The sequence below is a fragment of the Streptomyces sp. Edi4 genome (assembly GCF_040253615.1).
In the GTDB taxonomy this organism is placed as follows: Bacteria; Actinomycetota; Actinomycetes; order Streptomycetales; family Streptomycetaceae; genus Streptomyces.
The window spans coordinates 7,253,986-7,309,530 of record NZ_JBEJGY010000004.1 but is presented as its reverse complement, the minus strand read 5'-3'; the positions used below and the strand labels follow the sequence as shown (position 1 = coordinate 7,309,530).

Below are 55,545 nucleotides of genomic sequence, written 5' to 3'. Positions count from 1 at the left end.
CATCGCGGAACGCCACGGCGACGGTGTGCCCGAGGACGCCACCCGCCAGCTGGAGCTCGCCATCGAGGCGGTGTTCTCCTCGTGGAACACCCCGCGCGCCAAGACCTACCGCGAACTGCACGGCATCCCGCACGACCTCGGCACCGCCGTGACCGTCCAGGCGATGGTGTTCGGTAACCGCGACGGACGCAGTGGTACGGGTGTCGCGTTCAGCCGCGATCCCAACACCGGTGAGCAAGTCCCGTTCGGGGAAGCCTTGTTCGGGTGCCAGGGCGAGGACGTGGTCTCGGGCACCTCACTGACCGAGCCCCTGAGCGCCCTGGCCGCCAGGGAACCCGAGGTGTGGGACCGTCTGCTCTCCGCGCTCGCCCGGCTCGAGGAGCACTACCGCGACGCGTGCTACGTCGAGTTCACCTTCGAGGCGGGCGAGCTGTGGATCCTCCAGGTGCGGCCCGGCAAGTTCGTCGGCCGGGCCGCGGTCCGGGTCGCGGTCGACCTTGCCGATGCGGGGACGATCGGGCGCGAGGAGGCGCTGCTGCGTGTCTCGCCCCGGCACCTCACGCACGTGCGGACGCCCCGGATCACGGGGATCGAGCCCGGGGAGCTGTTCACCCGGGGGCTCGGCGCGTCTCCCGGGGTCGCCGTCGGCCGGGTGGCGACCACCGCCGACAGCGCGGCGCGGCTGGCCTCGCAGGGACCCGTCATCCTGCTCAGGCCCGAGACGTCCCCGCTCGACATGCACGGGCTCGCCGCCGCGGCCGGGGTGGTCACCGCACGCGGCGGCCCCACGAGCCACGCGGCCGTGGTGGCGCGCTCGATGGGCAAACCCGCCGTCGTCGGCGCCGCGAGCCTCACCGTCGACGCGGCCGGCGGGTGCGTCCGGGCGGGCGGGCGCACGTTGGCCGAAGGCACCCTGGTCGCCGTCGACGGCACGGGCGGGGAGGTCGTCCTGGGCCGGCCCCGGGTCGCCACGACCGGGGCGGACGCGCATCTGCGTCGGCTGCTGCGCTGGGCCGACGACGTCACGGGTGAGTCCGGGCGCACCCAGGACGAGTCGGCCCGCCTGGCGGCCGCCCAGACGCGGTTGCGGTCCAGGACCGCAAACACCGGTTGAGCCCGCACCAACCCCGCCAGGGGCGCGGGGAACGGCGCGCTCAGCCACCCACAACCCGCAGCCAGAGCCCCGGGGCTCCGCCCCAGACCCCGTTCGCGCCTGAACGGCGACTCGTCCTCAAACGCCGGACAGGCTGACCATGCCGAAGCAGGCCGGAGCGCCCACGCAGGCCCGCACCAGCCCCGCCAGGGGCGCGGGGAACTGCGCGACCAGCCACCCACAGCCCGCACCCACGCCACCCCACCGGACGGCAACCCGTGACCCCCTACGCCTCCGGCCACGCCGCCATCGCCAGCTCGGCCGCTCGGGTCAGTTCCGATTCCGTCGCCCCGTCCCGCGCCTGCTGCGACAACCCCTGTACTACGGCCCCGAAGTAGACCGCCAAGGCGCGCGGATCGGCGTCCTCTGGGAGCTGGCCCAAGGAACGGGCCTCGGTCAGCCGGTCCTCGAAGACCCGCACATTCGCCGCCCGCCGCTCCCGCAGACCCCCCTCGATGTCCGCCGTCTGCCGCGTGCAGTTCGTCGCCGCCGAGATGATCAGGCACCCGGCCGGATGCGCGGGATCGGTGTAGTGGACGGCCGCCTCGCGCAACATCCGGGCGAACGCCGCGCGCGTGTCCTTCTCCTCCGCCAGCGCCGTACCCATGAACGCGCCGAAGGTCTCCCCGTACCGCTCGACGACTTCCGCGAAGAGCGCGCGCTTGTCGCCGAAGGCGGCGTACAGACTGGGCGGCGAGACACCCATCGCCGCGGTGAGGTCGGTGATGGACGTGCCTTCGAAGCCGTGCCGCCAGAACAGCATGGTGGCCTGGACCAGCGCGGCCTCGCGGTCGAAACTCCTCGGCCTGCCCCGCTTCGCCGTCACGGCCGCCCTCGCTTCTTCGTCATGACGGCAATTTTACAGCGATCGCTATGGAATGCGGTACGTTCGTGTCGCCCGCACGACACGGCGGCACCTCCACCACGGCGCGGCCCTCCGGCCCGAACTGCGCCGCGCCCGCCCGGTGTTGTGCGCGGCAGGGGCGCGCCGTGGCGGGCGTTAGCATCGAGGCACCGTTGAAGTCCGATCGCGACCCAGAAGGCGATGCCGCACGATGGCCGATGACGCTTACCTCTTCCTGCTCCCCGACCTGCGCCCCCGGCTCGGCGCGGCGCTCGCCGCCGTGGGCCCGCTCGAGTGCGTGGAGACACCGGCCGTCCACGGCTGGCTCCAGGCGCACGACGTCTCCGCGTCCTCGGAGCAGGTACGGATTCTTCCCGCCGACGCGGAGGCCTTCATCCCCGAGGACGCCGAGCGCCTGCCCGTGCCGCTGAGCGAGGAGGAGTCGCTGCGGGTCCAGCGGGAGTGCGCGCCCCAGTCCGTCACGGACGCGGAGAGGGAGTTGCTGGAGTTCCGCGAGACGACCCAGGACTGGGAAGCCCTGGTGCACCGGGCGCTGACCGCGGGTGTGTCGGCGCCCCGCATCGCGCAGCTGACGGGTCTCGACCCCCAGGACATCGGTCGCCTGACCGTGTGAGTATCGCTTTTCATGCGGTTTGCCGGATCGCCATGTGAGAGTGCCGGGCGGATACCGGCGGTAGCGGGCCGCCCGGATCGAGCCGTCCGTGAGGTCTGAAAGAGTACGAGTCATGGATATCGCTCGCAGGAACAACGTCACGGTCACCGGTAACCCTCAGGGACGCACGGTGGTGCTGGCGCACGGGTTCGGGTGTGACCAGAACATGTGGCGGCTCACGGTGCCGGCGCTGGCCGAGGAGTACCGCGTAGTGCTGTTCGACTATGTGGGCTCGGGCGCGGCCGACCCCTCGGCGTTCTCCGAGGACCGCTACGGGTCCCTGGCGGGTTACGCCCAGGACGTCGTGGAGGTGTGCGAGGCGCTCGACGTGCGCGACGCGGTGTTCGTGGGCCATTCGGTGAGCGCGATGGTCGGCGTGCTCGCCGCCGGGATGGCACCCGAGCGCGTCGGGGCCCTTGTGATGGTCGCCCCGTCTCCCCGATACGTCGACGACGAGGGATACCGGGGCGGATTCAGCGCCGAGGACATTGATGAGCTCCTGGAGTCGCTTGAGGCGAACTACCTGGGCTGGTCGGCCGCGATGGCTCCGCTGATCATGGGGAACGCGGAGCGGCCCGAGCTCGGCCAGGAGCTGACCAACAGTTTCTGCGCCACCGATCCGGACATGGCACGGGTATTCGCCCGGACCACGTTCCTTTCGGACTCCCGGGACGACCTGAAGGGCGTGCGGGTGCCGACGCTGGTCCTTGAGTGCACCCAGGACGTCATCGCACCCCGCGAGGTCGGCGCCTTCGTCCACGAGACGATCACCGGATCGAAGCTGGTCACTCTGGACGCGACCGGGCACTGCCCCCACCTGTCCGCCCCCGAAGCCACGAACCAGGCGATCCTCTCCTTCCTGGCGAACCTGAAGTGATGTGCCGCACCGGGCAGCTCCCCGACCCCGACCCGCAAGGGGCCGGCCAGGGGCAGACCTCGAACGCCGCGTTCGCCGCGCTGCTCGAAGACAGCGCCGAGGACCTGTACGAGAGCGCCCCGTGCGGGTATTTGTCGACCTTGATGGACGGCACCATCGCGAAGATCAACACGACGCTCCTGAGCTGGCTCGGCCTGGCGCGGGAGGCGGTGGTGGGCCGGATGCGGTTCACGGACCTGCTGACCGTGGGCGGCAAGCTGTACCACGAGACGCACTTCGCGCCGCTGCTGCGGATGCAGGGGGAGATCAGCGGCATCGCCCTGGAGATCAAGCCGGTACAGGGCGAGCGGATCCCCGTCCTGGTCTCCGCCACGGTCAAGTACGGCAGCATGGGCGAGCCCCTGCTGATCCGCACCACCCTCTTCGACGCCCGGGACCGCCGCGCCTACGAGAAGGAGCTGCTGCGGGCCCGCAAGGCGGCCGACGAGATGCGCAAGCAGGCGGAGGCCCACCGGGACAGGCTTCAGGACGCCCTCGCCGTACTCCAGCAGTCCCTGCTGCCCTCCGCCCTGCCGAGCGTGCCCTTGATGGAGACTGCCGCGTACTACCACACGGCCTCCCCCGACCGGCTCGGCGGCGACTTCTACGACGTGTTCCCCATCGAGGGCGACCGTTTCGGGTTCTTCCTCGGTGATGTGTGCGGCAAGGGGCCGCAGGCCGCCGCGGTCACCTCGCTGACCCGGTACACCCTGCGGGCGGCGGCCCTGCACGACCCCGACCCCGTGGCCGCCCTGACCACCCTCAACAAGGTGCTGCACGAGCGCTATTCGGGCGGCGACCCCCGGTACTGCACCGCCATCTTCGGCACCCTGGAACCGGACCCGTCGACCGGGAACGTCACCGTCCATCTCGCCTCCGGCGGTCATCCGCCCGCCCTGATCCTGCGCGCAGACGGCAGCACCGCCTTCCTGCCCACGCCCGGCGGCCTCCTCGTCGGCATCCTGCCCAAGGCCCCGTTCACCGCCGCCACCACCACGCTCGCCCCCGGCGACACCCTGCTGCTCTACACCGACGGCCTCACCGAAGCCCGCACCGGCAACGACCGCAAGGGTCTGTACGGGGACGAGGCCCTGCTCTCCTTCGCCGCCCAGCACGCCGGAAAATCCCCGTCCGCCGTCATCCAGGCCCTGACCGGGCTCCTGGACTCCTTCGGTGACGGCCTCGACGACGACACCGCCCTGCTCGCTCTCGGCGCCCACGCCGAGGCCACCCGGACGGACCACACACCATGAGCGCTTTGACGATCACCATCCGAGAGGTCTCGGCCGGTCCCGTACTGGCGATCGCCGGGGACCTCGACTACGACACCGCCGCCCAGCTGCGCGACGAGCTCGCCAGGACCGTCCTGGCGCCCGGCCGGCGTCTCGTCCTTGACCTGGCCGGCCTGACGTTCTGCGACTCCAGCGGCATCGCCGCGTTCATCGCCGCCCGCAATCACGCCCACGCCGCCCGCGCCGACATCGCGCTCGCCACCGTCCCCGACCACACTCTGCGCATCCTGCGCGTCGTCGGTCTCGACCAGGTCTTCGCCTTCCAGCGCGACGCCTCCGCCGACCCCGCACCGCCCCCCGGCGGGCCGTGCGCGGCGACCGGAGCGTGACCGCCCAGGCGTCCCGTCGCCACACGAGCACCTACGCACCGTGTTTATCCGACCGCTTTTCGGCTACAAGCTGTAATGACAGACCGTCACGAATCGGCGGAAGGAAGCAAGATGACCCTCGCCACGATGCTCATCCTTGTCGCGGTCCTCGTCCTGGTGCTCCTGCTCGCGTTCGCGCCGGCGGTGCCGGCCCGGCGCAACCCGTCACCGCGCCCCCCTCACCTCCCCGCCCGCCGGCGCCTGTCCTCGGTCCCCGGCCAGCGCACCATCCGCCGCCCCACCCCCTGAGCCCCCAGACCCCCAAGAGCCCCGAGCGCCGACGGATCAGGGAGCCGTCGGCGCTCTAGGCAACACGCTCTCGGCTGCGGCAGGCTGTCAACAACACTGTGCGCCACCGGACATGGAGTGGAATTAGTAGTTCCGACCGGTTTCCGTGATCATTCGTGCGCGGGCTCCGGTGCCTCACCACGATGGCCCGCACCACATTCACGCTGCCGCGCTTGTCAGGCATCTCCAGGGGGAACCTGTGCCCACTCCGGACACCACGACCGCACACCACGATCAGAACGCGCCCCGGGCCGGGGCGGGCCAGGTGGGCGAGCGGCCCGCGCCGCCCGCCCGGTCCGGCGGCGCCGCCGCGCTCGGCTGGGTCCTGACCATCGGACTCAACGTCCTCGCTCCGATCCTCACCTACAACGCCCTGCGCGACCACGGCTGGAGCGAGTTCGCCTCGCTCCTGGCGGGCGGCATGTGGCCGGTGGTCGACAGCGTCGTCCACTTCGCCTGGCGTCGGCGCCTCGACGAGTTCGCCATCGTCACGCTGGTGTTCCTGGTCATCACGGCCGTGGTCTCGCTCGCGGGCGCGCACTCGGCCCGGGCCCTGCTGATCAAGGACTCGGCCGTCACCGGCCTGTTCGGGCTGCTGTGCCTGGTGACACTGCTGGCACCGCGTCCGCTGATGTTCTACTTCGGCCGTAAGTTCGCCACCGACGGCACCGCCGAAGGCACCGCGTGGTGGAACGGCCTGTGGCAGTTCGAAGGGTTCCGCAAGACCGTCATCACGATGACGACGGTCTGGGGCGTGGCCTACTGCCTGGAGGCCCTGGTCCGGATCGGGCTCTCGTACGTCCTGAGCACGGACACCATGGTGGTCCTGAGCCCCTTCATGATCTACGGCGTGCTCGGCGTCCTTGTCCTGTGGACGACCCTGTACGGCAAGCAGGCGCGACGAAGGGGCGAGGAGCGTACGGCGGCGGCCGCAGCGGCCGCCCAGGGCTGACGAAACCGCGCCGACCTCGCCACGCCTTCGGCCGACCGTGGCCGAAGGCTCAGCCCTTGCCGGACGGCTCAGCCCGTGACCGAAGGCAGCCCGTGACCTGCGGTTCGCTCCGTGACCGCCGGTTCAGTGGCCGCCCTTCGGGGGCTCGCAACCGGTGCCGTCGGGGTAGCCGGCGAAGGCGTCCGCCTTGGTGGTGGCGCTGTCCATCGTGCCCTCGACGCACCAGGGAGCGGCGCCGATGTCGATGAGGAATCCGACGCCGGTGGACCCGTCCTGGTACGCCCGCACCTTGCCGGCGGAGTAGCCGAGGCCGGTGAGCGCGGTGTGCGCCTTGTCCGGGTCGAAGTCGCCGCTGCGGCGCAGTGGTTCGAGTACCTTCTTGACCTTCGCCACGACGGCGAGCCCGTCACAGCGGTTCTGACCGTGCAGTTCGATGGGGACCAGGAAGCCGTGGTTCTCCGCGTAGTGATCGGTCGGCGGCGCGGTCGAACTGGGGCTCGGGGCGGACGACTTGGGGGTCTCGCCGGGGCAGGGGAAGTCCACCTGCGCACTGGGGGTCGCCGCGGCGGGCGGCGTGGGCCGCCCGCCGCCGTTGCCGTCGGCGGCGTCACCCACGTGCTGCGTTCCGCACCCCGCCACGCACAGGGCCAGCACGGCGGCCGGAACCACCCCGAGCCGGGCTCTCGTCCATCTGGGCATCGTCATCCGCTGATCTTTTCCCGCGACTCGGCGGGTGTCATGAGTACATCTACTCATGACACCCACCACGTCGATGCCGTGACCCCCAAGAGGACGGCCGGGGGCGGCGGTCAGTCCCTGGCCACGACCCGCAGCGTCTTGACCGAGGGGTCGGCCGAGTCCGGGATCAGGACGCCGTGCTCGACGCCGCTGCGCAGATAGTCGAGCACCGCCTCGGTGATGATCTCGCCCGGCGCGACGGCGGGCACCCCCGGCGGGTAGGGGCTGATCATTTCGGCGGCGATCCTGCCCGCTGCGCGCTCGGCGGGCACGTGCTCCACCGGCGCGAAGAAGGCGTCCCGGGGCAGCATCGCCTGCTCGAGTTCCAGAGTTCCGGGGGCGGGCAGATGGACCGGCGGCTGCTTCTCGATGGAGCCGGCGTTGTCGACGAGCGAGCGCAGCGCGTCCAGCAGGATCTTCTCGGTCTCGTCGTCGTCGCCGTGCGTGATGGAGGCGCTGATGCGGCAGCTGTCCGAACCGCCCACGTCCACGTGCCGGTTGGCCCGCAGCCACTCGCAGGCCTGCATGCCGGTGATCCCCAACTCCCTTACGTCGATGACGAGTTTGAGCGGATCGTAGGAGGCGGCGAAGCCCTCGTCGATGACTTCCTGGCCCATGGGCCGCAGACCCGGCAGGTCATCGACGGCCGACCGGATCCGCAGCGCGCGGGCAAGCGCGGTGTCCAGAAGGCCGTGCCCCTGCTCCACCATCTGGCGACGCCAGCCGTCCAGGGTCGCGTAGACCAGCGAGGACGCGCTCGTGGTGCCGAGCAGGTCCTCGCGCTGCTTCAGCGCCTCGGGCGAGACACGGCCGTACTGAAGGTGGAAGACGGAGCTCTGCTCGATCGCTCCGCCCATCTTGTGGACGCTGGTGACCACCAGATCGGCCTCGGCGTCCATGCCCCACGGCGGCAGCCCGGAGTGGAAGGGGAGGTGGGCGCCCCACGCCTCGTCCACGATCAACGGGACGTCGAACTCGTGGCACACCCGGGCCACACCCCGCACGTCCGCGCAGGTGCCCCACTCGGTGGGCGTGATCAGGAGCATGCCCTTGGCGTCCGGGTGCTCCTGGAGGCAGCGGCGTACGTCGTCGGGCTCGGGAGGGTGCGCCAAGTGGCGCTCCTCGTCGAAGGTGGGGTGCACCCAGATGGGTTGCACGCCGTTGACGACGACGGCCGCGATGACGGATTTGTGCGCGTTGCGGGAAAGCAGCAGCTTCTCGCCGGGGCCGGCCACCGCGAGCATGGCGGTCTTCACCGAGAGGGAGCTTCCGCAGGTGGAGAAGAACGCCTGCTCGGCGCCCACCGCGTCGGCCATCAGCTCCTGCGCCTGGCTGAGCACGCCCTGGGACTGGCGGCGGTCGTCGAGTCCGTTGAGAGCCAGGACGTCCGACCGGAACACGTCGAGCCCGACGACGTCCGCCACCCGTGGATCGACGCCTCGGCCCTGCTTGTGTCCCGGTGGCCCGTACGCCACGTCTCCGCGTCGGCGGAACTCCTGCAACGCCTCAAGGACAGGCGCCCGCGAGTGGTCCATGCGTACCTCCCAGCACGATCGCGCTCCCGACGGCGGCTAGCCGTCATGGTCGTCGTGTTGCACGAGTGCCGCAAACGAAACCGCCAGGTGTGGTGAACCCTGGAAGTGGCACTCGTGGGATGGACGGACGCGGCGGCCGTCGCGTGCCCGATACCGAGGAGGCAGGGTGTCCCTTTCCGTCGAGGACGATGTGGTCGGTGCCCGGCTCCGCGCGGACGTGGCCCAGCGGGCGGACGCCCTGTGGGAGGTGGCCCTGGCCCTGCACGAGGACCCCGAGTACGCCTTCGCCGAGCACCGGGCGGCGGCCCGTCTGTCCGGTGAACTCGACAAGGCCGGGTTCGTGGTCGAGCACGGTGTGGCCGGGATGTCCACGGCGTTCACGGCCCGCTCGGGCCGGGGCAGGCCGGCCGTGGCGCTGCTGCTCGAATACGACGCCCTGCCGGGACTCGGCCACGCCTGCGGGCACAATCTGATCGCCGCCGCCGGTCTGGGAGCGGCCCTCGCGCTCCGTTCGGTGCTCGGGGAGACGGCGGGGTGTGTGCTGGCGGTCGGCACGCCCGCCGAGGAGGGCGGTGGCGGGAAGGTCCTGGAGGCGGAGGCCGGAGTGTTCGACGACGTCGACGCCGCGCTGATGTTCCATCCGGGCGTGTACAGCTGGACCCGGGCGCCGCTGACCGCCCAAGTGCAGTACCGCGTGGCCTTCCACGGCCGCGCCGCGCACCCCACGGGCAACCCCACCGAAGGCATCGACGCGCTCGCGGCCCTGATCGAGCTGTTCAACGTCCTCACGTCTCTGGGCCGGCGACTGCCGGAGGCATCCCACATCCAGGGGATCATCACCCGGGGCGGCACGGCCACCAACATCGTCCCGGAGTACGCCGAAGGGCGCTTCGGCCTGCGTGCCGCCACGAACTCGGCGCTCGACGCCCTGGTCGCGCAGGTACGAGCCGCCGCGGACGGCGTCGCTCTGGCCACTGGGACCAGGGTTGAGACCGAGCGCGCGACGTTGCGCTATGACCATTTCAACGACAGCGACGTCCTGTCCGAACGCTTCGCCGCGCACCTGGCCCACGCGGGGATCGATTTGACGCCGCCCAGGCCCGGGATCCAGCTGGGCTCGTCGGACATCGGCAATGTCAGTACGCGGGTGCCGGCCATCCACCCCTTCGTCGCGATCACGGACGAAGGATCCGACCACACCCCGGAGTTCGCCGCGGCGGCCGCCTCGCCGAGGGCCCGCGCGGTGCTCGTGGCGAGTGCCGGAGCACTGGCGTGCACCGCCGCCGACGTCCTCATGGACGCGAGCCTGCGGGAGCGGGCGTGGGCACGGCACGGGGGCGGGGGTGAAAGCGGGGGCGGGGGCGGGGGCGGGGACCGCTGAAATTTCCCATGGGACGGCGCAGGACGGCCCGTGTCCTTTGCGCCCCCGCCGCGTTGAACAGCGCGACACGGAGAACTCCCTCCCGCCTCCTGTCGGCGGTTCGTGTGTACCGGCCCTGACGCCAACTCCCCCCAGGCGTCAGGGCCGACGCGCGTCCGGTGCCCCTGACGCCCCTCGCCGGGGGTGTCGGCAGGCCCACCCCCCTTTGGTGTCCAGGCCCCGCGACGGGACGCGCCTGGCGCTGAAGAATTCAGCTCATCGAGCCGACGGGTCACCGGACCCACCGCGCACCACCACCGGCATCCACAGGGGGACACCATGAACGAACTTCTCGCCAGGCGCGTGGCGGGCGCAGCCGGCATCGCCACCGCGGCCGCCTTCATCGTCGAAGTGCCGCTGTACTTCGTCTACTCGGGACCGCCGCCGGCCTCCAACGTCCTGGCGCGGCTGCTCATCGGGATACTGGCCCTCGGCTTCCAGCTCGTCTTCGTGACGGCGTTCCGCGAAATGATCAAGGCGGTGGACCCCGCGTACGAGTGGGTGGGCACGCTCGCCTTCGCCACCGGCCTCGTCTACACGACCATCACCCTGGTCTCCAGTGGACTCGAAGGGGGCGCGGTCATCGCCTCCGACCACCCCATCGACCCCACCATCACCGTCAGCGGCACGTACATCCTCTACGGGTCGATCAACCGCCTCCTGCTGGCGATGTTCCTGACCGCCGTGGGATACGGCATCTCCCGTACGCGTCTGCTGCCGCCCTGGGCCCACCGCTCGGCCTTCGCGCTGGCGGCGGTCAATGTCGCCTTCGTGCCGTCGCTGTTCTTCGGCAACACCCCCGCGCACTTCTACGCGGCGAACGGCTGGGGCACGACGGCGCTGATGGGCGCGGTCTTCAGCTACTGGCTGCTCGCCCTGAGCATCAGCATCCACCGCGGCGCCACACGCCGCGTCGGCCCTGGCGCGGTCGCCGCCCCGCGACACTGACACCGCGTCAAGAAGGGGGCTCCCTCAGCGGGGAGTCCCCTTGACGGATTGGGCGACCGCGACCGCGGCGGCCTTGACGCGGTCCATCGCGTCCGGGCCGTCGCCCATGACCATCCGCGTCACCTGAGGAACGGCGAGCGGCCACCCCACCAGCGCGGTGAACATGAGCAGCAGCGCCTGGGGGTCGAGTTCCGCCGCCGCTTGGCCGCCCAGAGCGCCGGCCTTGCCGAGCGCCCGCGCCTTGTGCTGGTAGTGCTCGGTGCGGGCGGCCTCGTCGGGGACGGGCACGCCGGGGTGTTCGAGCGCTTCCCACAGCAACAGCCGCAGGATCGCCGGGTGGTCCTTGTGGTACGTGAAGAGCCGGTCGACGTAGGTGGCGATGTCGTCCGACTCCGCCGGCGCCGGCACCGCCTGCGCCAGCTCCTCCAGCGCCCTGCCGAGGACGAGGGTGAAGAGCTTCTCCTTGTCTCCGTAATAGAGGTAGATGGCCTGCTTGTTCGCCTTGGCCTCACGTGCGATGCGGTCGACCCTGGCACCGGAGACCCCGTACTGGGCGAACTCCTCCAGTGCGGCCTGGTAGATCCGGTTCCTCGTCTGCTCTGATCGCGAGCTCACCCGGCGGCTCCTTCCTCGTCCGGCAAGTGTCACATGCCCACCGCGCCGCTCCGGCCGCTCACCAGGGGGAACCGGTCCGGGCCGGGGCGAGGGCGCAACTAAACCAACTGGTTGATTTAAACCAACTGGTTGATGTAAAACATAGGCGCAGCCCCACCCGCCCCTCCCCCAAGGACACCCATGTCGGACTTGGACACCGCCTCCGCCGCCAGGACCCCGGCGGCAACCGGGCCCCGCGCCGTTCCGTCCGTGCGCCCGCTTCTCTTTCTGGCCATGGCGATCTGTAGCGGCGCCACCGTCGCCAACGTCTATCTCGCCCAGCCGCTGCTCAAGCTCTTCGCCGAAGGGCTCGGCGTCTCCTCCGCGTCGGCCGCAACCGTCGTCACCTGCGCCCAGTTCGGTTACGCCGCGGGCATCCTGTTCCTCGTCCCGCTCGGCGACGTCCACCGCCGCCGCCCGCTGCTCACCGCGATGACCGCCGTCACCACCGCTCTGCTGCTCCTGGGCGCGGTCGCACCGAACCTGTCCGTGCTGGCGGCGGCCGCCGCCCTGATCGGCGGTGTCACCGTGATCCCGCAGATCCTGGTGCCGCTGGCCTCCGAACTGGCCCCGCCCGCGCGCCGCGCCTCCGTCGTCGGGAACGTACAGATCGGCCTGATGACCGGCATCATCGGCTCCCGTGTCATCGGCGGCCTCGTGGGCGAAGCCCTCGGGTGGCGGGCGGTCTACGTCCTGGCCGCCGCGCTGACCGCGCTGACGGGCGCGATCACCCTGCTCCTGCTGCCACGGGAGGGCCCCCGGCAGGGCATGCCGTACCGGCGGCTGCTCGCGTCCCTGCCCCGCCTGCTGCGTGAGGAGCCGGCGCTGCGGCACGCCTGCGTCCTGCACGGCACCCTGTTCGGCGCTTACAGCGCCACCTGGACCACGCTCGTACTGGTCCTCACTCAGGCGCCGTACGGTTTCAGCAGCGCGACCGCCGGGCTCTTCGGACTCCTCGGGCTGTCCGGCGCGTTCGCCGCTCCCTGGGCCGGCCGCTTCATCGACCGCCGGAGCCCCGGCCCCGTCATCACCGCGGCCCTCGCCCTGACCCTCGTCTCCGCGGGCGCCTACGCCCTCGGCGGCCACACCCTGGCCTTCATGATCGTGGCCGTGCTCCTGGTCAACATCGCCGTGCAGTGGAGCCAGATCGCCAACCAGGCCCGCGTCTTCAGCTATCTCCCCGGGGCCCGCAGCCGGGCCAACACCGTCTACATGGTCGCCGTCTTCCTCAGCGGCGCCATCGCGGCAGCCGTCGCGAGCGCCTGTTACGGCTCCTTCGGCTGGACCGGTGTCTGCGCCGTGCAGGCGGTGCTCGCGGGGTGCGGCCTGCTCGCCGTCCCGGTCATGCGCCGCTACGACCGTCGCCGCGCGGGCGCCACCACCTGACCGCGCGTCGGACCGCCGCGCGCCGCCTCAGAAGATCTCCGCCCGGGAAATCTCCACCAGAAAACCCCCAGAAAACACAGAGAGAAAGAGCAACCATGACCTTTCCGGCCATGCCCAAGTCCGTCCACCAGTTCTTCGCCGCGTCCCAGGCGGGTGACGCCGACGCGTGGGCCGAATCCTTCGCCGAGACGGCCACCTTCCACGACCCGGTCGGTGAGGCTCCCATCGAGGGACGGGAAGCCATCCGCGCCTTCATCAAGTCGGTCATACCGAACTTCGACCCGTTCCTCGGCCTCACACCTCTGGAAGCACACACGGTCGGGAACTCCGTGGCCGTCTCCTGGCGCGGCGCCGCCGTCTCCCTCGACGACAAGCCCGTCAACTGGTCCGGCATCAACATCTACGAGATCGACGAGAACGGCCTCATCGGCGAGGCAAGGGCGTACTTCAACCGATCCGTCTTCGAAGCTCAGCTCTAGACCGTGACGGGGCGGGGACGCGGGGCACTCGACCGCGTCCCCGCCCCTTCGCCGGCCCGGCACGCGCGCACGCACGGCTCAGGGAGCCGGACTTGAGGGTTCCGGTTGCGGGGCGGGTGTCGTGGAACAGGCGACGGGCGCCGTGGAGCGGGTGGAATAGATGGCGCGGCCATCGAATCGCGCGCCGATACGATGATCGGCCGTTCGTGTGAGGGTATTGTGTATGCGGGTTGAACGGGTCGCCGCATGACCCGAGTTGGCCGCCGTCCTGGCAGGTCGTCATCCGAGCTCTCGTACGCGACCTCCGAAAGTGGCGCTGATGAACGTGTCGACCGGCGGTGGACCACCGCGAGGCCGGGTCACCGAGGTGGCTTTCCGCCACGCGAACTCCCCTGCGGGCAGGGCGAGTTGTCCAGCACCGGGCGCTCCGCCCGCAGGGAGGCGCGGCCTGATCACTCACCACAACGACGCCACACACGTGGGTGTGCGCATCGGAGGCGGAGGGGCCTTCCGGGCACCCCGGCCCGGGCACGCGGTCACCACCGCGTCGGCCGCCTCCATGTCCGTATCCGGCGTGGTCCGACCAGGAGGCTGAGCGGATGACCCACCTGCCCGCACCCCGCGACGTCGGGAACCTGCCCGCGCCCCGCGACGGGGAAGGTCTTCCCGCGTCCCGCGAAGGGGCGAACCTGCCCGCGCTCAACGCGTCGCCGCTGGTGCGGCTCGACGCGTATGTGGCCGAGGACGGATCCACGGTGGTCAACGGCCACCTGGTGCAGATGGGCGGCGCCCGACCGCCCAACGAGGCGATCCTCGACGCCATCACCATGTTCGCCCGCACGCTGGGCGCTCCGGTGGCTGCGACCGTCATCGACCGTACGGTGCAGCAGGTGGCACGGCTGCGGGTGTACCCCGACGGATCGAGCCGCACCATCGCGGAGGAGGAGGACCTGCCGCCGGGACACGAGCGGATCGCCGCGGAGGAGGCGGCGTTCCCTCCCCTGGCCCGGGTCGAGCGGATCATGCAGCACGCGCAGCGCGAGGAGTTGCACGCCGCGTTCGTCCTAGCCAGCGCCCTGCGGGAGCACCTGACCCTGCGCAGGGGTGTGGAGGACGACCTGTCGCTCGAGGCGCGGGCGATCGAGGCGTACATGGCCTATCTGCGCGGCGACTACACCGTCTCGACGGTCCTCGCGCTGACCGTGGCGCGCATCCGGTGCCGCACGGATCTCGCGCGGGCCGCGCCCGAGGTGGCGCGTGCCACCGCCGCATGGCAGCGGCTGTGGGACGAGGGCCAGGTGGCGGCCCGGGGCCAGGAACTGCTGCACATGTGGGAACGGCTCTCGGCGGAGGGCCTGGTGCAGCACCAGTCCCACCACGCCATGGCGCAGGCCGTGCGGACCCGGCTCGAACGGGGCGCCCCGTACGTCGAGGCGCCGCAGCAGGCCCCGGTGGCGGCCCTCACCGCGGCCCAGGGCCCGGCCGCCCCGGAGGACAAGCCCCTCAAGCCGACCCGCAGGGGGCTGCGCCGCTTCACCCGATGGCCAGGCCGGTCGGCCGACTGAGCAGGGCGCGCGGTCGGGCGGTGGCGCCCCCTCCGGGCCGGCGCGGCCGCCCACAGGCGGACCTGGGCCCCGCCCGCGTCCCGGCCTCGCTTCATTCGGTGACCGTGCCGCGCCTGGCCGCGCCCTCCCCCCAGGCGTCTCAGGCGGGTGCTTTGGCGCGACGCCGCAGTTCCCCCTCGCCGAAGGAACTGTGCAGGTTGATGCCGACGGAGCACGGAATCGCCTGGAAGGGGCGGGGTTCGGGAAGCGTGGCCGATCCGGTGGACAGCAGGGCCTCGACCAGGGCCTCGCAGTGCCCCGGGTCCAGGACCACCTCGACGTGCTCACGGCTCTCCGCCGCAAGGCGGCCCATTTTGATCTGGATCCGCAAGGAGATACTGCCGTCGGCGTCCGTCTGCGCCGTGATGAGACCGTCCACGACACCCGGGACCGCCGGCAGGCTCGCCGCCTGGTCGAGGCGGCCGGTTTTCTTCGTGGGCGTCCGGTGCTGTTCCCTCATGTGGTTCCTCCCCTGAGTGTCGACCGCGAATGGCCGCGCTCGCCGCTGCCGCGCAGCCCCCGCCTTCCGCGGTCCCGTCACAACCAACGCCCCGACCATCACCGGTCCTGTCCTCACCCCATCCTCGGAGCATCCTCAGCACACCAGGCGCACGTCACGCGCGCCGTGCGCGGCACGCGGCACGCGGCACGCGGCACGCGGCACGCGGCACGCGGCACGCGGCACGCGGCACGCGGCACGCGGCACGCGGCACGCGGCACGCGGCACAGGAAACGCCGCCCCACGGACCCAGGCCTCAACCCGCTTACGTGGGACGGCAGTTCCTGTGCAGGGGACACATACGGGAGACGTACCCCTGCCTCCCCCTCAGGTGCGGGCCGTCAGATCGTCTTCCAGACGGCGGCCAATTCCTCGGGAGCGTGCGGCGCCTCCACCCCCGCGAGGACGTGCGCCAGCACGCCGTAGCAGGACACGTCCGACGCGCCGACGGTCTCGCTCTTCGCCAGGTTCTTCTGGAGGCGGTAGAGCTGGGTGAACGCCTGCTTGAGGTCCTGGCGCCCCAGCAGCCCCTTGATCTGGCCGGCCGCCTTGGCTGTCTCCGCGGAGAGGTCCTGTCCGGCCACGCACTCCCGTGCGGCGAGCCCTTCATGCGCCCTGAGGAAGCGTTCGCACGGCTCGATGTGCTGCGGCTTGACCGACAGCGTGTCCAGCGGGCCGGCGCTGACGAGCAGAGCCAGGCCGAGGACGTCGTCCGGCACACCGGCGTCGACGCCCTTGGCCAGCTGCGCGTTGCTGACCACGACGACCTCCGGCGCGCTCTTGACCGCGGGCTCGAGCTCCGGTTCGGCCAGGAGCAGCCGCAGCGCGAGCAGGTCGTCCTCCACCCGGGTGGACGGCGTGACAACCGTGAGGCCGGACGAGCGCACATGCTGCTCCGCGCCCCGCAGGACAGGTGACAGCGTCACCGCGATCGCGTCGCCGCCCTCACCTCGGGAGGCGACCGTACGGCGCCGGGGGTCCCACGCCAGGTCGACTTCGCCCTCCGCGTCGATCGTGGCGATCCGGAACGTGCCCATACCGGAATCGGTGTACTCCTCCACAAGGCCCCGCTCGGCGACGGCCGCGAAGTACTTGGTCTTGGCCTCGCTGAACGGCAGTCCGTCAGTGGCGCCGGTGCGGAAGGCGAAACCGGACTTGATGAACGGGGGCTTCGGCCAGTCCGCCGGCGCGCCGTCGTAGTCCTCGGGCGCGAGCGAGAAGCGAACAGGGAGCCCGACCTTGCGGCTGAACTCCAGGTCGGCCGCGTTGTGACCCGGGTTGATCAGAACGGCGCCCGTTCCGAACTCCGGCTTCACCCAGTCCGCGACCCAGATCGGCAGGAGGTCGCCGGTGAGCGGGTGCCGGCAGAACCGGCCGGTGAAAGCGGCCTCCTCGTCCGGTCCGAGACCGGCGCTGAGGGGGTGTCCCGGGTGCACCGCGATCGCGCAGGAACTGGGAAGCCCGGTCCAGTCGGTGACGAACGTCGTCAGGGACGCGGGGGTGGTGTCGGTGTCCTGCGCCTCGGCTTCGAGGGGGAACTGGAAGACGGCGCCGACGGAACGACGCGCCTGCTTGCGGTGGCGGGAGACCAGGGCAGGCGCCCAGGCCCCGTCCTCGTCCGCCACGACCCGGTCGCGTGCGGCACGCGTGGGGACGTAACGGACCTGTCCCTCGGCGCCGACCAGGCCGGCCGCCGCGGCGACCTGGGTCACTGTCTCGGACGACCGCGCGGCACCCTCGATCAGCGTGACGTCCTTGCCCTCAACTCCGCTCAACCGGCGTAGATATGAGCCCAGAGCGTCGCATCGAAGGTTCACCTCACGTGATTCCGGATCACGCAGGATCAGGACGGTTGTGCTGCTCACTCATGCCTCCAAGGCGCTTTGTCTGTACGGAGGTTGACCTGCCACGAGGCGTTCCGGGCGGGTCGCGTGCAGTCTAACGTGGTCAATCCGGTATGAAACGCACTTACCCGTCTCAACTACCACGATCCCAGGTGTAGTTACGTCGCACCGATCGACCGCGCCGGGGTCAGCCGCTGGAGCAGACCGCAGCCGTCCGGAGCGGACCCGTGACCGATAACTCCCTTGGTATCCCCGGCACTTGGACCTGCGGGCGGCCCTCGGCGACTCTCGTCGCGAGGAGCCGGTCACGCCCGATGTCCGCCCCCTCCATGACGTCGGTGGCGTCCGTGAGCTGCGCGGCGTATGCGTGGAGCAGTTCATGGATGCGGTACCGGCCCGGGCCCGTCGCCTCGATCAGGTGGGCGTCGACCAGCGATTCGAGCAGTTGATCGATGTGGGCCGCCGAAAGCCCGGTCAGCCGTGCCACCGTATGGGGTTCGATGTTGTCGCTGGGCAGCCGGCCGAGTACGCGGAAGACGTGTTGCTGACGGTAGGTCAGGCCATCGTAGGACTGCTGGAAAACCTGAGTGAGGCGGCCGTCCTCGTCGTCGAGGATGGACAGCCGTTGCCCTCCGTCGGCGAGCCGGGAGGCAAGGTAGGCAACGGTCCAGGAAGGCCGGTGGCACAGCTTGGCCGCGGCGATCCGAATCGCCAGGGGAAGCCCGCCGCACAGTCCGACGATGTCGTCGACGGCCGCACGCTCCCGCCAGGCGCGTTTCTCCCCGGCGATCCGGCTGAACATCTCCCCGCCCTCGGCCGGCGACATCTCCTGGAGAGTGAGCTGACAGGTGGACATGAATTCGGTGAGCCGATTGCGGCTCGTCACGATGGTGAGAGAGCCGGGCGCACCGGTCAGCAACGGAAGGATCTGCTGCGTGTCCGCCACGTCGTCGAGCACGATCAGCGCGCGCCGGTCGGCCATGAGCCGCCGCCACGTGGTCGCCCGTTCCTCCAGACCGGCCGGAATACCGCGCGGGGGCACACCGAGGCCGGACAGGAGAATTCCCAGGGCCGCCCACGCGGTCAGAGGCTGTTTGCCCGCCGAGCACGCGGACATGTCGACGAAGAGCTGGGCGTCCGGGCAGGAATCCGCCAGCTGGTACGCGGCGTGGACGGCCAGGGTGGTCTTACCGACCCCGGCCATGCCGTCTATGGCCACCACCGCGGGGACGCTCCCCGCCCCGCCCCGGTCGGCGCCCGCGGCCCGCGCCGCTTTCTCGATGACTCGCTGTTCGAGAATCCGGCCGGTGAAGTTTCCGCTCCTTGCGGGCAGATTGTTGTGCCGCAGGGACGGGGCGCCGAAGCCGGATCTGCGCGTGCCAGTCACCAGAATGTACTGATGGACTTCCCGCAATTCGGGTCCCGGGTCGACGCCGAGTTCTTCCTTGAGTCTCTGACGTGCCTGTTCATGAATGGTCAGGGCCCGGGCCTGGGAGCCGGAACGATACAGCGCGAGCATCAACTGGGAAATGAGACGTTCCCGCAGTGGATGTTCGGCCACCCATAGGGCAAGTTCACCGACGATGGATTTGTGCTCTCCCTCGGCCAGTTCGAGTTCGAAGCGTTCTTCCAGGACGGTCATGCGCAATTCGTTGAGCCCGTCCACCTGGGCCTGTAGTGCGGGCCTTTCAAGTCCGGCGAGTGCGGAGCCGCGCCAGAGGGAGAGTGCGGATCTGTATTCTTCCAGCGCGTCGGCAACGAGACCTTCCTTCACCAGGCGCCGGGCGCGGGCGACGCCACGCGAGAAGACCTTCGCGTCCAGCCGGTCCTCGTCGATCCGCAACTGGTAGCCGTCTCCCGCCATGAGGAGCTGTTCGCCGATCTCCGGGTGGCTCCTGCGCAGGTCAGAGGCCGCGTTGCGGATCTGCTTGATCGCGGTGGGCGGAGCCTGGTGGCCCCATACCGTGTCGATCAACTGCGCGAGCGATACGGGCATGCCGCCGGCGAGCAACAGAGCGCCGAGGAAGGCCTGCCGCTTGCTTCCGGGCAATCTGACCTGCCCTGAGGTGGTCCCTATTTCGAGTGGCCCCAGGATGCGATAATTCAGCACTGAACCCCCGTGTTGAAAGATGCTGACCACTGGCGCGTGAAGGTGGTCGTGAATTCTGCCGGTCAGGCTATCCAGGCCCATCGCGAGTCGATAGGGGCCATCCACTCCTTGGGACAGCCTGGGCCGGGGTCGCCGGGCGGGCCTGTCCATGGGGGCGCATGCCGATCATTCCAGCAGTCATATGCACGCCAATCATCGATCATGAAAACTGGCTGATTTTCGCCGCAGCGGGCGGAGACGGAACCATAAGCGGAGCAGTTTGGTCCGGTTATCGCGGTGTCATCGGCCGCCGAGGATGCTTCGAGGATGGGGTGAGGACAGCGGAAGTGAGGGTCGGGGCGTTGGTTCTGTCGGATCCGTAGAGAGGCGGTTGGCGTGTCCGAGACTATGGCGAATCTGGTGGGTGGGGTGCGGGCGCCGGAGGGGCCGCGGCGTACGGGGCAGCCGTGGTGGAACGCCCAGCGGGCATCGTCGATGCCGATTCATCGCTACGAGCGTGTCGCGGACCGGGTGCCGGCCGGGGCCGGGGCCCGCGGCTGGCCCGAGCGGGAGATCAGGCACGCACCACTGTGGGCGTCGGTGGACCTGCGGGACGGCAACCAGGCGCTGGCCGTGCCGATGGACGCCGATCGCAAGGGGCGGATGTTCGACCTGCTCGTGGGCATGGGCTTCAAGGAGATCGAGGTCGGCTATCCGGCGGCCAGCCGGGCGGAGTTCGACTTCGTACGGGAGCTGATCGAGCAGGACCGGGTGCCCGACGACGTGACGATCGTGGTGTTCACCCCGGCCCGCCCGGAGCTGATCGAGCGCACCTTCGAGGCGTTGCGCGGGGCCCGGCGGGCCGTGGTGCACCTGTGCCTGGCGACCGCGTGCCTGTGGCGGGAGACCGTCTTTCACCTGTCGGCCGGCGAGTTGAAGGACTTCACCCTGCGAGCCGTGGACAAGGTGGCACGGCTCGCGGACACCATGCCGGGCGCGCAGCTTCGCTATGAGTTCTCCCCCGAGACGTTCAACGTCACCGAACCGGACTACGCACTTGAGCTGTGCAACGCGGTGCTGACGCGCTGGGACGCCTCCCCCGACCGGCCGGTCACGCTCAATCTGCCGACCACCGTGGAGACGGACACGCCCAACGTCTTCGCCGACCAGGTCGAGTGGATGCACCGCCACCTGGACCGCCGGGGCTCCGTGATCCTCTCCGTGCACCCCCACAACGACCGCGGCACCGCCGTGGCCTCGGCCGAACTCGCCCTGATGGCGGGCGCCGACCGCATCGAGGGCACCCTGTTCGGCAACGGTGAGCGCACCGGGAACGTCTGCCTTGCGACCCTGGCGATGAACCTCTTCAGTCATGGCATCGACCCCCAGCTCGACTTCTCCGACATCGACGCCGTGCGCCGCACGGTGGAGTCCTGCAATCAGATGCCGGTTCCCGCCCGCCACCCCTACGCCGGAGAGCTGGTCTACACGGCGTTCTCCGGGACCCACCAGGACGCCATCGCCAAGGGCCTGGCCGCCCTTGACGAGACGGCCCGCCGACAGGGCACAGGACCCGGCGCCCAGCCCTGGCAGGTCCCCTACCTCCCCATCGACCCGAGGGATGTCGGCCGCACCTACGAATCCGTCGTGCGCGTCAACTCCCAGTCGGGCAAGGGCGGTATCGCCCAGATCCTCAAGTCCGACCACCACCTCGACCTGCCCCGCCAGCTGCGTGTGGACTTCGCCCGCACCGTCCAGCAGATCACCGACCGCACCGGCGCCGAGCTCACCTCGCGCGACCTGTGGAAGGCGTTCACCGAGACCTACCTCGAGCCGCGCCCCTGGCTCCTGCTCAAGGAGTGCCGCCAGGAGGTGACCGTCCCCGGCGCGGTCACCCTCCACCTCACCCTCGCCGACGCCGACGGGCGCGAAGTGGACACCACCGGCACCGGCGCCACGGCTCAGGACGCCGCCGCCGCCGCGCTGACCCGGGCCGGTCACCCCGTGACGCTCCTGCACCAGCACAGCCACCCCCACCCCGACCACGGCACCGTCGCCTACACCCACCTCACGCACGAGAACACGGCCACGCACGCCGCCGCGCTGCACCACGACCCCGCCACCGCGGCCACCGCCGCCGTCCTCAACGCGGTCAACCGCAACCACGCCGCCTCCTGACGCCGAACTCGACTTCCCGCGCGTGCCCGCGCATTCATCCACGGTCCAAGGAGTGACGGCCACATGGCCCTGATCGGCAACCGCGTCCCGCTGCCCGCCGAACGTCTCGCCCACCGCGTCTTCGAAGAACATGTCAGGACACATCCGGAACGGCTCGCCGTGACGTGTGGCGAGGAACAGCTCACGTACGGCGAGATGAACGCCCGCGCGAACCGGCTCGCGCACCACTTGATGGCACACGGCATCACTCGCGGCGCGATAGTCGGGGTGTGCCTCGACCGGTCCCCGGAGCTGGCGTCCAGCATCCTGGCCATCCTGAAGGCCGGCGCGACCTACGTACCGCTCGACCCCACGTACCCGCCCGGGCGATTGCGGCTCATGCTGTCCCAACTCCCGCAGATGACGGCGGTGTTGGCGGCCAAGGACACGCTCTCCCTGATCGAGGGGTGCCATGGCGACATCATCGACGTGAACGACCCGCGACACCGACTGGAGTCACGCCCCACCACGGATCCCCAGGTCGAGATCGGACCGGACGACCTCTGCTACGTGGTCTTCACCTCCGGATCCACCGGCACACCGAAGGCCACGGCGGTGCGCCACGAGGGCTGGTTCAACCTCCTCAACTGGCTGCGCGTGGAGTACGAACTGGACCACAACTCCAGCAATATGCTGCTGAGTTCATTCGGCTTCGACATCAGCCAGCGCAGCATCATGGCCCCTTTGTTCGTGGGGGCCGCTCTGCACCTACTGCCCAGCCGCAGCTTCGACATCAGCCTGGCCTACCGCCTCATCGGAGAGCTCGGCGTCCGTACGCTCCACTGTGCGCCCAGCACGCTGTACCTGCTGGTGGACAGGGAGATGGACCGGGGAACGGACGTCTTGACGGGCCTGCACTACGTGTTCATCGGCGGCGAGCCCATGTCGGCGGCGCGCGTGGCCGACTGGGCCACACGTGAGGGCAACACCTGTGTGCTGCTGCACCAGTACGGTGTCGCCGAGTGCACGGACGTCGCGACGTCGCACCGCATGGTGGACTACCCGGGGTACGCCAACAGCCGTATGCCTGCCGGTGCTCCGGTGTACAACACCGAGATCCGCATCCTCGACGACAGCCTGGAGGAAGTCGCTCCCGGGGAGGTGGGAGAGATCTGCGTCTCGGGCATCAGTGTCGGGGCCGGGTACCTCAACGCCGACCCGGCGCGGCAGAGCAACTTCGCGACGACGGAGCGCGACGGGCGACCCCTCCGCTTCTACCGGACCGGTGACCAGGGGTACGAGACGCCGTCGGGCGAACTCGTCGTCGTCGGCCGGGTGGATCACCAGGTGAAGGTCCGGGGCATGCGGATCGACCTGGGCGATGTCGAACACGCCGTGCGGCGCCACAAGAAGGTGCGCGACGTCGTCGTCCTGCCCGTGGCCGACGGCGAGCAGGATGCCCGGCTCGTCGCCGTGGTGATCGCGGCGGCGGAGCCCGTCGACGAACGGTCGCTGCGCCAGGATCTCCTGGAGACGCTGCCGCGCAACATGGTGCCGCAGGAGTTCGTGGAAGTGGCGGCCTTTCCGCTCAACCCCAACGGCAAGATCGACCGCAAGGCGCTGGCCGAAAACATGCGGTCCGCCGCCTCGCACCGGGAAGCCCGCTCGCGGTAGGCGCCACCCCGCTTCCGCGGGACCGACGGCACAAGACCGCTCACCACCTCCGGGAGAGACGGAACGTTGGAATTACATCCCTTGGCATCCGGGTCCACGGAAGCAGTGACCGAACGCGTCCTGGTCTCTCTGGCCGTGATCCTCGCCGCGGCCCATGTCTTCGCCCGGCTGGCTCAGCGAGTGCGCCAGCCGGTCGTCGTCGGCGAGATCATCGCCGGCATCGCCCTGGGCCCGAGCCTCCTCGGCCTCGTGCCCGGCAATCCGGTCGACGTGATCTTCCCTCCGGAGGTCCGGCCCTACCTTCAGGTCCTCTCGCAGGTGGGCCTGGTGCTCTTCATGTTCGGCATCGGCTACGAGTTCGACGGTTCGCAACTGCGGGGACACGGCCGTCAAGTGACCGCCGTGTCCCTCAGCTCGGTCATCCTGCCGTTCGCCCTCGGTGCCGGACTGCTCTGCGTCCTTCATCCCTGGCTCACCGGCGCCGGGACCACCGTGCGGGGCCGGCTCGTCCCGGCCCTCTTCCTGGGCGCGGCCATGTCCATCACGGCGTTCCCGGTACTGGCGCGCATCATCTCCGAGCGCGGTCTGCAAAAGGACCGGATCGGGGCGATGGCTGTGGCCTGCGCCGCCATCCAGGACTTCCTCGCCTGGGTGGTGCTCGCCGTGGTCGTGGCCCTGGCGCAGAGCACGGGCGGCTGGCCGCTGGCCCGCATGACGCTGGCCTCGGCGGCGCTTTTGCTGTTCCTGTGGTACGCCGTGCGGCCGGGCCTGACGTGGCTCTTCGCACCGGGCCGCCCGTGGCCCGGCCCAGCGCTCATCCACGCCGTGCTGGTCGTCGGTCTCCTGCTCTGCGCCTGGGCCACCCAGGCGCTGGGACTGCACGCGGTGTTCGGGGCCTTCGCCTTCGGCGTGATCGTCCCGCGCGCCGTCATCGACAGGACCGCTCCCGAGGTTCCCGAACGCATCGAACAGACGAGTCTCTTCCTGCTCCCGGTCTTCTTCATGGTGACCGGCCTCTCGGTGAACCTCGGGGCGCTCGGCGGCCAGGGCCTGCTCATCCTGCTGGCCGTGCTCGTCACGGCCTGCTTCGGCAAGTTCGCGGGCGCGGCCGGCGCGGCACGGCTGACCGGGGCGACCAAACCGCAGGCAGCCGCGCTCGGTGTGCTGCTCAATGCCCGCGGGCTCACCGAACTGGTGATCCTCAACGTCGGTCTGTCTCTGGGCGTTCTGGACAGTCGTCTGTTCACGGCCATGGTCGTGATGGCGGTGGCGACCACGGTGATGACCGGTCCGCTGCTCGATCGCTTCCACCCCGCCGCGCGGCCGCGTCCGGTGCCGGGGGAGAGCGGGGATCGGCGGCGCGAGGGGCAGGATCTGGTGACCGTACGGGAGGAGACGTCGTAACGTCCACGCTTCGCGGAACGACACAGAGGGGTGCGCCACGTGGACACACCCACGTCGCGCACCCCGTCGGCCGACCCGGGTCACCGGGTCAGCGCGTCACAGGACCCGCTTCCCGGACCGGCGTCGCGCCGGGCTCCTCGGGTTTTGAGGGTTCCTCGCGCGCGTCCGCCGGCACCGGCTGCTCGATGCTGGTGGGTTCGGCGGCGGGTTTGCGGCCCGTGATGACGGCCAGGAGCGCGCCGCCCACCATGATCACCGCAGCCGCTCCCTGGGACCAGGTGAAGGATTCACCGAGGGAGATGAAGGAGAAGACCGTGCCGAAGAGAGGAACGGCGAACATCATGACCGAGGCCGCGGACGCGCCGACGTCCCGGATGCCTCGTACGTACAGGATGTAGGCCACGGCGGTCGGGCCGATCGCGAGGTAGACGGCGTTGATCCAGAACCCGGTCGACAGCGAGCCCCAGGCGACGTCACCGAAGTGCGGGGCCGCCATGGCGCCGAGGGCGATGGAGCCCGCGACGGTGGAGTACGTGACGGCCTGCACCGGGTCCATGCCCGCCACCAGGCGGCGGTTGAGCAGGGTGTAGGTGGACCACACGGCGGCGCCGACGAGGAAGATCGTGTCACCCATCAGCCGGGTCGAGCCCGGGGCTCCGTGGGCGTTGGTGGTGAAGAAGAAGAGGGCGGCGCCGCCGACGCCGAGGATCAGTCCCATGACGCGGGCCGGCCTGGCCGTCTCGCGGTGGCTCAGGATGAGGACGACCGCGGTGATGACGGGGGTGAGGGCGGGGAAGATGACGCTGCCGTCACTTGCGGGGGCCAGGGTGACGCCCCAGAAGAACAGCGAGTTGTAGCCACAGACCCCGATCAGTCCGGCCACGCACGCGCCCACGATGTCCTTGAGCTTCGGGGACTGCTGCGGCCGCCGGAAGAACGTGATGACCAGGAGGACGACGGCCCCTCCACCGAAGCGGAACAGGACGGCTATCGCATGGGGTACGTGCTCGGTGGCGTACTTGGAGGAGGGAAAGGCGCTGCCCCAGAGAATCATGGTGAACAGCAGCCAGCCGAAGGCACCTAGGGGCTTGGTCTTCATCGCGCATCACACTCATTCGTCTTTCGCTGCCGCTGGGCAAAGTCGGGACGTTCTTGGTCGGTGGGGCTTCCTGAAGGGGACGTCAGGGCCGGCGGCACGGGGGGGTTGGGCGCCGGCCCTGACGTCATCACGCTGCCCGCAACGCCTCCGCGATGGCGCGGTGCACGACGGACGCGTGAGTGAAGAGGGCGAAGTGGTCCCCCTCCAGAGGGTGGAGGGTGAACGCGCCGGTGGTCTGCTCTTGCCAGGCGGCCAGTTGGGCCGTCGTCGCCCGGTGGTCGTCGCTCGCGGCGAACACGGAGATCGGCAGGTCGAGCGGGGGCTCGGGAGTGTAGGCGTACTCCTCGCTGACGGCGAAGTCGGCGGTGAGCAGTGGATGCAGCATGCGCAGCATGGCCGGGTCGTTCACGACCCAGTCGGGCGTCCCGCCATGCAGACGGAGCACTTTGGCCAGCTCGTCCAGAGTCAGCTCACCGAGCCGTGAGGAGTGCTCCTCGACCTGAGGGGCGCGGCGCCCGGCGATGAAGAGGTGGACGGGTTGGGGTGCGCCGATCCTGCGCAGCTCCCGGCACAGTTCGAAGGCGCAGATCGCTCCGGTGCTGTGCCCGAGCACGGCGTAGGGGCCCTGGACGGTCGCCGCGATGTCCCGTGCGAGCGCGGAAACGAGGGGACCGACCTCGCTGAACGGGGTCTCCTGCCGCCGGGTCTCACGCCCCGGCGGCTGGATGGGGCACACGCCGATCCAGTCGGGCAGGTCCGATCCCCAGGCCCGGTAGGCCGAGGCACCCGCGCCCGAGTGCGGCAGGCATAACAGCCTGACGTCCGCCTCGTCGGCCGGACCGAAGGGCAGCCAGGGGGTGGTGGTGCTGTGCATGCGCATGGGCTTCTTTCCTCGCGTGTGTACGTGGGGGCACGCCCAGGACTCGGTGAGGTGGTGGGCGGCCGGCTCGTCGGGTGATCGGTCAGGCGGGGGACGTCCGCGACGGGCCGCGGTGTCCGTCGACGCCGAGGTCCGTGAGTATTGCCGGCCACTGGATGGAGTGTGGCAAGGGTTTCAGCTCCTCTGCAAGGGTTCCGAAATAGCTTCGCTAGACTGGGAGTTGTGGCGAATTTCGACGAGATCAATCGAGGGTTGTTGCTGGAGCTCCAGAAAAACGCGCGCCGCTCCAACCGTGAGCTGGCGCGGGCGCTGGGCATCGCGGACTCGACGTGTCTGGAGCGGGTGCGTGGTCTACAGCAGAACGAGGTGATCCTCGGCTACACGGCCGAGGTGAATCTGGATGCCATGGGGCGCGGGCTTCGGGCGATGATCGCCGTACGCATCCACCCCAAGAGCCGCGACGCGGTCGAGGCGTTCCGCGAGTTCGTCCTGACCCTGACGGAAGTCCTGGACGTTTTCGTGGTGTCGGGAAGCAACGACTTCCAGGTGCTGGTGGCCGTGCAGGACGCGCAGCACCTGGAGGACTTCGTCCTTGACCACATCGCGCAGTACCCGTCGGTCGCCGATCTGCATGCCTCGCTCGTCTACGAGCATCTGCGCCGGCGGCCCGTCGACATCCTGGAGTCGCGGCCCCCGCGGCGGCGCCGGTCGGGGCCGCCTTCTTGAGGCCGGGCCGCCGGGCCGCGGCCAACCGGCCTCACGCCGGGGCGCTGTCCTTCAGGACGAACGCCGCCATGGTGGCGGCCGTCTCGGACGGGTCGGTGAAGAGGGCGTAGTGGCCCCCTGATCCGGCCACGTGCAGCCGCGCCCCCTCGACGAGCGCGGCGGCGCGTCGCGAGTTGCGGTGCCCCACCATCGCGTCGTCCCGCCGGGCGATGAACAGCGCCGGCACCGAGAGCCGGGCGCAGGCCGCGACAGGGTCGTAGTCGCAGGTCGCGGAGATCCCCCAGGCGAAACGGGTGAGTTCTTCGCGGCCCTGCCGATAGGGCAGCGTCAGCATGCGTACGAGCGCTTCGTCCTGGACACCCAGTGCGGCGCCCTCGTTGCCCCGCGGCCGTACGACGTCGTGGAAGTACGCGGCGCGGTCGGTGTCCGCGGCGATCTGCGCGCACATGTCGAACACGGCGTTGCCCACCGGCGCTCCTGGCACCCCGTCGAACAAGAGGGCGCCGTCGATCGAGGTGAACGACAGGGCACGCTCTCCAAGCGCGTGCGCGACGAAGAGCGCGATGGACGCGCCGGTGCACCAGCCGGCCACATGGACCCGGGTGAGCCCGAGGGCGTCGACCACGGCCAGCGCGTCCTCGGTGTGCTCCCCCAGACTCACCTGCCGCTCGGCGCAGGGGCCTGGGCTGCCCCGCAGCTCCCAGGTGACGAGGTTCATCCCCGAGCGCAGGAACTGCCGCGCCAGACCCTCCAGGAGGCGGTTCTCCATGCCGACGGCGTTGACGAAGAGCACCGTGGGCAGGTCTTCTTGGCCGGCGACCGCCACGTCGAGGGTGATGTCGCCGTTGCGTACCCGTTCACTTCGCACCGCGCATCTCCTCCAGGGCTTGTGCGAGCCGGGCGATGCCCTCGGCGATGACCGTCTCGTCCGGGCTCAGGCTCAGCCTGACGCAGCGCGTCGCGTGCTCCGCAAGAAAGGGCGAGGAGAAGGGCTCGACGAAGAAGTGGCGGCCCGGCACCACGAAGACCTTCTTGCTCTTGAGGGCTTCATAGAGCGCCAGGTCGCAGAACCAGGCGTGGTCGATCCACAGCCAGCAGAACATGCCTCCGTCCGTGCTGTGCAGCCGCCAGTCGAGGGCGTCGGGCAGGAGGTCGTGCAGCAGCTTCTCGGCCGTGCGGCGTTTGTCGCGGTAGTAGGGGCGGATCGCCTCGCCGGTGAGCGTGTCGATCGCTCCGCTGTTCAGGGCGAGCGCCGCCGTCGCCTGGATCAATTGCGGTGCGTGCAAATGGGAGTTGGCGGTGAAGGACAGCATCGCGTCGATCGCGCTTCGTGGCCCGATCGCGAGGCCGAGACGCTCTCCGGGCAGGCCGGCCTTGGAGAAGGTGAAGCAGTTGATGACGTTCGGATGCAGCGGCGGGTCCACCGAGTCCTGGGCGACGCCGGGGAACGGATCGCCGTACGCGTGGTCGAGCACCAGCGGGATGTCGCGTTCCTCGGCGATCTCGATGAGGCCGGACAGGTCGTCCGGCAGCAGGGTGCGGCCGGTCGGGTTGCCCGGGCTCGACAGCAGCATCATCCCCACCGAGGTCTGGGCGCGCACCGCCTCGAGGTCGAAGGTGTACCGGAAGTAGCGTCCGTCCTTGAGCTCCACACCCGGCTCGACTCCGACGATGCCACCGGCGTCCAGACTCAGCCCTTGGTAGCCGGTGTAGTCGGGGACGGACGGCAGCACCAGCCGGCGCGGGCCGTCGGCACAGGGCCCGGTGAAGATGGTCGTCGCCATGAAGGCGAGCATCTGACAGCCCGCGCCCACCAGGACGTTCTCCGGCCCTATCCCCCACCCGTAACGGGAGTTGAAGTAACGCACGATCGCCTCGACCAGTACGTCGGAGCCGCGTGAGGGCCCGTACCGGCCGCTGAACTCGGCGAAGCCGCTCGCCATGGCTTCTTCTTGCAGACGGCGCCAGGTGTCGGTGACCTCGGGGATCGCGGCCGGGTTTCCCGGGCTGAGGTTGAGCCAGGTGTCGCCCGAGGTGTCCGCCGCGGCCAGCGCGATGTCCTCCATGATGCTGCGGATTCCCGACAGGCCACTCATCTTCGTTCCCCTGGAGGAGAGTTGCACCGGGAGTTCCTTCCGTGGCGAGGACGCGTCGTCCCATGATTGTCGGTCGTGCGGCGGCCGTCCGAGCGCGCCGCGACAGCTGAGCGGCGGCGGCACAGGGATGGCCGGTGCCGCCGCACGCGATGGCGCGCGGCGCGGCCCGCCGCCCGTGCCGTCAGCCGACGGACGGGAGCGAGCCGCGAGCGCGCGACGTCAGGACACCGCGAGGCGCGACTCGGCGTAGGCGGAGATGCTGCGCACCGTGGGGTGCCGGAACAGCTCGTCCATCGGGATCTCGATCCCGATCTCGTCGTGGATCGCCGTCTGCACCGTCGCCATGATCAGCGAGTGGCCGCCGAGGGCGAAGAAATCGTCGTCGTCGGAGATGTCTTCGAGCTTGAGAGCCCGTCCCCAGATCTGGTTGATCTTCTGCTGGATCACGCTTGTGTCCTCTCTGCCCTTCGTCGTCCGGAGTCCCGGTTCATGGACGAAAGTGAGTCAGTGGGTGTTCTTGACGGCGAAGGGCTCGCCGTGGGCGTTGGTCGTACGGATCCGGTTGTGCCCGAAGGTGTCCCGTCCCGAGACCACGACGGCGCCGTAGTCCTTGAGGTCGAAGTCCTGCCCGTGCGCGGTGTAGGCGTCCTGGTCCGGGTAGACCCGGACGTGCGTCGGCACGTAGCGCGAGGTGATGGCGAACCGGGTGTCGCGCTCGGTGATGTTGGGCAGGGCGCCGTGGACGCAGGAGGCCGTGAAGATGAGTGCTTCGCCCGGCTGCATCTCGACGTCCACCACGTCCTCCGAGCGCGGCTCCCAGTTCGGGTCCACGGCGAAGTCGGAGAAGTCGTACCCGTAGAAACCGGTGTCCTTCGTGAACGTCGTCTCGTGGTCGTTCTCGTAACGGCTCTCGCGGCCACGGGCGGGCGACTTGCTCTCGTCGAAGATGCGGTCGCGGTGCGAACCGCGGACGAAGCGCATGCAGCCCGTCTTCTTCGTCGCCGGGGTGAACGTCGTCCACACCGTGATGTCGATGTAGGCGTTCCAGTCCGACTTCGTCGGCAGCAGCTGCGGCTTGCCGGTGGCATAGCTGTAGTCGCGCACCTGGTGCCACTCGGTGCCACGGGAACCCGGGAACTTGGCGAAGAACTCCGTACGCCACGACAGCACGTCGGGGCCGAGGATGGCGTTCAGGTACTTCAGGATCGTGGGGTGCGTGACGTGGCGTGACAGCTCGGGGATGTCGAGGTGCCGGTCGTAGTTCATGCTGTTGTGGAACACCGAGTGGGTGGTGTCCTGATTCTTGACGCGGACCTCGCGCAGGATCTCGGCGGCCTCGTCGGGCTCATAGAGCTTGACCGGGCCGGTGAACCCGTCCTTCATGAACTGCTCGATTTCACCCTTGATGTCCTCGGGCACGATCGCGTTGTCCGCGATCGCCGTGTCGGACCCGCTGGGACCGATGTGAGTTTCGGTCATCGTGAGGTCACGTCCTTTCGCTGAAATATCGAATCGGTCCGTAGCTGCCGAAGCCCGCATACGGTCGAAAGGCGTGGGCCGCCCGTGAGCCGACTGCCACCCTGAAACCACTCGACGGGCTTGCGGCGCCTTCCGGAATCATCGTCAGCGGTGCGGTCCTCGTCGGATCCTCGCCGTGTCCTCGTCCGGGATCAGGCGGCGGGACGCTGCTCGCGCCCCTCGTCCGGGGCCCATCGGAGGCCAAACCCGCGTATGTGGACGGGACTTGACAGGAAGTGGCGCCCATTTGATGCTGGGACGGTTTCAGCGGTCCCGATTCCGCTCCCACTCCGGATGGATCGCGCGTTCTCAGCGTCGCCGACCGCCAGGGTGTGCCATGACGGCGGGCCGCGGTGTGCGGTTATCAGGAGGAAACAATGGCCAGGCCCGACATGCCCGTGAACGTCGCCGAAAAACTCTCGAAATTCACCGAGTACTGGTCACCGAAGACGATTCTCGAGGCCAATGGCTACGAGATGAAGGCGGTGAAGGTCAAGGGAGAATTCGTCTGGCACGATCACCCCGAGGGCGACGAGCTGTTCATCGTGGTCAAGGGTGAGCTGATGATTGATCTGCGCGACCGGGAGAGCGTCAGGCTGGGCGCCGGGGAGATGTTCGTGGTCCCGCGGGGCGTGGAGCACCGCCCGGTCGCGCCGGAGGAGTGCGAGGTCTTGATCATGGATGCGGCCGGGGTGGTCAACACCGGCGGCGTGGCGAGCGAGCTGACGGCCCAGGACGAGTGGATCTGACCGGCGAGGTCCGTGCTGAAGGGACACCTGCGGGACACGCGCGGCCCGCGACCGTGACGTCAGCGCCGTCAGCGCCCGTGTGACAGGGTGGGCAGATGACGGCGAACCGCGCGCACACCTCTCCGCACCGCTCGCACCCGGGCCCGGCGGAGCGGGAGCCGTGGTCGGAGTTCAGCCCGACGCACGCCGATCTCCGGGCGGCGAAGCAACTCGTCTACGGCCCTTGTGGCTTCACCTGCTCGCAGCCGGTTGCCGAATCCGAGAGCGTCGAGTACGCCGCGCACACCTTCGTCCTCGACGGACTCGCCGTCCGCTTCCGCGTGGCCAAGACCACTCCCACCAAGGCCGGCCAGTTCGTGACCGTATGGAAGAGGTCACCTGGCGGACCCATCCAGCCTTTCGACGCCACGGATCCGGTCGACCTCTTCGTCATCAGCAGCCGCGACGGTCAGCACTTCGGCCAATTCGTCTTCCCCCTGTACGTGCTCGGGTCGCGCGGCGTCGTCACGGTTGACGGTGTCGGGGGCAAGCGCGGCTTCCGCGTCTACCCGCCCTGGGTGACCACGACCGGCCGACAGGCCGCCGCCGCGCAGGCATGGCAGTCCGAACACTTCCTGCACGTGGACCAGGACGCCCCGGCCATCCGCGCCCGCGCCCGGGAGCTCTACCATCCGGCGCGTGCCAACGTCGCGTAGACGCGAGGGGTCGACTCCGGGCGGGCGGCGGACAGGAACGTCAGTTGCCGCCCGGGCGCGGGCCCGGCCTGCCGGCACTCCACACCGGCTGTCCGGCGCTGTCACCGGCATGGGGCGTCGGCAGGGGGCGGGAATCCGGGTCCGTAAAGTGGGGGCATGCCTGAGACCTCCCCCTTGATACGGAGCCTGCGTGCGGCCGTTGAGGCCGCTCCCGCCGACGTGCCGCTACGTCTGCACCTGGCCGGCCTGTTGCTCGACGCCGGCCAGCAAGCGGATGCCGTCACCGAGGTGGCGATCGCGTTGCAGCAGGCACCGCGTGACGCGGAGGCCAGGGCACTGATGGTGCGTGCCGTGGGGGCGGCGGCCCCGGTGGAGGGGTCGGCTCCGGTGGAAACCTCCACCGAGCCCGAGGGGGCCGGCACGTTCAACTGGGGGGCGGCCGCCGACCAGGTCAAGGATGTGATCCCGCCGAGGTTCGTCGAGGAACCCCTCGCCACGGACGGCAGCGGTGATCCGGACGGCTCGCCAGCATGGGACGTCGATGCGCCGGGCTCCGTACGCCTCGCCGACGTCGGCGGTATGCGGGAGGTCAAGGACCGCCTGGAGGCGGCGTTCCTCGCGCCGTTGCGAAACCCCGAGCTGCGTGCCCTGTACGGCAAGAGCCTGCGCGGCGGCCTCCTCCTGTACGGGCCTCCCGGCTGCGGCAAGACGTTCGTGGCGCGCGCCGTCGCGGGTGAGCTCGGCGCGAGTTTCCTGTCCGTGTCGGTCAATGACGTCCTCGACATGTGGATCGGCAACTCCGAGCGCAATATGCACGAGCTCTTCCAGACGGCTCGGCGCCAGGCTCCCTGCGTGGTCTTCCTCGACGAGTTGGACGCGCTCGGCGGCAAGCGCAGCCGTACGCAGAGCGCGGGCATGCGCAACACCGTCAACCAGCTCCTGACCGAGCTGGACGGCATCGACGGGGGCGCCAACGAGGGCGTCTTCGTGCTGGCGGCGACCAATGTCCCCTGGGACGTCGACATCGCGCTGCGCCGCCCAGGCCGCTTCGACCGCACTTTGCTGGTGCTGCCGCCCGACGCTCCGGCCCGCGAGGCGATCCTCCGCTATCACCTGCGTGAACGCCCCATCGAGAAGGTCGACTTGGGCAAACTCGTCAAGATGACGGACGGCCTGTCCGGCGCGGATCTCGCCCACCTGTGCGAGACCGCTGCCGAGACGGCGCTCCTCGACTCGGTACGCACCGGCGTCGTCCGCATGATCGGCATGAAGGACCTCGTCGAGGCCGCGAAACAGACCATCCCTTCGACGGAGCCGTGGTTCGCCTCCGCACGCAACGTCGCGATGTACGCGAACGACGGCGGCATGTACGACGACTTGGTCGCCTACCTCAAGAAAAGGCGCAAGCTGTGACCACCCCCCACCCGGTACTGGAACAGGCCGCCGCGCTCCTGGACTTCGAGCGCTACGACCAGGCGCGGGAGCTGCTGAGCGGCCGTCTCGCCGAGGACCCCGCAGACGTACGCGCCTGGGTCATGCTCGGGCACTGCCACCTCGCCGCCGAGGAGCCCAAGCGGGCCCTGGAGGCGTCCGCCGAAGCCCTGAAACTGGCGCCCGAGGACTACGGCGCCCTGATGCTGCGCGCCCATGCCATGACGCGCGACGAAGGCTGGCGCACCGTAGAACCCGTGCTGCGCGAGGCGATCCGTATCGCCCCCGAGGAGCCCGTCCCCCGGGCCATGCTCGCCGACGCGGTATTCCGTGAAGCGGTGATCCAGTACGCCAGGACGAGCGGCGTCACGCGCCTTGAGTTCAGCGACATCGACCGCGTCTCCCACGAGGCGGCCGAGATAGCCATGGAAGCGCTGCGCCTCGGTCCCGAGAGCGTCTACGCCCACGAAGTCGCCCAGCGCATCGCCAGTCTTTCCGGCAACGGCACCGTCGCCGACCGGCTCGACGAGGCGATCCTCCGCCTCGACCCGCACCACCATGAAGCGCTCGCCCGCCGCACGGAGAAGGCCGCGAAGGCGCCCGGCGTGCGTGCCGCCCGCGCCACCGAGTTGTACGCCGACGCGCTCTCCAGCCATCCCGACTCCCCGCAGATGCGCCAGCAACTCGACCACGCCACGTACCGCCTTCTGCGCGGCACCCGCTGGCTCGCCGTGCTCTGTGTGATCGTGGCGGGCGGAATGATCAATCTGTTCCCCTCGGACGACAGCCCGGTCCCGGAGTTGCCCCTCCCGATCGGCCGGCGCCTGTGGTGCGTGGTGGTCATGGCGGCGATCTGGGGCTTCGGCGCGTGGCGCCGCTACCGCAAGCTGCGCGCCGGTGCGCAGCTCAACGTCCGCTCGCTGATCCGCCGTCGCCTCTGGGCCCGTGTGGTCCTGGCCCAGTCGGCATGGGCCACGACGTGCGCCCTGCTGATCGCCACACCGCCGTGGAGTGGACTCGGCGTCCCTCGCATCCTCTTCTGGGCGGGGCTCCTGCCCACGGCGGCCACTCTGTGGTTCGACAGGAACAGGATCCGCTAGGGGCCCACGTCGGCGCTCGGACCGGATATTGATTCCACCGGTCGTGACATGTGTGTATATGCTTCCCGCTCTTTGGTTAATGAGTGGGTAAAGGGTGGGGAACGTGAAGGCCGTCCGCAAGTTCAGGACATGTGTCGTGCCGGTCGTCGGCGCCGTCGTACTCTCCGCGGGCCTGACCGCCTGCGGCGGGAGCGGCACGAGCGGGAGCGGCACGAGCGGGAGCGGCACGAGCGGGAGCGGCACGGGCGGGGCCGACGCCAAGAAGCAGGACGCCAAGAGCGCCGCGGCCGCGTCACAGCGCAGGGACGCGGCGTCGGTTCTCCCGGCCGCCGCCAAGAAGATGGGTGAGCAGAACTCCTACCGGACCCGCCAGTCGGGCGCTTCCGCCGACGAACCCACCAGTGACATGGCCTGGCAGCGGACGCCGTTCTTCTCCTCCATGCGGATCCACGGGAACAAGACGGCGGACAACCCGAGTGGCGAGACGTACCTCGTCGACACGGCCGACGGTGCCTACACGAAGACCGACAAGATCCCCGGCAAGGACTGGTTCAAGATTGATCCTTCCGGCGAGAAGAAGACCGACATGTCGCGCTCACGCGGGCTTGTGACGGAGCTTCTGGGCGCGCTCAACGCCACGGGCAGCGGCAAGTGGGTCGGCCCGGAGCAGATCGGCGGGCGCCCCACCGACCACTTCCGGGGAACGGTGAACATCGCGGAGCTCGCCAAGTACCAGGGCGCCGCCATGACCAAGGACAGCCACGACTGGTACGTCGACGTCATGCGTAAGAACGGCAAGGAGCAGGCCGTCATCGACGTGTGGGTCGACAAGGACGACTTGGTGGCCAAGTCCCAGGAGACCAGCTCGGGCGGGAAGGGGCAGGAGACGATCGTCGAGGAGTACTCCGACTACGGCACCAGCCTCAAGGCTGAGGTGCCGCCCGCCGACAAGGTGGCCACGTTCGACGAGTACATCGACGCCCTTTCGAAGCGGCCCGCCGCCTGACCTGGAGCTTTCCAGGGCGCACATCACGGGCGATACGTCGCGGCCAGGAGGGGAACGCATGGCATTCGGAAGAAAAAGCAGGCCGGAGGAGCCCTTCGAGCCGATGCACTGGAACGACATCACCAAGTTCACCGTCGGCAGGATGACGCGGCACACGTTCCGCGCGTCGAAGCGGGGCGCGGGGCCTTACGCGGTCCGCTTCCACCGCAGTCGCGGGGGCGAGGACCACATGGTGCCCGGTGTCTACATCGTTCCGGCCGCGCCCCCCGCGCCGCTCTCCAAGGGCGGCTTCCTCCTCTTCGAGGACGAGGAGAACCGCCAACTCCTGTGCGGTGTGCTGCCCGACGGCTCCGACCGCTACCGGGTGACCGACGGGGCCGGCCAGGAACTCGGCTCGGTCCGGCGCACTTCGATCACCAAGAAGCTCACCTACCAGGGTTTGTGGCTCGAGCAGGTGGGACAGCCCGCCGTCGTCGCCCGCCACAACTGGGCGCGGGGCGGGCTTCTGGCATCCGCGGAGCGAGGTGCGGGGCACGTCCTGGGGGGCGTGGTGGACTCCTTGCTGTCCTTCGGCGCCGAGGGAGGCGATCGCGCGACGGACTTCAAGCCGGTGGTGTGGGCCGTGGAGACGGACGGCCCGAAGGGCGAGCGCGGCGAAGCCGTCCTCACCGTGCCGCGCACCACCGGGAGCGTGACCTGGTACTTCGTCATGCGGGATGGCTGGCTCGACAAGCGCTTGGCCTTCGCCCTCGCCGTCCTGCGCGAGAGTGAGACATTCGGCGCCGACCGCCGCTGATACTGCCCCCGCTTCCGCGCTCGGGCGTGTCCACGCCGGTCGCGCTGGAGACCCTGCTGGACCGGGCTTGCGGACCTCGAACTGGCCGTTCCCGTCGGTCACTTCGCGAAGGCGGCACTCATGGGGTCATGAGCCCCCGCCCGCCCCCGGGGGCGAGAGCGGCGCGGGCTCGGACGACGCGGGTGACTTCTCCGAGGCTGAGGCCGAGGCCGAGGCCGAGGACGCGGCCGAGGACGGGGGCCGCGAGGCGGGCGAGGAGGGCGGATGTGTGGCCGGCGAGGAAGGGGGCTGCGTGGCCGGCGAGGAGGGCGGGGAGGACGCGGGCGGGCAGGACTTCGCCGAGGACGGGCCGGCGGAGAGCGAGGCGCACGGCGAGGGGCCGGTGGGCGAGGGCGACTCGCCACCGGAAGGCGACTCGGACGGGACCAAGGAGGGGCTGGTCACCGGCGGCTTCGTCTTGGTGTCGCCGCTGCCCGTGTCGCCCTTGTGCCGTTCGAACCAGGCGCCGTGGTCCGGGTCGTACACGACGAACTTGTTCACCACCTGTGCGGCGGGCGCCACGACCACGACGTTCGACGGCCGGTATCCGGGCCACGCCTCGCCCGTCCGCTTCGGTGTGCCCTTCTGCGCGACGGGCGGCAGCAACGGGTTGCCGCACGCGCACCGAACCCGTGGCACACCGCGGTCGTCGACGAGTACCGCGGTGCCGGCCTGTAGCACGGCCTGGTAGCTGGTGGCGGCGCCGTCGCGGTAGCCGTGGTTGGTCACGCGGGTGTCCAACCGCAGCCGTACGGGCGTGAGTGAGCGCAGATAGGCGGGAACGCCGGACGGTTCGACGCCGAGGACGGAGGCGAACGCCTTGTTCTTGGCCGGGTCCTTCTGGAGCGCGCCGATCTGCTTCTCCACGTCGCAGCTCGCGACGTTCCGCGTTCCGCCGTAGAGGCCGGGGGCGGCGCCGTCGACACCGCGTGTCACATTGGCCGAGGCCGACGAGCTCGGCAGCGCGATCGGGGAAGCCGGGGCGGAGTCGCGGGCCGTCGAATCGGTGAACGGTGCGGGTCCCGTCTTCGCCGCGGGCTGGAGAAGCACCTCGCCGCCGGCGGCGGACGAGCCCTTCGACGAGCCGCCAGGGCGCGTGAGGACGACGGCCAGCACCACCGCCGCCACCACGGCGGCGGACAGCGCCGCCACGCGAGGCGCCGACTTCCACCACGGACGGGACGGCCCGTGGCCCGCACCGGAGCCCGCGCCGGACTCATCCGGCCCGCCACCGTGCCCACCGCCGCCTTCCGGACCGCTCGGCGGGCCACTGCTCGGCGGCCCCGACGGCCGCTCGGCCCCCGCAGGGGGTGTCGAGTCGGCGCGGGTCGCGCCCGCTTGGGTGTCACCCGGCCCGCCGGGGCTCGGCTGCGAGGGGCCCGAGAGCGGGCCCGAGGGCGGTCCAGTGGGGCGTCCTGACGACGGCGGCTCGACGCTCACGAACACTTCTTCCCTGCGTTGGGGGGATCCGGGGTGGGGGATCCGGTGGAGGGGGTCTGGCGTAGGCGGATGAGGTGGAGGGAATCCGACCTGACGTAGGCGCAGGCGGCCGTGCAGCGGAATCCACGACAATTCCACGGCGTGCGTTTCATCCCTTTACGGGCCCATTGTGTGCATCGGCTTCCGGGAGCTCGCAAGCTGACGCGGTCGGCCCTTCCGACGGGCGGGCCGGTCCTGCGCTGCTTAGCGTGACAACGTGAGCGAGCAGACACCGCATCGGCGGACAGCGGCGCAACGCGCGGAGCAGGGCCGACGGGCACCCCACGGCTGGCCCCACGCCCTGGTGGCCGTGCTCGTCTCCCTGGTGGCCATGGCTGTCGTCGCCGCGCTCGGACTCTGGGCGGCGGGCGCCGCCGACCTGCCCGGCGGCGCGTTCCCCAGTGTCGTGGCGGCCGTCGTCGTGATGGCGGTGGGCGGCTCGGTGGAACTCTCCGGTGACGCCGGGGCGATCGCCCAGACGAACGCCGGTCTCTCCGTGCTCCCGCTCTCCGTCAGCCTCGCCGGAGCCCTGGCGATCGCGGCCGGGTTCCTGCGGCCGCTGCGGCACCGCGCCGTCGCCGACGTGAAGGAACTCGCCGGCTGGGCCGCCCGGATCGCGGTGTTCTGGCTCCTGCTCCTCATCGGTCTGGGCCTACTCGCCCGGCACCGTTTCGCGATCGGGCTCGGGAACAGCCCCGCAGCCGACATCGGGGACGCCCTGGACTCCTCGCCCGAGGCCGGGTTCGACACCGCCGTGCCGCTGACCCTCGTCTTCGGACTGCTGTGGCTCGCCGGCGTCCTCGTGGTGGTCCTGCTCGTCTCGCGCCGGGCGCCCCTCCCCGGCCGCCTGCTGCGCTTCCAGGAGTCGGTACGACCCGCCGCCTTCGCCATGGTGGCCCTGCTGTTGACGTACGTCGCCCTGGGGTTCGTCGTCGGCGTTGTCGTCGCGTTGACGCGGGGGCATGCCGCCGCGACCTTCGCGGTCCTGCTGCTCGGGCTGCCCAACCTCGTCTGGCTCGCCTTCACCCTCGGTCTCGGCGCGTCCTGGCAGGGCCGGGTGGACGGACCATTCGGGCTGCCCATGCCGAAGGTCCTCAACGCCGTACTGCGCACACCGGACGACTCCACGCTCAGCCTGCACACGCTCGCCGGCCACGACGGGCGGGTCTGGTGGCTGCTGGTCGTCGCGGCGGTCCTGGTCCTGGGCGCGGCGTTCCTGATGGCGGTCCGTTCACCGGCGCGGATGCGAGCCTGGCAGCACGCCGTGCACATGGCGGTGGCGCTGACTCTCGCGGTGCTGGCCGTCTGCCTCCTCGCCGGCGTATCGGCGCATTACGGGCTCTCACTCCTCGGCATCGGGGATCTCGGCGGCGGCCTGTCGGGCCTGGTGGAGCTGCGGCCCCAGCTGGGTCGGGCCCTGCTCCTCGCCGTGGCCTGGGGTCTGGTCTCGGGGTTCCTCGGCGGGCTCTTCGCGCGACGGGTCCACCGGCGCGGCGAGGTGGAGGCGGACCCCGGGCCCCGGACCGGGGCGGGCCCCGCCTGAGCCGGGCGCGGGTCAGGCGGCCGGGCCACGGAAGACGGGCCGGGCCCAGGGAGGTGGCTCCGCGGGCGCGCCGGGATCAGGCGATGTTCCTACGGCATGGCCGTCCACCCGCGTCGGAGGGCGGCCGAGCGCGGTGCTTCCCGTGGCCGCCGCCCGCAGCGCGGTGGTGAACGCGAGGCAGGAGGCGTACCGGTCGTCGGGGCTCTTGGCCAGCGCCTGCGCGAGGACCGCGTCGAGGGCGGCGGCGACCCCGGGCCTCTTCTCCGTGAGGCGGGGCGGCTCGTCGTACTGGTGGGCCCAGAGGAGGGCGATGTCGTCGTCGCGCCGGAACGGCGGTGCGCCCGCCATGGTCTCGTACACGACACAGGCCAGGCTGTAGACATCGCAGCGGCCGTCCACCGGGCGGCCCGATATCTGCTCCGGGGCCACGTAGTCGAGGGTCCCCACGAACTGGCCCACGGTCGTGAATCCGGTCAGGGACAGCGACTTCTTGGTGAGGCCGAAGTCCGTGAGGTAGGCGTGTTCGGGGTGGTCGCTGTCCGTGCCCTTGGCCACGAGGATGTTGCCGGGCTTGACGTCGCGGTGCACCAGGCCGTGGTCGTGTGCCGCGTCGAGCGCGGAGGCGATCTGGGTGGCGATGCGCAGGGCGGCCGCGACGGAGAGCGGGCCCGCGTGGTCGAGCAGGTGGCGCAGATCGCGCCCGGGGACGTACCGCATGGCGATGTAGAGCACCCCGTCCGTCTCGCCCGCCTCGAAGACGGGCACGATGTGCGGGTGCTCGATCGCGGCGGCCACGCGTGACTCGTGCGTGAAGCGCTGGCGGAAGGTGTCGTTGCGCGCGAGTTCGGGGGCGAGCAGCTTGAGGGCGACGGTCCGGTCGAGACGCAGGTCCTTGGCGCGGTAGACGACGGCCATGCCGCCCCGGCCGATCTCGCCCTCGACCCGGTAACCCGCGATCTGCTGCCCGATCAGCTCGGAGGGCCGCCCGGAGTGCGGGCTCGGACCGGGGTCCCCTGATGCGCGCGCCATCACCCGCCTCCGGGCCCGCGCGGCGGATCGGTCGCATCGAGCGGGCGTTGCGGAGCGGACCGCTCAACCGATGGAACGGGTCGCTCACCCGCCGGATCGGGCCACTCACGCGGTGGGTCCGATGGCTCACCCGGTGGATCGGACCGCCCAACCGGTGGATGGGGCCACTCCCCCGGCGGATCGGGTCGCCCGCCACCCGGGCCAGGCCCCGCCCCCGAATCGGCCACGACCGGAACCACCCGCGTCGGCGCTGGCTCCGAGCCACCCCCGGCACCCGCGCCAAACGCACCCCGGACCGGCCGATCCGGTCCCTCGCCGCCCGCAGGACCCGCCGTCCCCGTCCCGGCCGCCGCCTCGACCACCCGTGTCTCCCCCGCCGCCGGCCCTTCCCGTACGCCCTCGGTCACATCAGGCGCAGCCGGAACGACGGCCGCGGGCTCCGCGTCGGGCGAAGGGACCGCCGCCTCGACCACCCGCGTCGGCTCCGGCCCCGCCCCACCGGCATCCTCGCCCGCGCCCGCGTCGATATCTACCCCGGCCCCGGCCCCCGCATCCACCCCCGCCCCATCGCCGCCACCCCGCGCCTCGACGCCGGGCCCCTCCTCCGCCGCGTACGTACTGAGCCGCACCCCGTCGCAGTACACCCACCGCTCGTGTTCCGCGTCGTACAGCCATGCCGATTCGCCGTCCACGACCATCCCCACCCGCAGGCCGCGCGTCCGGCGCCGGAAGGACTCCCCGTCCACGCTCCCGCCCGCCAGTTCCTCCACCGCCCGCCGGTAGTCGGCGACGACCTCCTCGGTCCTGGCCAGGAGCGGGCGCGGGTCGGCACTCCGGGTCAGCGGCCCGCGCGCGCCCGGCGGGTCCTGCGGCACCGCGACCAGGAGCCGGCCGTCGACCCACGCCGACCAGCCGTTGGCGCAGACGATCCGGCCCCAGTCCCCGAGCCGGTCGACCAGCCGCACGGGCAGCAGCGCGTCCAGCGGTACCGTCGGACGCTCCACGTCCGGCGCCTCCCAGGCGGGCAGCCCGTCCTGGGGGACGACATGGGTGGGGCGGAAGTCCGCAGTGGTCATCGCCGGCGCTCCTACTTCCGCATGACGGCGGGTTCATGGCGGCGCAGCAGTCTCGCGACCGCGTATCCGAAGGCGACCGAGAGGACGACCAGCATCCCCAGGTTGAGCAGCCAGACACCCGGGGAGTGCTGGAACAGCGGGTCGGTGGTCAGATCCCCCGGGACGATTCTGCCGAGCCCGATGGTCCCCGCCATCGCGCCAAGCGCCCACCGCGACGGCACGAGCCACGCGAGCTGTTCGATGCCGGGCACTCCGTTCAGTTTGAGCAGAGCGCCGCAGAACACGACCTGCACGATGGCGAGGAGCACGAGCAGCGGCATCGTCACTTCTTCCTTGCGGACGAGCGCCGATACGAGGAGCCCGAGCATCATGGCGGTGAACGCCAACAGGGCCACGGCCAGGGTGACTTCGGCCAGCGGTGGCAGGAGCACGCCTTGGCCGCCGGGCGCGTTGAGGTCGACGCCGAGCAGGGCGACCAGGGTCAGGACGACGGCCTGCAACACGGTGATCGTTCCCAGAACGACGACCTTGGACATCAGATACGCCGATCTGGAGAGCCCCACCGCCCGTTCCCGCTGGTAGATGACGCGCTCCTTGACCAGCTCCCGGACGGCGTTGGCGGCACCCGTCAGGACGCCGCCCACACACAGGATGAGCAGCGCGTTCATCGCCGTGTCCTGCGTCAGTCTGCTCCCGGCGAGCGCGCGCGCCATGGCGCCCATCACGAAGGGCAGCGCGATCATGATCGCGAGGAAGGTCCGGTCGGCGCCGAGTGCGGCCGCGTATCTCCGCACCAGGGTGCGGAGTTGGGACCCCCAGCTCTGCGGCTTCGGTGGCGGCGCGAAGGGTCCGGGCGCGTCCGCGCCGGTCCGGGCGAGAGGGCCGGGGAACGGCTGGGCGGAGGAGTTGGCGATGTACCGCTGGTGGAGCGGCGATTGCCGGTACTCCCGGGCCCAGTCCCGGTCATGATCCCCTTCGAAGGCTTCGAACGCCTCCGGCCACTGGCTGAAGCCGAAGAACGGCAGCGCGTCATCCGGAGGCCCGTAGTAGGCGATCCGCCCGCCGGCCGCGAGCACCAGGAGCCGGTCGCACACGTCGAGGCTGAGCACGCTGTGCGTGACGACGATGACCGTACGCCCGTCGTCGGCGAGGCCGCGCAGCATGTGCATCACCGAACGGTCCATGCCGGGGTCCAGCCCGGACGTCGGCTCGTCGAGGAAGAGCAGTGACGGTTTGGTCAGCAGTTCCAGTGCGACGCTCACGCGTTTGCGCTGACCGCCGGAGAGGCTGTGAATGGGCTGGTCGGCGCGTTGTTCCAGGCCGAGTTCGCGGATGACTTCATCGACCCTGGCCCGGCGTTCCACCCGCTCGGTGTCCTGGGGGAAGCGCAGTTCGGCGGCGTATCCGAGGGCGCGCCGCACGGTGAGCTGGGCGTGCAGGATGTCGTCCTGCGGTACGAGACCGATGCGCTGGCGCAGCTCCGCGTAGTCGCGGTAGAGGTCGCGGCCGTCGTAGAGGACGGTGCCGCCGTCTGCGGGGCGCAGCCCGGTGAGGGCGTTGAGCAGCGTGGACTTGCCGGCACCGCTCGGTCCCACGACGGCCAGCAGGCATTTCTCGCCCACGGGGAAGGAGACCTGGGCGAGGAGCGTTTTGCGGCCCCGGTCGACGGTCACCGTCAGGTCCTGGACATCGAGAGAGACCTCGCCCGTGTCGACGTACTCCTGGAGCTCGTCACCCACGAGGCAGTAGGCGCGGTGGCCTACGCCCACGATGTCCCCCGGCGCGACCGAGGCGCGGACCACCGGCTGGCCGTTGAGGTAGGTGCCGTTGTGACTGCCGACGTCGACGATCTCGTACGTACCGTCCGCGAGGAGCCGCAGTTCGGCGTGCCGGCGGGAAACGACCAGGTCGTCGATGACCACGTCGTTGTCGTCGGCGCGGCCGATGCGGACCGTGCGGGCGGGCAGCGGGCGCACGGTCGTGGGTTGGCGGAAGGTGCCCGTGGCCGCGGGCATGCTCACGCGGGAGGGGCGCTCGGCGCGGGCCGGCTCGGGAGGAGCACGGTCGACGAGCACCGCACGCGGGCCGTCCGTGACGTTGCCGAAGCGGATGACGCTGCCCGGGCCGATGTCCCCCTCCTGGACGCGCCGTCCGTCGGCGTACGTGCCGTTGGTGCTGTGCTCGTCCTCGATCGTCCAGTGATCGAGTTCGGCGTGGAGGACGGCGTGGTGCCATGAGACACGGTCGTCGTCGAAGACGATGTCGCTCAAAGGGTCGCGCCCGACATGATAGTCCCGGCTCGGACTCATCACCGTGGAGCCGGAGTCCGTCTCCAGGACGAGTTCGGGCGGGCTCGCCGCGCTGGGCCGCCACTGTCCCATGCCGTGAATTCTACCCATTCGCACACTTTGCCGCCTGGGCGGACCGCGCCCCCGGCAAGGACCAGCACTGGGGCCCCGCCGCCGGGGCCGCCCCCTCCCCCGGCGGTCCGTTTACTGTCGAGCCCCGCACACGGGGCGTGCTTCACAATTCACTGTCGGGCCAGTCGAGCAGCCTGGCGCCGATGACGGCGGTCTGAAGGGTGTAGCGGTGTATCGGGTCGGCCGGATCGGCTCCCGTGAGCTGGTGGATGCGCTCCAGACGGTAGGTGAAGGCCCGCACGCTGAGACTCAGCCGGCGAGCCGCCTCGGCCGCGACGTATCCCGATGCGAAGTAGGCGTTCAGGGTCTCCAGCATCGGCCGGGCTCCGCCTCTCGTCCGCTGGAGCGGGGCCAGTGCGCTCCGTACGAGGTCGGCCAGTGCCTGACGGTCACGGATCAGGACGGGAAACACCAGCAGATCGGCGGCGCGCAGGACCGGATCGTCGAGACCCATGCGGCCGGCCAGGTCGAGGGCGTTGAGGGCTTCCTCGTAGGAGTGGGCGATTCCGCCGGCGCCGGGCTGGGACCGTCCGATGGCGACCTGCACGCCGTCGGCCGCCGCGTGCGCCTGTTCGGCGAAGTAGAGCAGGACGTCTTCCTGGTCGGCCGGGGCGACACAGACGAGCCGGCCCTCCTTGGTGACGTACAGGGTGCGGCGATTGCGGAATCGCCCGAAGAGCGCCCGTTCCACGCCACGCGTCACGGGGTGTGCGTCGTCGTAGGCCTCCGGGCCCGTGGCGACGGCGACGGCGTGGGCGTGCGAGAGCAGCAGCCCGAACCGTGCCGCGCGCTCGGCGAGGGTGCCGGGATCGCTGCGGCCGTAGAGCAGGTCGTCGATGAACTCGCGGCGGGCGGCTTCCTCCTGGCGCACCGCCAGAAGCTGGGCGCGCTCGTGTCCTTCGGCCAGCGCGTCGATGACCTGGTCGAACGCGGCCAGCACTTGGTCGAAGGAGGCGCGCGGCAGGTCGGGGCAGGCGGCCCGGGTCATCTCCAGGTGCTGATGGACCAACGTCCGCAGCCCGTGGCCGGCCTCGGCGGCCCGCTCACCCAGGGCACGACGCGACTCCACTTCGTCACGCGTGAGTCGGCGGCCTGTGGCACAGACCTCGCTCAGGATGTGGTCGTACCCGTCCAGGTACTCCCCGGATGGAAGGGGGCCGGCCACGCGGGTCTCCTGAGTATTGATGTGCCGCTGCCGACTTCTTGACGCAGCACAGATGTGTTCTTGACGCGACAGCGTCAAGAGTGCCAGACGGCGGCCACCCGTCCGAACCCGGCTGCCCCAACTCACCCGACTCGCCCCACTCACCCCGCTCATGGCGCGGCGGGGGGCGGGGGTGGGCATGAGGCGGGGTGCGGGGGCGGGTGTCAGGACCGCCCGATCCGCAAGGCGGCCTCCTCCAGGTCGGCGACCGTCCCCGCCATGATCGTCCGTACGTGCTCGGTGATGTGCTGTACGGGCCAGTCCCACCAGGCCACCGCGAGGAGCCGGGCGATGTCGGCGGCGTCGTAGCGGGTGCGGATCAGGCGGGCGGGGCTTGGCTACCCGCACCGTGACACCGACGACACCGACGAACGCAGGGTCGGCTCGGGCGATACCGTGATCATGGCGGAGGCCGAGCCCCTCAACAGGTCCCGCTGTCAGACCCAGCTGGCAGAGTGCCCAGCCATGGACACCTCTGAGTTCTGGACCATCATTGAGGCCGCTCGCTCGGCTGGCACAGCGGAAAAGCCCTTCATCGAAGCCCTGGTTGACGAGTTGGCCACCCACGCCAAGTACGACATCCTCCGCTACCAGGAACGCTTCGACGAGGTACATGAAGCCGTCTACCGATGGGACGTATGGGCAGCCGCCTACCTCATCGGTGGCGGCTGCTCGGACGACAGCTTCATCGACTTCCGCGCCGGCCTGATCGCGCTGGGCCGCGACTGGTATGAGAAGGCAGCGGCTGACCCGGACAGTCTTGCTGGGCACCCGGCAGTGGTCGCGGCTGCGGAGGTGCACCGCGACGAGGCACTCTTCTACGAGGAGGTCAACTACGCCGCCAGCGAGGCATTCAAACGGGTCACCGGTGATCAGGAGGACTTTTACGAGGCATGGGACGAATACAGAGCCTCACAGGACAGTTCCGAAGAGGACTCCGAAGACATGGGCGAGGACTTCGACTTCGACGACCGCGATGAGATGCGACGCCGACTCCCGCGGCTCGCCGCCCTCTACCTCCGTGACACCGCACACTGAGCGATAGCCCCTGTTGGCACGTTCAAGCGGAGGAATTCAGGCGGTGAAATGCGCCGTCGAACTCTCTGGATTGGAGCAGCTCGGAGATCACTGTCACCATCCCTGGGATGCCCGGAGCCCGCACGACCAAGCCGTCAGAGCACCAGAAGCACTGGCCGCCAGCTGCTTCTCCGGTCTCTTCCCAGCGTTTCATCAGCCGATCGGCCTCGGCAAGAGTGAAGACCGTCGCGCTCCAGCGCGAGCTATCGGGGAGATGCACTTCGACATCAACATTGCAGACTTCGTCGAGTGCTTCGTCAGGGCCGGGGAGGAACAGCGCATCGAACGCTTCGGCGCGGACGCGCTAATACGGACCGTCCCACCCTGCTTCGGTCTGGACTCTGCTCGTGCTGGTCACCGCAGGATCATCCCAGCCTGCCAGACGCCCATCCAACGAAATGCGGACACCTCCGCGGCCAAGCCGGACCGGGGCACGGCCATCATGGTCTGGTGACGATGTGGATGCGCTGTTACTGGGGTGAGGAAGACGTTTGGTTCTACTTCGAAACCGACGCTGAAGGCTGGGTGGTCCGGCAGGTTGAGCTCGAAGGGCCTGAGCTGACCCCGATCGCAGCTGCCTCCCTTGCCGAGTGGCAGCGGGCCTACGACGCAGGCCGCCTCGATGAGTACGACAACAGATTCGGGATCACAGCAGAGCTGCCCGTCTCGGAGTGGGAGGGCCACGACCCCGAGGAGCTGACCTCCCACCAGTTCGAGGCGGTCTGGGACACGGCCCGCCGACAGATACAGCCCGGCCGTGGTGACTTCTGACGCGGGCCATGAGGAAATGCCACTCTTCCTGAGACAGGAGTGCCCGGCCACGATGTGAGACACCCCGAGAACCTGCTGGTCAGCACGATGCCCTATGCCACGGACCGCGAGACCTACATAACCCCGCGCCCCGCCAGAGTCCCCGTGACGGCGCACCAACGCGCCGCCTCGACTGAAAAGGGGGGACCGTGCCCGAGTCCAACGACACGCTGACCGTGCTGCTGATCTTCGCCGCGTTCCTGCACATCCTCACCCGCTGTGCCTGGTCGCTGTCGGGCTGGTCCGCTGCGAACGCGGTGTGCAGGATCATCCCCAGCAGGCCCCATCAGAGTGGTGGAAGGCGCGGGCCTACTGGACCGTCACGATGATGTACGTGGGATCGCCCGAGAGGTCGACATTGATGGTGGAGGGTGCCTTGTAGCTCCAGCCGCCGAGTTCTTCGAAGTGGACGACCCCGATTTCCTCGTTGGTGTTCGCGTTGGTCACCTTGAGATCGAAGGTGGAGGTCACGTCGAAGCAGTCACCGCTGTTCTTGGTCTCGATGTACTGCCCATTGCTGTTCGGGAAGGTCTGGCCGGAGCTGATGACCTGGGCGTTGAAGACCGAGAGATTGGAGCCGGGGGCGCTGCCCTGGCCGTGGTCGTACATGCAGGTGACGTTGTCGATGAACGTCCGCACGGAGTCCCCGTTATTGTTACTGACCATCATCATTGCGCTGTTACCCATGGCGGAAGCCCTTCTGGTGGGAGGGGGAAACGGAATGGCGTTAGACGAAAGGCCGATGCCGCGTGTCGATCGTCACACAGTCCTTCAATCCGCGCTCTCCCGCTGCTCCAACCAGGTCACAACTGACCAATCATTCCGTAATTTCCTGGTTCCCGTGCGGGACTACTGGAGTCTCCGCATGGTGTGGCCGGACTTTCCGAAGAGCCGCAGTTCAGGCCCCCACGCAAACCGCGACATCACGCCTGCACGCACACTTGTCGAGTGGGACGTCCAGGGCCGAGGTCTTCGGGCGGGCTGGGGCGAGGGGGCTGACCGTACCCGTGGGAATGATCAGTCCCGCTGGGCTTCGCGGGAGGCCGACTGATTGCTCCTGCGGGAGGATCGCCGGGTGATTCGCCTGGTCATGAGGGCGATCGCGGCCCAGGTGATGAGCGATTCCGAGTCGCGCGCGTGCCAACGGGCGTGCATGACCCAGGCGTGTGAGCGTTCGACGACCCAGCGCCGGGGCAGCACGACGAACCCGACGGCGTCCTTCGGGCGGCTGACGGGCTTGATCGTCAGGTTCAGGTAAGTCTTTCACCCAGGTCACGAGCTGTCCGGCATAGGCGGAGTCGGCCCAGACGAGCGTGCCGCCACCCCCGAGCACCGAGCCAGCGGCCAGGCAGCCGCTGAGAGGACCCCATAACTACAGGCCGCGGTCCCCGGCGGCTGGCGTGCAGGGTTGCGCCCCTTGGCCGCCCACTCGGGAACCTCCAAAACCGCCACAGACGTAGGCCACCAGCCACAGCCGGACCGCTGCGCCTCCCCCCTCCTCCCTCCAGGCCGGAGCGACGAGCAGGGTGCCGCGGCTCCGCGACCACTACATGAACAGGGAGACGCATCGCCGCCGACGACGCCGTAATCGGGGACGTCGCCGGTGACCATGGCTCCGGCGGCGACGATCGCGCCGTTGCCGATGCGTACACCGGGCATGACCGTGGCGCCGTGGCCGAACCACACGTCGTTGCCGACGACCGTGTCACCCCGGCCGGGCAGGCCGGTGATCAGGTCGAAGTGCTCCGCCCGGGAGCCCCCCATGGTGGGGAACGGGAAGGTGGAAGGACCGTCCATACGGTGGTTGGCCCCGTTCATGATGAACCGGGCGCTGGCGCGGGCGCTCCCGGTCTGCCTGGTTTGTCGGCGGCGCGCGGCCCGCCCGCCTCGGAGATCACACGGGGGACCTCACAGAGCGCGCTCCCCTACTGCTGTACGGTCGGGGCTACGGCCTTACGGCCAGGCATTGTTGACGCACAGTCAGACGAGCAGAACGCTTCACCCGACGCCGACGCCGACGCCGACGCCGACACCGTGAGCGGTACGGACGAACCCTCCCCCGTCGAGCATGACCTGGAGCATGGTGTGCGGGACTCCGCCAAAGCCACCACGGACTCGTCCGGAGACTTGGACCGCGTCAGCCACAGACCGGTGAACACGGCGGTGGCCAGGGTCATGGCGCCGGCCGCGACGAAGGCGCTGTTGAGCCCGGTCGCGAAGGACGCGCCGCCGGATTGCCGGGCGCGGACGACGGCTCCGAGTACCGCCACGCCGAGCACCGCGCCGACCTGCCGGGTGGTGCTGCTGATGCCCGACGCGAGGCCGCCTTCTCGTGCGCTGACCGCCTGGATGGCGGCTCCGGTCAGGGGGGACATGGTCAGAGCGAAGCCGCTGCCGATGGCCCCCAGCCGCCACCACACGTTGCCGTAACCGGTATCGGCGTGCACCGTGCCGAGCGCCAGCAGTCCCAGGCCGGCCAGGACCAGACCGGCGGTGACCACGGCGCGGAAGCCGTACCGTGCGGCGAGCCGTCCCGCGTACGGACTGACGATCACCATGGCGAGGGACAGCGGCAGGGTCCGCAGGCCGGCGTTCAGGAGCGAGCTGCCCTGCACGTAGACGAAGAACTGGGAGAAGAAGAACGACGACCCCATGAGCGCGAACCCCACCACGATCATGGCGGTGTTGGAGACCGTGAACAGGCGCTGCCGGAACAGCCTCAGCGGCAGCATCGGGGCGCAGCGGCGCGCTTCTACGGCGACGAAGGCGGCCAGGAGGACCACCGCGGCGGTGAAGCTGGCCAGGATCGCCGGGGATGTCCAGCCCCGGGCTCCGCCCTCGACAAGCCCGTAGGTCATCGCCCCCACCCCCAGGACGGACAGCACCGTCCCCGGGATGTCGATCGCGGGAGCGCTCGGATTGCGGGTTTCCTCAAGACCGCGCAGGCCGACCAGGAGAAGGACCGCGCCGATGGGGAGGTTGACCAGGAAGATGGCGGGCCAGCCGAAGGCGTCCGTCAGCACGCCGCCGGCCACGGGACCCGCGGCCAGCCCGACTCCGCTGAGTCCGGCCCACAGCCCGATCGCCTTGACCCGTTCCTTCGGCTCGGGATGGGCCGCCGCCAGCAGGGCCAGCGAGGCGGGGCTCAACGCCGCGGCGCCGACGCCCTGGAGAACCCGGCCGGCGACCAGCCACCCGAGCGAGGGCGCGAGGCTGCACAGCACCGACGCGACGGTGAAGACCGCGACGCCGGTCAAGTACACACGCTTGCGGCCGAACCGGTCGGCGAAGATTCCGCCGGACAGCAGCAGCATGGCGACCAGCAGGACGTACGCGTCGACGATCCATTGCAGACCGGTCAACTGCGTGTGCAGGCGGTGCTGCATGTCGGGCAGGGCGGCTCCGACGATCGTGTTGTCGAGCAGGACCATGAATTGGCCGAGGCAGGTGAGCGTGAGCAGCACGGCCCGGTTGGGCCGACTGCCTCCGCCGCTTTCGCCGCTTTCGGCCGTATGTGACGCGGTCAGGGGGAACCCCTCTCAAAATTCTCTAACGCAGTTGATGGTTGCGTTAGGGGACCTTACGTCGAGCCCGCGCACAAACGCAAGCGCTGACTGCGTTAAGGTCGGGGCATGGCTATGGGCATGAACGAACGACAGCCGGTCCGGCGGCCGGGTGGGCGCAGCGCCCGCGTCGCCGCGACGGTGCACCAGGCGGTCACGGACCTGATCGGCGAGCGCGGCTACGGGAATTTCACCGTCGGCGAGGTCGCCGCCCGCGCGGGCGTGGCCGACAGCAGCATTTACCGTCGCTGGGGCAACCTGGACAACCTGCTCTCCGATGTGGCGCTCGCCCGCCTCAACGCGCGGTCGCCGATGCCCGACACGGGGAGCCTGGGCGGCGACCTGCGCACCTACGCGGCCGCCGTGGCACGCGAGATCACCGGACCCGACGGGCCGGCGGTGCTGCACCTGGCCGTCGCCCTGTCGGCCAACGGTCAGCAGGGCCTGCGGGCAGGCGACGGCATTCTCGCCGAACGCATGCGGCAGTTGCAGTCCATGCTCGACCGGTCCCGCGACCGTGGCGAGCCCGCCCCCGACGCGCTCGACGTCCTGGACCACGTCCTGGCCCCGATGTACATCCGCGTCCTGTTCGGCATCGTCCCGCTCACGCCGGACTACATCGACGGGTTGGTCGACAAGGTGCTGTGACCTCGCCCCGTCCCAGGGATCACCCCTGGGACGCGGCACGTCCCTGACCGCCGGACCCGTATCAGGCGCCCGAGTCGCGATGACGGGCCACGGCCATGCGTGACAGGGCGAGCGTCGCGGCAGTGATCGCGGGCCACAGGGCTCCCATGGCGACGTGGAGGGCGCCGAGCCAGGCGATCTCCGCGCGGCTGTACAGGGCGGTCTGCGCGGCCAGACTCGCCAGGCACACCAGGCCGACGCATACCGTCATCCAACGATAGAAACGGTGCAGGGCCCGGTGTGACCGCCAGCGCGGTGGGCCGCCCACGAGCCGGTTCGCGACCAGGCCGGCCAGGGGCCTGCCTGCCAGCACCGACAGCAGGCAGGCCGCCGAGGACGCCGCGGGCAGCAGCATGGGCAGCAGGAAGAAGCCCCGGGCCTGCCCGGTACCGACCGCCACGGCCGCGCAGGTCACCGCCAGCAGCGCGCCCACCGCCGCATGCTGAAGGTACCGGCGGGCCCACAGAGCACACGCGAGAACCAGGACACCGAGCGCGGTGGCCGCCACGAGGGCGGCCCGCAGTCCGCCGGCGCCGTAGGCGGCAACGAACGCCAGCGTCGGCGCCGCCGTAGTCGCGAGCCCGGGAAGGCGGGCTCTCATCGTGCCCCCGATCCGGCAACCGGAGCGGCCCGCGTGTCGTCACGCTCCAGGGCACGGAGCGCGAGCAGGCCCCCGATGCCAGGGATGACGGCGCGCAGCGTGGCTCCGGTGCCGCCCCGCGGATCGCGCCGGGTGGCCAGGACGCCGAAAAGCCAGGCGACCCCGTGCACGGGCCCGAACAGCGCGGCGATCTCCCGGGCGTCCCCGGTGGTGAGGTTGACCAACAACACGGCGAGGCTGACCAGTTCGATGGTCGCCGACGCGCGCAGCGGCCTGCGTGCGAGCCGTTGCGCGGGTACGGAGTCGACAGCCATGAGTCACACTCCCGTGGTGGAGCCGGGGCGGAGAATCATCAGGACGGTGACCGTTGCCCAGAGCAGGTTGAAGGCGCCGGTCAGCATGGCCAGGCGGGCGGTCTGCGCGCGCTCGACGGCCACCGTCCCGGCCGGGGACCCGGCCAGCTGGGCGAGGAGGCGTTCCTGGGCCGGCAGAACGAGCAGCGCCAGCACCAGTGCGGCCGCGCCCGTCAGCACGATCGACACGATCAGCCAGGGGCTGCCCAGGACGTGCAGCCCGCTCGCGGTGGCGAACCCAAGAACGGGAACGGCCAGGCCGAGGGCGGCGTAGACGCGGCAGACGCGGTGCAGCACCCGTACCGTGGCAAGTGCCTCGTGCTCGTCGGGCGGGCCGGCGGCACGGCGGGCCGCGGCGGGAAACATGCTGGCCGCGACGGTCACCGGGCCGACGGCGACGATCACCGCGAGCACGTGCAGGATGAGCAGGAGCTTGGTCACCGCGACGGCTCGACGGCGACGGCGGGGGACATCGGCTCACACCCCTGGTCGCGCCAGACGACGCCTCGGCGCTCGTGGGCGAACAGCTGCTCCACCGCGAGGGCCACTTTGGGCCCGACCTCACGCTCCAGCAGATACAGGCCCAGATCGAGGCCGGAGGTGACGCCGCCGGCGGTGACGAGGTCGCCGTCGTCGACGACCCGGCCCGGGGCGAGGTGCGCACCGCCCGCGCCCAGCAGGTCCAGGCCCTGGTGATGGGTGGTGGCGTGGCGGCCACGCACGAGCCCGGCCATCGACAGCACCAGCGACCCTCCGCAGACCGTGGCCACTATGGTGCCCGGCGCGGCCAGCGCATCGGCCAGCAAGCTCGGGAGTTCCGTGGTCAGCGCGCGGCCGAGGATCGCGGGAATCTGTTCCTCGGGAGCGTCGTCCGCGCCCTGACCGGGGAGCCTCCCGGCCGCGCCCGGCACAACGACCAAGTCCGCGCGCTCCGGGGCCAGAAGAGCGGCGGCCGTCAGCGCGACACCGGGTATGCCGCTCGGCACCTGCCTGGCTCCTTCCGCGCTGGCCAGTTCGACGGCCACCTGATCGGTGAAGGCCCGGGCGGCGCTGAAGATCTCGAACGGAGCGATGACATCCAACGGGTCGAATCCATCGAAGAGGACGAACTGTGCCAGCATCGGCGACTCACATTTCCCTCGGTTCATGTCTGCCGCGCTCACGCTAGGCGGCGCGACAGACCCCGACCATGGGCTCGAATGACACACCCCAACGGGTTCTCGCCACTTCACCAACCAGTGCTTTCGCGACGCCCAACTCTCCCACCTGCGCCATGTGTTACGGCGAGAAGTGGGCGTAGCCTGCATGGATGCACACCGTGGCGATACTCGCGCTGGACCAGACGGTGGCCTTCGACATGGCCATCCCGGTCGAGGTGTTCGGACGCGTACGCCTGCCGGACGGGCGGCGCCCCTACCGGGTGCGCGTCTGTGGAACCCGACCCGAAGTGCCGACCGAGACGTTCACCATCCGTGTGCCCTGGGGTCTTGACGGCCTCGCCGATGCCGACACGATCATCGTGCCCGGCCGGGAGGAGCACGCGGGGCCGCCCCCGGCCGAAGCGCTCCAGGCACTGTGTGACGCCGCAGCCGACGGCGCGCGCATCGCCTCGATCTGTGGCGGCGCCTTCACTCTGGCTGCCACCGGCCTGCTGGACGGCCTTGCCGCCACCACCCATTGGACAGCCGCCGGCCAACTCGCCCAGCAGTACCCGGACATCGAGGTGCGCCCGGACGTGCTCTATGTGGACAACGGCCAACTGCTCACCTCCGCCGGGGCGTCCGCCGGTATGGATCTGTGCTTGCACCTGGTCCGCCGCGACCTGGGCTCGGCCGTCGCCGCGGACGCGGCCCGACTGGCCGTCACCCCCCTGGAACGGGAGGGCGGCCAGGCCCAGTACATCGTCCAGGAACCGCCGCCGCTGCCTCGCGGCTCACTTCTGGAACCGACACTGGCCTGGATCCAGGACCACCTCGGCGAAGAACTCACTCTGGAGGCCATGGCTGCCCGCTGCGCCATGAGCACCCGCACCTTCAGCCGCCGCTTCCGCGAACAGACCGGTACGACCCCGCTGCAATGGCTGCTCCGCGCACGCGTGCGACACGCCCAGTACCTGCTTGAGCACAGCGACCATTCCGTCGAACGCATCGCCGTGCAGGCCGGTTTTGGATCCGCGACCGCCTTTCGCGAACGGTTCAAGCGCGTCACCGGCACGACGCCACAGACCTACCGGACCACCTTCCGCCGTCCTCGCTGACATCCGGCTCGCGCCCACCGGGGCGGGGTGGACCCTTCCCCTATTGGCTATTGGTGGCGGCGTCACCGCAGACTGATCTCCTCGCCGATCGATTGCCGGCGGGCGGCCGCGACGACCAGAGCCGTGGCTGCGGCGTCCTGTACGGCCACCCCGACCGATTTGAAGAGGGTGATCTGATCCGGTGCGGTGCGTCCCGGCTTGCTGCCGGCGATGAGTTCACCCAGTTCCGCATGCACGTGGTCGGCTGTGATGAGGCCGTCGCGGATCGGCATGAGCAAGTCGTTGCTGCCCGCAGGTGGTGGGGCGAGCACGGCCTGGCGCGATTCGACACACACCAGCGCCTCGGCGACCGTGGCGTCGTCGATCTCGCGGCCGGCCGGGTTGTAACCCACCG

At 70.3% G+C, this 55,545-nt stretch carries 53 protein-coding genes and 3 pseudogenes (2 of these 56 cut by a window edge); 28 read left to right on the top strand and 28 right to left on the bottom strand.

Annotated elements, in window-relative coordinates:
- On the top strand, nt 1-1,114 hold the 3' portion of the coding sequence (locus ABR738_RS34925; RefSeq protein WP_350233968.1) for a pyruvate, phosphate dikinase. The gene continues 530 nt to the left of window position 1, outside the view; only the last 1,114 of its 1,644 coding nucleotides appear in the window; its start codon lies beyond the left edge, outside the window; its stop codon occupies nt 1,112-1,114.
- 265 nt (nt 1,115-1,379) lie between these two features.
- On the opposite strand, the gene ABR738_RS34920 is transcribed toward ABR738_RS34925, so the two are convergent.
- Nucleotides 1,380-1,979, bottom strand: coding sequence for a TetR/AcrR family transcriptional regulator (locus ABR738_RS34920; protein WP_350233967.1), 600 nt, complete (start codon nt 1,977-1,979; stop codon nt 1,380-1,382).
- A 229-nt stretch (nt 1,980-2,208) separates the two neighbouring features.
- Here ABR738_RS34920 and ABR738_RS34915 point away from each other — a divergent pair, with 229 nt between their 5' ends.
- From ABR738_RS34915 to ABR738_RS34890, 6 genes are all read left to right on the top strand, one after another.
- Nucleotides 2,209-2,631 (top strand): DUF6003 family protein, encoded by a 423-nt coding sequence (locus tag ABR738_RS34915; RefSeq protein ID WP_350233966.1) that lies wholly within the window; start codon nt 2,209-2,211, stop codon nt 2,629-2,631.
- 112 nt (nt 2,632-2,743) lie between these two features.
- Complete coding sequence (locus tag ABR738_RS34910; protein ID WP_350233965.1) at nt 2,744-3,547, top strand: alpha/beta fold hydrolase; 804 nt, start codon at nt 2,744-2,746, stop codon at nt 3,545-3,547.
- Nucleotides 3,547-4,839 carry a PP2C family protein-serine/threonine phosphatase gene (locus ABR738_RS34905; RefSeq protein ID WP_350233964.1) on the top strand — a complete coding sequence of 431 codons (1,293 nt, stop codon included), beginning with the start codon at nt 3,547-3,549 and terminating at the stop codon, nt 4,837-4,839. The genes ABR738_RS34910 and ABR738_RS34905 overlap by 1 nt, the downstream gene beginning before the upstream one ends.
- Nucleotides 4,836-5,207, top strand: coding sequence for an STAS domain-containing protein (locus ABR738_RS34900; RefSeq protein WP_350233963.1), 372 nt, complete (start codon nt 4,836-4,838; stop codon nt 5,205-5,207). Before ABR738_RS34905 ends, ABR738_RS34900 begins: the two co-directional genes overlap by 4 nt.
- Nucleotides 5,208-5,318: 111 nt before the next feature.
- On the top strand, nt 5,319-5,495 hold the full coding sequence (locus ABR738_RS34895; RefSeq protein ID WP_350233962.1) for a hypothetical protein: 177 nt from the start codon (nt 5,319-5,321) through the stop codon (nt 5,493-5,495).
- Between the two features lie 238 nt (nt 5,496-5,733).
- A complete protein-coding gene (locus ABR738_RS34890; protein ID WP_350233961.1) occupies nt 5,734-6,486 on the top strand; it encodes a VC0807 family protein in 753 nt (250 codons plus the stop codon).
- A gap of 123 nt (nt 6,487-6,609) precedes the next feature.
- Here ABR738_RS34890 and ABR738_RS34885 read toward each other — a convergent pair whose 3' ends face one another.
- Entirely contained in the window at nt 6,610-7,191 is a 582-nt protein-coding gene (locus ABR738_RS34885) for a hypothetical protein (RefSeq protein WP_350233960.1), read from the bottom strand.
- 104 nt (nt 7,192-7,295) lie between these two features.
- The gene (locus ABR738_RS34880) at nt 7,296-8,759 is read right to left on the bottom strand and encodes an aminotransferase class I/II-fold pyridoxal phosphate-dependent enzyme (RefSeq protein ID WP_350233959.1); all 1,464 of its coding nucleotides are present in this window, start codon (nt 8,757-8,759) and stop codon (nt 7,296-7,298) included.
- 166 nt (nt 8,760-8,925) lie between these two features.
- Between ABR738_RS34880 and ABR738_RS34875 the strand changes: the two genes are divergently transcribed.
- Nucleotides 8,926-10,140: an amidohydrolase gene (locus ABR738_RS34875; protein WP_350233958.1), complete on the top strand. Its 1,215-nt coding sequence runs from the start codon at nt 8,926-8,928 to the stop codon at nt 10,138-10,140.
- Nucleotides 10,141-10,458: 318 nt separating this feature from the next.
- The gene (locus tag ABR738_RS34870; protein WP_350233957.1) at nt 10,459-11,127 is read left to right on the top strand and encodes a hypothetical protein; all 669 of its coding nucleotides are present in this window, start codon (nt 10,459-10,461) and stop codon (nt 11,125-11,127) included.
- A 24-nt stretch (nt 11,128-11,151) separates the two neighbouring features.
- On the opposite strand, the gene ABR738_RS34865 is transcribed toward ABR738_RS34870, so the two are convergent.
- A complete protein-coding gene (locus ABR738_RS34865) occupies nt 11,152-11,742 on the bottom strand; it encodes a TetR/AcrR family transcriptional regulator (protein WP_350233956.1) in 591 nt (196 codons plus the stop codon).
- A 180-nt stretch (nt 11,743-11,922) separates the two neighbouring features.
- Here ABR738_RS34865 and ABR738_RS34860 point away from each other — a divergent pair, with 180 nt between their 5' ends.
- The 3 genes from ABR738_RS34860 to ABR738_RS34850 all read left to right on the top strand — a co-directional run bounded on the left by ABR738_RS34860 (nt 11,923) and on the right by ABR738_RS34850 (nt 15,211).
- Nucleotides 11,923-13,167, top strand: a complete 1,245-nt coding sequence (locus ABR738_RS34860) for an MFS transporter (protein WP_350233955.1) — start codon at nt 11,923-11,925, stop codon at nt 13,165-13,167.
- Nucleotides 13,168-13,262: 95 nt separating this feature from the next.
- The gene (locus tag ABR738_RS34855) at nt 13,263-13,646 is read left to right on the top strand and encodes a nuclear transport factor 2 family protein (protein WP_350233954.1); all 384 of its coding nucleotides are present in this window, start codon (nt 13,263-13,265) and stop codon (nt 13,644-13,646) included.
- Nucleotides 13,647-14,245: 599 nt separating this feature from the next.
- Entirely contained in the window at nt 14,246-15,211 is a 966-nt protein-coding gene (locus ABR738_RS34850; protein ID WP_350233953.1) for a hypothetical protein, read from the top strand.
- A 139-nt stretch (nt 15,212-15,350) separates the two neighbouring features.
- Here the strand turns inward: ABR738_RS34850 and ABR738_RS34845 are convergent, their stop codons facing one another.
- From ABR738_RS34845 to ABR738_RS34835, 3 genes are all read right to left on the bottom strand, one after another.
- On the bottom strand, nt 15,351-15,710 hold the full coding sequence (locus tag ABR738_RS34845) for a hypothetical protein (protein WP_350233952.1): 360 nt from the start codon (nt 15,708-15,710) through the stop codon (nt 15,351-15,353).
- Between the two features lie 380 nt (nt 15,711-16,090).
- Nucleotides 16,091-17,524, bottom strand: a complete 1,434-nt coding sequence (locus ABR738_RS34840) for a hypothetical protein (RefSeq protein ID WP_350233950.1) — start codon at nt 17,522-17,524, stop codon at nt 16,091-16,093.
- A gap of 256 nt (nt 17,525-17,780) precedes the next feature.
- On the bottom strand, nt 17,781-19,784 hold the full coding sequence (locus tag ABR738_RS34835; RefSeq protein ID WP_350233949.1) for an AfsR/SARP family transcriptional regulator: 2,004 nt from the start codon (nt 19,782-19,784) through the stop codon (nt 17,781-17,783).
- A gap of 294 nt (nt 19,785-20,078) precedes the next feature.
- On the opposite strand from ABR738_RS34835, the gene ABR738_RS34830 reads away from it, so the two are divergent.
- From ABR738_RS34830 to ABR738_RS34820, 3 genes are all read left to right on the top strand, one after another.
- Nucleotides 20,079-21,860, top strand: a complete 1,782-nt coding sequence (locus ABR738_RS34830) for a 2-isopropylmalate synthase (protein ID WP_502964194.1) — start codon at nt 20,079-20,081, stop codon at nt 21,858-21,860.
- A 63-nt stretch (nt 21,861-21,923) separates the two neighbouring features.
- Nucleotides 21,924-23,513: an amino acid adenylation domain-containing protein gene (locus ABR738_RS34825; RefSeq protein WP_350233948.1), complete on the top strand. Its 1,590-nt coding sequence runs from the start codon at nt 21,924-21,926 to the stop codon at nt 23,511-23,513.
- Between the two features lie 105 nt (nt 23,514-23,618).
- A complete protein-coding gene (locus ABR738_RS34820; protein ID WP_350233947.1) occupies nt 23,619-24,917 on the top strand; it encodes a cation:proton antiporter in 1,299 nt (432 codons plus the stop codon).
- A gap of 88 nt (nt 24,918-25,005) precedes the next feature.
- Here ABR738_RS34820 and ABR738_RS34815 read toward each other — a convergent pair whose 3' ends face one another.
- Both ABR738_RS34815 and ABR738_RS34810 read right to left on the bottom strand, forming a co-directional pair.
- The gene (locus ABR738_RS34815) at nt 25,006-26,016 is read right to left on the bottom strand and encodes a DMT family transporter (RefSeq protein ID WP_350233946.1); all 1,011 of its coding nucleotides are present in this window, start codon (nt 26,014-26,016) and stop codon (nt 25,006-25,008) included.
- Between the two features lie 127 nt (nt 26,017-26,143).
- A complete protein-coding gene (locus ABR738_RS34810) occupies nt 26,144-26,890 on the bottom strand; it encodes a thioesterase II family protein (RefSeq protein ID WP_350233944.1) in 747 nt (248 codons plus the stop codon).
- A 228-nt stretch (nt 26,891-27,118) separates the two neighbouring features.
- On the opposite strand from ABR738_RS34810, the gene ABR738_RS34805 reads away from it, so the two are divergent.
- Nucleotides 27,119-27,622: an Lrp/AsnC family transcriptional regulator gene (locus ABR738_RS34805; protein WP_350233943.1), complete on the top strand. Its 504-nt coding sequence runs from the start codon at nt 27,119-27,121 to the stop codon at nt 27,620-27,622.
- Between the two features lie 31 nt (nt 27,623-27,653).
- Here ABR738_RS34805 and ABR738_RS34800 read toward each other — a convergent pair whose 3' ends face one another.
- From ABR738_RS34800 to ABR738_RS34785, 4 genes are all read right to left on the bottom strand, one after another.
- Nucleotides 27,654-28,490 (bottom strand): alpha/beta fold hydrolase, encoded by an 837-nt coding sequence (locus ABR738_RS34800; protein ID WP_350233942.1) that lies wholly within the window; start codon nt 28,488-28,490, stop codon nt 27,654-27,656.
- Nucleotides 28,480-29,718, bottom strand: coding sequence for an aminotransferase class I/II-fold pyridoxal phosphate-dependent enzyme (locus ABR738_RS34795; RefSeq protein WP_350233941.1), 1,239 nt, complete (start codon nt 29,716-29,718; stop codon nt 28,480-28,482). Before ABR738_RS34795 ends, ABR738_RS34800 begins: the two co-directional genes overlap by 11 nt.
- Before the next feature lie 219 nt (nt 29,719-29,937).
- Nucleotides 29,938-30,165: an acyl carrier protein gene (locus ABR738_RS34790; RefSeq protein ID WP_120720241.1), complete on the bottom strand. Its 228-nt coding sequence runs from the start codon at nt 30,163-30,165 to the stop codon at nt 29,938-29,940.
- 57 nt (nt 30,166-30,222) lie between these two features.
- Entirely contained in the window at nt 30,223-31,197 is a 975-nt protein-coding gene (locus tag ABR738_RS34785; protein ID WP_350233940.1) for a chlorinating enzyme, read from the bottom strand.
- 416 nt (nt 31,198-31,613) lie between these two features.
- Here ABR738_RS34785 and ABR738_RS34780 point away from each other — a divergent pair, with 416 nt between their 5' ends.
- The 6 genes from ABR738_RS34780 (at nt 31,614) to ABR738_RS34755 (ending at nt 37,013) form a co-directional block, all read left to right on the top strand.
- Nucleotides 31,614-31,985, top strand: a complete 372-nt coding sequence (locus ABR738_RS34780; RefSeq protein WP_350233939.1) for a cupin domain-containing protein — start codon at nt 31,614-31,616, stop codon at nt 31,983-31,985.
- 95 nt (nt 31,986-32,080) lie between these two features.
- Entirely contained in the window at nt 32,081-32,680 is a 600-nt protein-coding gene (locus tag ABR738_RS34775; RefSeq protein WP_350233938.1) for a MepB family protein, read from the top strand.
- 156 nt (nt 32,681-32,836) lie between these two features.
- Nucleotides 32,837-34,093, top strand: coding sequence for an ATP-binding protein (locus ABR738_RS34770; RefSeq protein WP_350233937.1), 1,257 nt, complete (start codon nt 32,837-32,839; stop codon nt 34,091-34,093).
- Nucleotides 34,090-35,211: a tetratricopeptide repeat protein gene (locus ABR738_RS34765; RefSeq protein ID WP_350233936.1), complete on the top strand. Its 1,122-nt coding sequence runs from the start codon at nt 34,090-34,092 to the stop codon at nt 35,209-35,211. The genes ABR738_RS34770 and ABR738_RS34765 overlap by 4 nt, the downstream gene beginning before the upstream one ends.
- 94 nt (nt 35,212-35,305) lie before the next feature.
- Complete coding sequence (locus ABR738_RS34760) at nt 35,306-36,217, top strand: SCO4651 family lipoprotein (RefSeq protein WP_350233935.1); 912 nt, start codon at nt 35,306-35,308, stop codon at nt 36,215-36,217.
- 58 nt (nt 36,218-36,275) lie between these two features.
- Nucleotides 36,276-37,013 carry a hypothetical protein gene (locus tag ABR738_RS34755; RefSeq protein ID WP_350233934.1) on the top strand — a complete coding sequence of 246 codons (738 nt, stop codon included), beginning with the start codon at nt 36,276-36,278 and terminating at the stop codon, nt 37,011-37,013.
- 126 nt (nt 37,014-37,139) lie between these two features.
- On the opposite strand, the gene ABR738_RS34750 is transcribed toward ABR738_RS34755, so the two are convergent.
- Nucleotides 37,140-38,492 carry a DUF6777 domain-containing protein gene (locus tag ABR738_RS34750; RefSeq protein ID WP_350233933.1) on the bottom strand — a complete coding sequence of 451 codons (1,353 nt, stop codon included), beginning with the start codon at nt 38,490-38,492 and terminating at the stop codon, nt 37,140-37,142.
- Nucleotides 38,493-38,748: 256 nt separating this feature from the next.
- Here ABR738_RS34750 and ABR738_RS34745 point away from each other — a divergent pair, with 256 nt between their 5' ends.
- Nucleotides 38,749-40,074: a streptophobe family protein gene (locus tag ABR738_RS34745; protein ID WP_350233932.1), complete on the top strand. Its 1,326-nt coding sequence runs from the start codon at nt 38,749-38,751 to the stop codon at nt 40,072-40,074.
- 12 nt (nt 40,075-40,086) lie between these two features.
- Here the strand turns inward: ABR738_RS34745 and ABR738_RS34740 are convergent, their stop codons facing one another.
- From ABR738_RS34740 to ABR738_RS34720, 5 genes and pseudogenes are all read right to left on the bottom strand, one after another.
- Entirely contained in the window at nt 40,087-41,103 is a 1,017-nt protein-coding gene (locus ABR738_RS34740) for a serine/threonine-protein kinase (protein WP_350233931.1), read from the bottom strand.
- Entirely contained in the window at nt 41,103-42,179 is a 1,077-nt protein-coding gene (locus ABR738_RS34735; RefSeq protein ID WP_350233930.1) for a hypothetical protein, read from the bottom strand. The genes ABR738_RS34740 and ABR738_RS34735 overlap by 1 nt, the downstream gene beginning before the upstream one ends.
- Before the next feature lie 11 nt (nt 42,180-42,190).
- Complete coding sequence (locus ABR738_RS34730; protein ID WP_350233929.1) at nt 42,191-44,560, bottom strand: ABC transporter ATP-binding protein/permease; 2,370 nt, start codon at nt 44,558-44,560, stop codon at nt 42,191-42,193.
- A gap of 142 nt (nt 44,561-44,702) precedes the next feature.
- A complete protein-coding gene (locus ABR738_RS34725) occupies nt 44,703-45,764 on the bottom strand; it encodes a PucR family transcriptional regulator (RefSeq protein ID WP_350233928.1) in 1,062 nt (353 codons plus the stop codon).
- Nucleotides 45,765-45,967: 203 nt separating this feature from the next.
- Nucleotides 45,968-46,138, bottom strand: a pseudogene (locus ABR738_RS34720) (antibiotic acetyltransferase); the annotation flags it as partial.
- On the opposite strand from ABR738_RS34720, the gene ABR738_RS34715 reads away from it, so the two are divergent.
- The 3 genes from ABR738_RS34715 to ABR738_RS34705 all read left to right on the top strand — a co-directional run bounded on the left by ABR738_RS34715 (nt 46,116) and on the right by ABR738_RS34705 (nt 47,651).
- The gene (locus tag ABR738_RS34715; protein WP_350233927.1) at nt 46,116-46,841 is read left to right on the top strand and encodes a DUF4240 domain-containing protein; all 726 of its coding nucleotides are present in this window, start codon (nt 46,116-46,118) and stop codon (nt 46,839-46,841) included. The pseudogene ABR738_RS34720 and the gene ABR738_RS34715 overlap by 23 nt on opposite strands.
- 253 nt (nt 46,842-47,094) lie before the next feature.
- Nucleotides 47,095-47,334, top strand: coding sequence for a hypothetical protein (locus ABR738_RS37820; protein WP_502964193.1), 240 nt, complete (start codon nt 47,095-47,097; stop codon nt 47,332-47,334).
- Nucleotides 47,335-47,342: 8 nt separating this feature from the next.
- On the top strand, nt 47,343-47,651 hold the full coding sequence (locus ABR738_RS34705) for a hypothetical protein (protein ID WP_350234874.1): 309 nt from the start codon (nt 47,343-47,345) through the stop codon (nt 47,649-47,651).
- 348 nt (nt 47,652-47,999) lie between these two features.
- On the opposite strand, the gene ABR738_RS34700 is transcribed toward ABR738_RS34705, so the two are convergent.
- The 4 genes and pseudogenes from ABR738_RS34700 to ABR738_RS34685 all read right to left on the bottom strand — a co-directional run bounded on the left by ABR738_RS34700 (nt 48,000) and on the right by ABR738_RS34685 (nt 51,154).
- Complete coding sequence (locus ABR738_RS34700) at nt 48,000-48,377, bottom strand: hypothetical protein (RefSeq protein ID WP_350233926.1); 378 nt, start codon at nt 48,375-48,377, stop codon at nt 48,000-48,002.
- A gap of 384 nt (nt 48,378-48,761) precedes the next feature.
- Nucleotides 48,762-49,005 (bottom strand): annotated as a pseudogene (locus ABR738_RS34695) (transposase); the annotation flags it as partial.
- A gap of 251 nt (nt 49,006-49,256) precedes the next feature.
- Nucleotides 49,257-49,517, bottom strand: a pseudogene (locus tag ABR738_RS34690) (DapH/DapD/GlmU-related protein); the annotation flags it as partial.
- A gap of 98 nt (nt 49,518-49,615) precedes the next feature.
- A complete protein-coding gene (locus ABR738_RS34685; protein ID WP_350233925.1) occupies nt 49,616-51,154 on the bottom strand; it encodes an MFS transporter in 1,539 nt (512 codons plus the stop codon).
- Between the two features lie 180 nt (nt 51,155-51,334).
- On the opposite strand from ABR738_RS34685, the gene ABR738_RS34680 reads away from it, so the two are divergent.
- Complete coding sequence (locus ABR738_RS34680; protein WP_350234873.1) at nt 51,335-51,901, top strand: TetR/AcrR family transcriptional regulator; 567 nt, start codon at nt 51,335-51,337, stop codon at nt 51,899-51,901.
- Nucleotides 51,902-51,962: 61 nt separating this feature from the next.
- Here the strand turns inward: ABR738_RS34680 and ABR738_RS34675 are convergent, their stop codons facing one another.
- The 4 genes from ABR738_RS34675 to ABR738_RS34660 are packed head-to-tail and all read right to left on the bottom strand — an operon-like array spanning nt 51,963 to nt 54,015.
- A complete protein-coding gene (locus ABR738_RS34675) occupies nt 51,963-52,541 on the bottom strand; it encodes a DUF3159 domain-containing protein (protein WP_350233924.1) in 579 nt (192 codons plus the stop codon).
- Complete coding sequence (locus tag ABR738_RS34670; RefSeq protein ID WP_350233923.1) at nt 52,538-52,855, bottom strand: hypothetical protein; 318 nt, start codon at nt 52,853-52,855, stop codon at nt 52,538-52,540. Before ABR738_RS34670 ends, ABR738_RS34675 begins: the two co-directional genes overlap by 4 nt.
- 3 nt (nt 52,856-52,858) lie before the next feature.
- On the bottom strand, nt 52,859-53,335 hold the full coding sequence (locus ABR738_RS34665) for a hypothetical protein (RefSeq protein ID WP_350233922.1): 477 nt from the start codon (nt 53,333-53,335) through the stop codon (nt 52,859-52,861).
- The gene (locus tag ABR738_RS34660) at nt 53,332-54,015 is read right to left on the bottom strand and encodes a DJ-1/PfpI family protein (RefSeq protein WP_350233921.1); all 684 of its coding nucleotides are present in this window, start codon (nt 54,013-54,015) and stop codon (nt 53,332-53,334) included. Before ABR738_RS34660 ends, ABR738_RS34665 begins: the two co-directional genes overlap by 4 nt.
- Before the next feature lie 188 nt (nt 54,016-54,203).
- Here ABR738_RS34660 and ABR738_RS34655 point away from each other — a divergent pair, with 188 nt between their 5' ends.
- Nucleotides 54,204-55,151 carry a GlxA family transcriptional regulator gene (locus ABR738_RS34655; RefSeq protein ID WP_350233920.1) on the top strand — a complete coding sequence of 316 codons (948 nt, stop codon included), beginning with the start codon at nt 54,204-54,206 and terminating at the stop codon, nt 55,149-55,151.
- Nucleotides 55,152-55,213: 62 nt separating this feature from the next.
- Here the strand turns inward: ABR738_RS34655 and ABR738_RS34650 are convergent, their stop codons facing one another.
- Nucleotides 55,214-55,545, bottom strand: the final stretch of a protein-coding gene (locus ABR738_RS34650; protein ID WP_350233918.1) for an ornithine cyclodeaminase family protein. Its footprint extends 658 nt past the window's final position; only the last 332 of its 990 coding nucleotides appear in the window; its start codon lies off the right edge, out of view — the gene reads right to left on this strand; it ends in the stop codon at nt 55,214-55,216.

Excerpts from the sequence above, each read along its gene's own strand:
- ABR738_RS34870 (WP_350233957.1), top strand. The coding sequence starts at position 10,459 with ATGAACGAACTTCTCGCCAGGCGCGTGGCGGGCGCAGCCGGCATCGCC.
- ABR738_RS34910 (WP_350233965.1), top strand. The coding sequence starts at position 2,744 with ATGGATATCGCTCGCAGGAACAACGTCACGGTCACCGGTAACCCTCAG.
- ABR738_RS34735 (WP_350233930.1), bottom strand. The coding sequence starts at position 42,179 with ATGACCACTGCGGACTTCCGCCCCACCCATGTCGTCCCCCAGGACGGG.
- ABR738_RS34655 (WP_350233920.1), top strand. The coding sequence starts at position 54,204 with ATGCACACCGTGGCGATACTCGCGCTGGACCAGACGGTGGCCTTCGAC.
- ABR738_RS34700 (WP_350233926.1), bottom strand. The coding sequence starts at position 48,377 with ATGGGTAACAGCGCAATGATGATGGTCAGTAACAATAACGGGGACTCC.
- ABR738_RS34915 (WP_350233966.1), top strand. The coding sequence starts at position 2,209 with ATGGCCGATGACGCTTACCTCTTCCTGCTCCCCGACCTGCGCCCCCGG.
- ABR738_RS34795 (WP_350233941.1), bottom strand. The coding sequence starts at position 29,718 with ATGAGTGGCCTGTCGGGAATCCGCAGCATCATGGAGGACATCGCGCTG.
- ABR738_RS34775 (WP_350233938.1), top strand. The coding sequence starts at position 32,081 with ATGACGGCGAACCGCGCGCACACCTCTCCGCACCGCTCGCACCCGGGC.
- ABR738_RS34815 (WP_350233946.1), bottom strand. The coding sequence starts at position 26,016 with ATGAAGACCAAGCCCCTAGGTGCCTTCGGCTGGCTGCTGTTCACCATG.
- ABR738_RS34740 (WP_350233931.1), bottom strand. The coding sequence starts at position 41,103 with ATGGCGCGCGCATCAGGGGACCCCGGTCCGAGCCCGCACTCCGGGCGG.
- ABR738_RS34860 (WP_350233955.1), top strand. The coding sequence starts at position 11,923 with ATGTCGGACTTGGACACCGCCTCCGCCGCCAGGACCCCGGCGGCAACC.
- ABR738_RS34705 (WP_350234874.1), top strand. The coding sequence starts at position 47,343 with ATGCGCTGTTACTGGGGTGAGGAAGACGTTTGGTTCTACTTCGAAACC.
- ABR738_RS37820 (WP_502964193.1), top strand. The coding sequence starts at position 47,095 with ATGCACTTCGACATCAACATTGCAGACTTCGTCGAGTGCTTCGTCAGG.
- ABR738_RS34810 (WP_350233944.1), bottom strand. The coding sequence starts at position 26,890 with ATGCACAGCACCACCACCCCCTGGCTGCCCTTCGGTCCGGCCGACGAG.
- ABR738_RS34850 (WP_350233953.1), top strand. The coding sequence starts at position 14,246 with ATGACCCACCTGCCCGCACCCCGCGACGTCGGGAACCTGCCCGCGCCC.
- ABR738_RS34900 (WP_350233963.1), top strand. The coding sequence starts at position 4,836 with ATGAGCGCTTTGACGATCACCATCCGAGAGGTCTCGGCCGGTCCCGTA.
- ABR738_RS34895 (WP_350233962.1), top strand. The coding sequence starts at position 5,319 with ATGACCCTCGCCACGATGCTCATCCTTGTCGCGGTCCTCGTCCTGGTG.
- ABR738_RS34835 (WP_350233949.1), bottom strand. The coding sequence starts at position 19,784 with ATGGGCCTGGATAGCCTGACCGGCAGAATTCACGACCACCTTCACGCG.
- ABR738_RS34730 (WP_350233929.1), bottom strand. The coding sequence starts at position 44,560 with ATGGGACAGTGGCGGCCCAGCGCGGCGAGCCCGCCCGAACTCGTCCTG.
- ABR738_RS34770 (WP_350233937.1), top strand. The coding sequence starts at position 32,837 with ATGCCTGAGACCTCCCCCTTGATACGGAGCCTGCGTGCGGCCGTTGAG.
- ABR738_RS34845 (WP_350233952.1), bottom strand. The coding sequence starts at position 15,710 with ATGAGGGAACAGCACCGGACGCCCACGAAGAAAACCGGCCGCCTCGAC.
- ABR738_RS34785 (WP_350233940.1), bottom strand. The coding sequence starts at position 31,197 with ATGACCGAAACTCACATCGGTCCCAGCGGGTCCGACACGGCGATCGCG.
- ABR738_RS34825 (WP_350233948.1), top strand. The coding sequence starts at position 21,924 with ATGGCCCTGATCGGCAACCGCGTCCCGCTGCCCGCCGAACGTCTCGCC.
- ABR738_RS34755 (WP_350233934.1), top strand. The coding sequence starts at position 36,276 with ATGGCATTCGGAAGAAAAAGCAGGCCGGAGGAGCCCTTCGAGCCGATG.
- ABR738_RS34780 (WP_350233939.1), top strand. The coding sequence starts at position 31,614 with ATGGCCAGGCCCGACATGCCCGTGAACGTCGCCGAAAAACTCTCGAAA.
- ABR738_RS34680 (WP_350234873.1), top strand. The coding sequence starts at position 51,335 with ATGAACGAACGACAGCCGGTCCGGCGGCCGGGTGGGCGCAGCGCCCGC.
- ABR738_RS34905 (WP_350233964.1), top strand. The coding sequence starts at position 3,547 with ATGTGCCGCACCGGGCAGCTCCCCGACCCCGACCCGCAAGGGGCCGGC.
- ABR738_RS34880 (WP_350233959.1), bottom strand. The coding sequence starts at position 8,759 with ATGGACCACTCGCGGGCGCCTGTCCTTGAGGCGTTGCAGGAGTTCCGC.
- ABR738_RS34675 (WP_350233924.1), bottom strand. The coding sequence starts at position 52,541 with ATGAGAGCCCGCCTTCCCGGGCTCGCGACTACGGCGGCGCCGACGCTG.
- ABR738_RS34670 (WP_350233923.1), bottom strand. The coding sequence starts at position 52,855 with ATGGCTGTCGACTCCGTACCCGCGCAACGGCTCGCACGCAGGCCGCTG.
- ABR738_RS34885 (WP_350233960.1), bottom strand. The coding sequence starts at position 7,191 with ATGACGATGCCCAGATGGACGAGAGCCCGGCTCGGGGTGGTTCCGGCC.
- ABR738_RS34855 (WP_350233954.1), top strand. The coding sequence starts at position 13,263 with ATGACCTTTCCGGCCATGCCCAAGTCCGTCCACCAGTTCTTCGCCGCG.
- ABR738_RS34660 (WP_350233921.1), bottom strand. The coding sequence starts at position 54,015 with ATGCTGGCACAGTTCGTCCTCTTCGATGGATTCGACCCGTTGGATGTC.